39 protein-coding genes and 1 pseudogene are annotated in these 40,694 nt (G+C 71.0%); 31 read left to right on the top strand and 9 right to left on the bottom strand.

Annotation, left to right across the window (positions count from 1 at the left end):
* Positions 1 to 67: 67 nt before the first annotated feature.
* Positions 68 to 961, top strand: coding sequence for an IS982 family transposase (locus tag RB614_RS42010; protein WP_308717983.1), 894 nt, complete (start codon positions 68 to 70; stop codon positions 959 to 961).
* Between the two features lie 20 nt (positions 962 to 981).
* On the opposite strand, the gene RB614_RS42005 is transcribed toward RB614_RS42010, so the two are convergent.
* Entirely contained in the window at positions 982 to 1,914 is a 933-nt protein-coding gene (locus RB614_RS42005) for a rhomboid family intramembrane serine protease (RefSeq protein ID WP_308718310.1), read from the bottom strand.
* A gap of 17 nt (positions 1,915 to 1,931) precedes the next feature.
* Positions 1,932 to 2,468 carry a peptidylprolyl isomerase gene (locus RB614_RS42000; RefSeq protein WP_308718309.1) on the bottom strand — a complete coding sequence of 179 codons (537 nt, stop codon included), beginning with the start codon at positions 2,466 to 2,468 and terminating at the stop codon, positions 1,932 to 1,934.
* 261 nt (positions 2,469 to 2,729) lie between these two features.
* Here RB614_RS42000 and RB614_RS41995 point away from each other — a divergent pair, with 261 nt between their 5' ends.
* Positions 2,730 to 3,233: a hypothetical protein gene (locus RB614_RS41995; RefSeq protein ID WP_308718308.1), complete on the top strand. Its 504-nt coding sequence runs from the start codon at positions 2,730 to 2,732 to the stop codon at positions 3,231 to 3,233.
* Positions 3,234 to 3,345: 112 nt separating this feature from the next.
* Here the strand turns inward: RB614_RS41995 and corA are convergent, their stop codons facing one another.
* The 3 genes from corA to RB614_RS41980 form a co-directional block, all read right to left on the bottom strand.
* Positions 3,346 to 4,494 carry a magnesium/cobalt transporter CorA gene (corA, locus tag RB614_RS41990; protein ID WP_308718307.1) on the bottom strand — a complete coding sequence of 383 codons (1,149 nt, stop codon included), beginning with the start codon at positions 4,492 to 4,494 and terminating at the stop codon, positions 3,346 to 3,348.
* A 288-nt stretch (positions 4,495 to 4,782) separates the two neighbouring features.
* Positions 4,783 to 5,874, bottom strand: coding sequence for an aminotransferase-like domain-containing protein (locus RB614_RS41985; RefSeq protein ID WP_308718306.1), 1,092 nt, complete (start codon positions 5,872 to 5,874; stop codon positions 4,783 to 4,785).
* 164 nt (positions 5,875 to 6,038) lie between these two features.
* A complete protein-coding gene (locus RB614_RS41980; RefSeq protein WP_308718305.1) occupies positions 6,039 to 6,431 on the bottom strand; it encodes a CBS domain-containing protein in 393 nt (130 codons plus the stop codon).
* 165 nt (positions 6,432 to 6,596) lie between these two features.
* Between RB614_RS41980 and RB614_RS41975 the strand changes: the two genes are divergently transcribed.
* The 5 genes from RB614_RS41975 to RB614_RS41955 all read left to right on the top strand — a co-directional run bounded on the left by RB614_RS41975 (position 6,597) and on the right by RB614_RS41955 (position 11,964).
* The gene (locus RB614_RS41975) at positions 6,597 to 7,046 is read left to right on the top strand and encodes an NUDIX hydrolase (RefSeq protein ID WP_308718304.1); all 450 of its coding nucleotides are present in this window, start codon (positions 6,597 to 6,599) and stop codon (positions 7,044 to 7,046) included.
* Between the two features lie 22 nt (positions 7,047 to 7,068).
* Positions 7,069 to 7,929 carry an Fpg/Nei family DNA glycosylase gene (locus RB614_RS41970; protein ID WP_308718303.1) on the top strand — a complete coding sequence of 287 codons (861 nt, stop codon included), beginning with the start codon at positions 7,069 to 7,071 and terminating at the stop codon, positions 7,927 to 7,929.
* A gap of 279 nt (positions 7,930 to 8,208) precedes the next feature.
* Positions 8,209 to 9,714 (top strand): sugar transferase, encoded by a 1,506-nt coding sequence (locus RB614_RS41965; RefSeq protein ID WP_308718302.1) that lies wholly within the window; start codon positions 8,209 to 8,211, stop codon positions 9,712 to 9,714.
* Between the two features lie 289 nt (positions 9,715 to 10,003).
* Complete coding sequence (locus RB614_RS41960) at positions 10,004 to 11,212, top strand: sensor histidine kinase (RefSeq protein WP_308718301.1); 1,209 nt, start codon at positions 10,004 to 10,006, stop codon at positions 11,210 to 11,212.
* Complete coding sequence (locus RB614_RS41955) at positions 11,209 to 11,964, top strand: LytR/AlgR family response regulator transcription factor (protein ID WP_308718300.1); 756 nt, start codon at positions 11,209 to 11,211, stop codon at positions 11,962 to 11,964. Before RB614_RS41960 ends, RB614_RS41955 begins: the two co-directional genes overlap by 4 nt.
* On the opposite strand, the gene RB614_RS41950 is transcribed toward RB614_RS41955, so the two are convergent.
* Positions 11,961 to 12,530 carry a Uma2 family endonuclease gene (locus RB614_RS41950; RefSeq protein ID WP_308718299.1) on the bottom strand — a complete coding sequence of 190 codons (570 nt, stop codon included), beginning with the start codon at positions 12,528 to 12,530 and terminating at the stop codon, positions 11,961 to 11,963. The genes RB614_RS41955 and RB614_RS41950 overlap by 4 nt on opposite strands.
* A 144-nt stretch (positions 12,531 to 12,674) precedes the next feature.
* Between RB614_RS41950 and RB614_RS41945 the strand changes: the two genes are divergently transcribed.
* From RB614_RS41945 to RB614_RS41905, 9 genes are all read left to right on the top strand, one after another.
* Positions 12,675 to 13,190, top strand: a complete 516-nt coding sequence (locus RB614_RS41945; protein WP_308718298.1) for a SigE family RNA polymerase sigma factor — start codon at positions 12,675 to 12,677, stop codon at positions 13,188 to 13,190.
* Complete coding sequence (locus RB614_RS41940; protein ID WP_308718297.1) at positions 13,187 to 14,422, top strand: hypothetical protein; 1,236 nt, start codon at positions 13,187 to 13,189, stop codon at positions 14,420 to 14,422. Before RB614_RS41945 ends, RB614_RS41940 begins: the two co-directional genes overlap by 4 nt.
* 42 nt (positions 14,423 to 14,464) lie before the next feature.
* Positions 14,465 to 14,857: a DUF485 domain-containing protein gene (locus RB614_RS41935; RefSeq protein WP_308718296.1), complete on the top strand. Its 393-nt coding sequence runs from the start codon at positions 14,465 to 14,467 to the stop codon at positions 14,855 to 14,857.
* Positions 14,857 to 16,518, top strand: a complete 1,662-nt coding sequence (locus RB614_RS41930; protein ID WP_308718295.1) for a sodium/solute symporter — start codon at positions 14,857 to 14,859, stop codon at positions 16,516 to 16,518. Before RB614_RS41935 ends, RB614_RS41930 begins: the two co-directional genes overlap by 1 nt.
* Positions 16,519 to 16,672: 154 nt before the next feature.
* On the top strand, positions 16,673 to 17,359 hold the full coding sequence (locus RB614_RS41925) for a response regulator transcription factor (RefSeq protein WP_308718294.1): 687 nt from the start codon (positions 16,673 to 16,675) through the stop codon (positions 17,357 to 17,359).
* On the top strand, positions 17,356 to 18,387 hold the full coding sequence (locus RB614_RS41920; RefSeq protein ID WP_308718293.1) for a HAMP domain-containing sensor histidine kinase: 1,032 nt from the start codon (positions 17,356 to 17,358) through the stop codon (positions 18,385 to 18,387). Before RB614_RS41925 ends, RB614_RS41920 begins: the two co-directional genes overlap by 4 nt.
* A 74-nt stretch (positions 18,388 to 18,461) precedes the next feature.
* On the top strand, positions 18,462 to 20,057 hold the full coding sequence (locus RB614_RS41915) for a DUF4153 domain-containing protein (RefSeq protein ID WP_308718292.1): 1,596 nt from the start codon (positions 18,462 to 18,464) through the stop codon (positions 20,055 to 20,057).
* Between the two features lie 56 nt (positions 20,058 to 20,113).
* Positions 20,114 to 20,836, top strand: coding sequence for an ABC transporter ATP-binding protein (locus RB614_RS41910; protein ID WP_308718313.1), 723 nt, complete (start codon positions 20,114 to 20,116; stop codon positions 20,834 to 20,836).
* The gene (locus RB614_RS41905; protein ID WP_308718291.1) at positions 20,827 to 22,467 is read left to right on the top strand and encodes an ABC transporter permease; all 1,641 of its coding nucleotides are present in this window, start codon (positions 20,827 to 20,829) and stop codon (positions 22,465 to 22,467) included. The genes RB614_RS41910 and RB614_RS41905 overlap by 10 nt, the downstream gene beginning before the upstream one ends.
* A 2-nt stretch (positions 22,468 to 22,469) precedes the next feature.
* Here the strand turns inward: RB614_RS41905 and RB614_RS41900 are convergent, their stop codons facing one another.
* The gene (locus RB614_RS41900) at positions 22,470 to 23,405 is read right to left on the bottom strand and encodes a glutamate ABC transporter substrate-binding protein (protein ID WP_308718290.1); all 936 of its coding nucleotides are present in this window, start codon (positions 23,403 to 23,405) and stop codon (positions 22,470 to 22,472) included.
* 175 nt (positions 23,406 to 23,580) lie between these two features.
* Here RB614_RS41900 and RB614_RS41895 point away from each other — a divergent pair.
* The 11 genes and pseudogenes from RB614_RS41895 to RB614_RS41845 form a co-directional block, all read left to right on the top strand.
* Positions 23,581 to 24,093 (top strand): annotated as a pseudogene (locus RB614_RS41895) (flavin reductase family protein); the annotation flags it as partial.
* A gap of 167 nt (positions 24,094 to 24,260) precedes the next feature.
* Positions 24,261 to 24,614: a DUF485 domain-containing protein gene (locus RB614_RS41890; protein WP_308718289.1), complete on the top strand. Its 354-nt coding sequence runs from the start codon at positions 24,261 to 24,263 to the stop codon at positions 24,612 to 24,614.
* The gene (locus tag RB614_RS41885; protein ID WP_308718288.1) at positions 24,611 to 26,287 is read left to right on the top strand and encodes a solute symporter family protein; all 1,677 of its coding nucleotides are present in this window, start codon (positions 24,611 to 24,613) and stop codon (positions 26,285 to 26,287) included. Before RB614_RS41890 ends, RB614_RS41885 begins: the two co-directional genes overlap by 4 nt.
* Positions 26,288 to 26,426: 139 nt before the next feature.
* Complete coding sequence (locus RB614_RS41880; protein WP_308718287.1) at positions 26,427 to 27,428, top strand: UDP-glucuronic acid decarboxylase family protein; 1,002 nt, start codon at positions 26,427 to 26,429, stop codon at positions 27,426 to 27,428.
* Between the two features lie 71 nt (positions 27,429 to 27,499).
* A complete protein-coding gene (locus RB614_RS41875) occupies positions 27,500 to 28,735 on the top strand; it encodes an LCP family protein (protein WP_308718286.1) in 1,236 nt (411 codons plus the stop codon).
* A 192-nt stretch (positions 28,736 to 28,927) separates the two neighbouring features.
* Entirely contained in the window at positions 28,928 to 30,040 is a 1,113-nt protein-coding gene (locus RB614_RS41870) for an LCP family protein (RefSeq protein ID WP_308718285.1), read from the top strand.
* A 519-nt stretch (positions 30,041 to 30,559) separates the two neighbouring features.
* On the top strand, positions 30,560 to 31,462 hold the full coding sequence (locus RB614_RS41865) for an LCP family protein (protein WP_487379845.1): 903 nt from the start codon (positions 30,560 to 30,562) through the stop codon (positions 31,460 to 31,462).
* 13 nt (positions 31,463 to 31,475) lie between these two features.
* Positions 31,476 to 31,811 (top strand): rhodanese-like domain-containing protein, encoded by a 336-nt coding sequence (locus RB614_RS41860; protein ID WP_308718284.1) that lies wholly within the window; start codon positions 31,476 to 31,478, stop codon positions 31,809 to 31,811.
* Positions 31,812 to 31,904: 93 nt separating this feature from the next.
* Positions 31,905 to 33,365 carry a sensor histidine kinase gene (locus RB614_RS41855; RefSeq protein ID WP_308718283.1) on the top strand — a complete coding sequence of 487 codons (1,461 nt, stop codon included), beginning with the start codon at positions 31,905 to 31,907 and terminating at the stop codon, positions 33,363 to 33,365.
* A gap of 27 nt (positions 33,366 to 33,392) precedes the next feature.
* The gene (locus RB614_RS41850) at positions 33,393 to 33,845 is read left to right on the top strand and encodes an ATP-binding protein (protein WP_308718282.1); all 453 of its coding nucleotides are present in this window, start codon (positions 33,393 to 33,395) and stop codon (positions 33,843 to 33,845) included.
* Positions 33,846 to 33,898: 53 nt separating this feature from the next.
* Positions 33,899 to 34,783, top strand: a complete 885-nt coding sequence (locus RB614_RS41845) for a DUF5926 family protein (protein WP_308718281.1) — start codon at positions 33,899 to 33,901, stop codon at positions 34,781 to 34,783.
* Positions 34,784 to 34,888: 105 nt separating this feature from the next.
* On the opposite strand, the gene RB614_RS41840 is transcribed toward RB614_RS41845, so the two are convergent.
* Positions 34,889 to 36,094 carry an arginine deiminase gene (locus tag RB614_RS41840; RefSeq protein ID WP_308718311.1) on the bottom strand — a complete coding sequence of 402 codons (1,206 nt, stop codon included), beginning with the start codon at positions 36,092 to 36,094 and terminating at the stop codon, positions 34,889 to 34,891.
* Between the two features lie 161 nt (positions 36,095 to 36,255).
* On the opposite strand from RB614_RS41840, the gene RB614_RS41835 reads away from it, so the two are divergent.
* From RB614_RS41835 to pheA, 4 genes are all read left to right on the top strand, one after another.
* Positions 36,256 to 37,005: a hypothetical protein gene (locus tag RB614_RS41835; protein ID WP_308718280.1), complete on the top strand. Its 750-nt coding sequence runs from the start codon at positions 36,256 to 36,258 to the stop codon at positions 37,003 to 37,005.
* Between the two features lie 110 nt (positions 37,006 to 37,115).
* The gene (locus RB614_RS41830; RefSeq protein ID WP_308718279.1) at positions 37,116 to 37,574 is read left to right on the top strand and encodes a PAS domain-containing protein; all 459 of its coding nucleotides are present in this window, start codon (positions 37,116 to 37,118) and stop codon (positions 37,572 to 37,574) included.
* A gap of 120 nt (positions 37,575 to 37,694) precedes the next feature.
* Entirely contained in the window at positions 37,695 to 38,258 is a 564-nt protein-coding gene (locus RB614_RS41825; protein WP_308718278.1) for a hypothetical protein, read from the top strand.
* A gap of 9 nt (positions 38,259 to 38,267) precedes the next feature.
* Positions 38,268 to 39,218, top strand: coding sequence for a prephenate dehydratase (pheA, locus tag RB614_RS41820; protein WP_308718277.1), 951 nt, complete (start codon positions 38,268 to 38,270; stop codon positions 39,216 to 39,218).
* A gap of 245 nt (positions 39,219 to 39,463) precedes the next feature.
* On the opposite strand, the gene RB614_RS41815 is transcribed toward pheA, so the two are convergent.
* Positions 39,464 to 40,694 (bottom strand): NF041680 family putative transposase (locus tag RB614_RS41815; RefSeq protein WP_308715508.1); only part of this gene is annotated, 1,231 nt, incomplete at its 5' end.

Below are 40,694 nucleotides of genomic sequence, written 5' to 3'. Positions count from 1 at the left end.
CTAGACGAGTAGTTCCGATGTCGGGGGTCGATGCGAGGGCATGAGGGAGGGTGTCGATGATCATGTTGTGACGCAAGACCTCGACACCCTCTTGACCGCACTTTACGTGAAGATCGATGACACGATCCGGACGCCGCGATGGTTGGGCCGGCCGCCGCTGCTGACCGACTCCGAGCTGGTCTGCCTGGCCGTGGCCCAGGTCCTGCTCGGCGCCCGGTCGGAGGCGCACTGGATCCGCTACGCCCGGATCCATCTACGCGCCTGGTTCCCCTACCTGCCACAACGCCCCGGCTACAACAAGCGGCTCCGTGCCGCCCTGCCGCTGATCAAGAAGACCATCCGGGACCTGGCCCGTGACAGCGACTTCTGGTTCGACAACCACTGGATCGTCGACTCCACCCCGATCCCGTGCGGCATGTCCCGCCCGACGGTGAAACGCTCGGACCTGGCCGGGTGGGCCGGATACGGCTACTGCGCCTCCCACTCACGGTTCTTCTGGGGCCTGCGCCTGTATCTGGTGTGCACCCCGACCGGGATGCCGATCATGTGGGCCCTGGCCAACCCGAAGATCGGCGAACGGGAGGTCCTCGCCGCGATGCTCGAGGTCGAAGCCGGCGTGGTCGCCGAGCACACCGGCATCCTGATGATCAGCGACAAGGGCTTCGCGTCCAAGACACTCGAGCGGGACCTGGCCGAGCAGGGTATCCAGTTGCTGCGGCCCTCTCGCAAGCGGGACAAAGCCCGCTACGGCGAGGCGCTGCTCAAGAAGGTCCGGCAGCTGATCGAGTCGGTCAACGACACCCTCAAAGGTCAACTCGACCTCGAACAACACGGCGGACGGACCTTCACCGGAGTCGCCGTCCGCATCGCCCAACGCCTACTGGCCATGGCCGCCGCGATCTGGCACAACAACAAGACCGGCGCACCGATCACCCGGTCACTGATCGCCTACGACCACTGACCGACATCGGAACTACTCGTCTAGTTGAGCGCGGCTGTCTGCAGGAGCGTCAGCAGCGCGAGCACCACGAGCACCGCCGCGCTGCCCCCGGCCTGCACGAGCGTGCGGTGGGTGCGTGGCGCGTACGCCAGGACGGCCCCGACGATCGCCCCGACCACGAGGCCGCCGAGGTGGCCGGCGATCGAGATGCCCGGCACGGCGAAGGTCAGCACGATGTTGACCACGAGGATGCCGATGACGGCGGAGGTGTCCCGGCCGAGCTTGCGCAGGATGATGAAGAACGCCGCGAAGAGCCCGAAGACCGCGGTCGACGCGCCGGCGGCCAGGCTGTTTGGGCTGATCAGGTAGCAGGCGACGTTGCCGCCGAGGCCGGCGAGCAGGTAGAGCCCGAGGAAGCGGAGCGGCCCGAGCACCGCCTCCAGGTTGCGGCCGAGCACCCAGAGCGCCCACATGTTCATGGCGAGGTGCAGGATCCCGTAGTGGATGAACATCGCGGTGATGAGCCGGTAGTAGGCGCCGTCCGCGACCCCGGGGTACACGTCGCCGAAGCCCGGGATGTTGCCCAGGAACACGCCCTGGTTGTTGACGGTGACCTCGTGGGCCACCACCCCGCCGATCGCCTGGAGGCGGCCGCCGCTGGTGAACAGGCCGCCGTCGAAGAGCGAGCTCGAACCGGCCAGGGCGAGGCCGAGGAGGGCCACGAGGACGTTGAGGCCGATCAGTGCCTTCGTGACGTACCCTTCGCGGCCGGCGGCACTGCCACCGAAGGCGGTGCGCGCCGGCCGCTGGGTGCGTCGTCCCTCGGCCACGCACTCCGGGCACTGGTGCCCGACGGAGGCCGTTCGCATGCAGTCCGGGCAGATTGGCCGGTCACATCGGACACACCGGACATAGGTCTCCCGCGACGGGTGGCGGTAGCAGACCGGCACGGTCACGGGAGACTCACTACTCATAGAGGCAAAGGTACCTGTCAGCCCTCGATCTCGACGCGCTCGATGACCACGTCGCTGACCGGTCGGTCGCCGGGGGCGGTCTGGGTGGTCGCGATCGAGTCGACGACCTTGGCCGACGCCTCGTCCGCGACCTGGCCGAAGATCGTGTGCTTCCGGTTCAGGTGCGGGGTCGCGCTGACCGTGATGAAGAACTGCGAGCCGTTCGTGCCCTGGTTGTTGTAGCCCGGCCCGGCGTTCGCCATCGCCAGCAGGTACGGGCGGTCGAAGGTCAGCTCGGGGTGGATCTCGTCCGGGAACGTGTAGCCCGGCCCGCCGCGACCGGTCGCGGTCGGGTCACCCATCTGGACCATGAAGCCGCTGATCACGCGGTGCGAGATCGTGCCGTCGTAGTACGGCCCGGAGCCTGGCTGCCCCGTCCGCGGGTCGGTGTAGGACTTCGTGCCCTTGGCGAGCCCCACGAAGTTTTCTACCGTCTTCGGCGCGTGGTTGGGGAAGAGCTCCAACCGGATAGGGCCGTGGTTGGTGTGCAAGGTGGCGTAGAGAGCGTCAGCCACGGGTACTCCTCAGTTGTTGGTCAGTTCCATGCGGATCCTCCCATGTGCCCGTTCCGGCAGTGCGAAGGCATCCAAGGGGGCAGGATGACGAGGAGAGACTGGTCTCCCCGGTCGTGCGCTTTCCCGTGTCGCGGAGACGCGACCCGGGCATAGCACGAAGAAAGAGGAGCGAGGAGGTGGGTATCGGTGCTCGGAATGGCGCGGCGCAGGACGCGCGGCCAGTTGGTGAAGACTGAGCTGGGCGAGAGTTTCGATCACTTCATGCAAGCCGCCACCCATGCCGCGGGCGGAGTCGGTGCGACGATGGGCCCGAAGGCGGCAGACGGCATGCACCGGGTCCGGCAGGGCGCGGCACACGGGTGGGAGTCCACGATGGCGACGCTGGCACCCCTGGCCGCCGCGGCGGCTGAGGGCGCCCGTGAGGCCGGCCGCACCACGAAGCGGGCCGGGCGCAACGCGCGCCCGGCCGGCACCACGAAGATGCGGGCGGTCACGCCCAAGAGGGAGTCGAGGATGTCCCGCAGGCGTTTGCCCATGCTGGCCGGGCTGCTGGCCGCCGGTGCCGCTCTCGGTGCGGTGGGGGCGCTGGTCATGCGCCGTCGCAAGCAGCAGCAGTGGCAGGAGTACGACCCCAGCCAGGCGATGGAGCCGGTCGCGGCCGACGCCGACGAGAAGACCGGCGGCGCCGCCGACCCCGCGATGAACGGGACCGTCGACTCCGCCACGCTCGACGGCGTGGTCGACTCGACCAAGGGCCGTCACTGACGACCGAAGGCTGTAGGCCCGCCGGGCCCCGCCGGGCCTACAGCCAGCCGTTCGCGCACCGCCAACAGCCGCCGCCGTCACGGCGCCACAGCCAGCCGCCGCAGTCGCGGCGCTACAGCCAGCCGTTCTTGCGGAAGAAGCGGTAGAGCGCGAGCGAGATGCTCAGCATGACGGCGAGCACCACCGGATACCCGTACGTCCAGCCCAGCTCCGGCATGTGCGTGAAGTTCATGCCGTAGATGCCGGCGAAAGCGGTCCACACCGCCGCGATAGCGGCCCACGCGGCGATCTTGCGCATGTCGTTGTTTTGATCCACGGTCACCTGTGCCAGCCGCGCCTGGAGTACCGAGTTGAGCAGGTCGTCGTACGAGTTGATCTGCTCGACGGTGCGGGTCAGGTGGTCCTGCACGTCCCGGAAGTAGCGCCGGATCTCCTTCGGCACGTCGCGGTTGACCTGCGCGGTCAGCGTGATCAAGGGCCGCTGGAGCGGCATCACCGCCCGCTTGAACTCCACCAGTTCCCGCTTCATCTGGTAGATCCGCTGGATCCGGCCGTGCGAGTGGCGGCCGAAGACCTCCGACTCCAGCCGGTCGAGGTCGACCTCGACCTGGTCGGCCACCTCCACGTAGAGGTCGACGACCCGGTCGGTCACCGCGTACGCCACCGACCAGGGGCCCTGGAGCAGCAGGTCGTGCTTGCTCTCCAGGTCGACCCGGACCGGGCTGAGCCGGCAGGCGTCGCCGTGCCGGACGGTGATCACGAAAGCCGGCCCGATGAAGAGCATCACCTGGCCGGTCTCCACCACTTCGGACGTCTCGGTCAGCTCACCCTCGCCCACGTACCGGGCGGTGCGCAGCACCAGCGAGCTCACCTCGCCGAACTGCTCCAGCTTCGGGCGCTGCTCCGCCTTGACCGCGTCTTCGACCGCGAGCTCGTGCAGCCCGTACGTCTCGGCGATGTCGGCCATCTCGGCGGCGTCCGGCTCGTGCAGTCCAAGCCAGACGAACGCGTGCCGCTGCCCCTCCCGGCGGGCCGCGGCCAGCGCCTCCGCGTACTGCCATTCGCCGGGCTGGCGCTCGCCGTCGATGTAGAGGGCGCAGTCGACGATCGCGCTCCGCGCGGAGGGGGGTGCGTGCTCCCGCCGGCGCGGCCCGTCGACCGGGCTCAGCATCCTGGTCATCGCCCGCCGAACGGGGGCGGCCCAGGTGCGGGTCAGCGGCCGCCCTCCCCCGTCGGTGCGCGCGGCACCCTCATCCGCCATGGTGTCCATCTTTCTACGCCTGATCCGTCCCGGAAGACGCCGCGTGCGTCACTCGCCAGTGAGCCGGGCAACGCGTAGTTATGCAACCGCTGAGGCGCCGGGTGGACCGGCCGCGTCGGGGGGTGGGGGGTGCGAGCGGCCCACCCGGCGCCGATGGGGGGCGGGGGGTTTTGCTTATGGGGTCAACTGCATAGCGATCGCTCGCAGCATTGTGATCCGTTAGCCCGCCCGAGGGGAACCCCGGGCCGGCAGCGATGACGCATTGTCAGAAATCCGACAGAAGAATCGTCACCGGACGGCTTGGACCGCAGCGGCGAGCCGGCGTACCCCTTCTTCGATCTGTTCGACCGTGACCGCGGAGTACGCCAAGCGCAGCGCGTGCTCCCCACCCTCGATCAGGAAGTCGCTCCCCTTGACCACGGCGACGCCCCGCTCGGCGGCCGCGGTGAAGACGTCGTCGGCCCGTACGCCTTCCGGAAGCTCGATCCAGAGGAAGTAGCCGCCGTCCGGCTCGGTGAACCGCACGCCGGGGATGTGCTCGCGCAGCGCCGCGGCCAGGACGCGGGCCCGCTCGCCCAGCGCGGCCTTGACGGTCTCGATCGAGCGGTCGATGTCGCCGGAGACGCAGAACTGGTGCACGATCGCCTGCGCCACCATGCCGGGCGAAATGTAGAGGTTGGTGGCCCGCTTGGCGATGTCGCCGATCAGCGGCGCCGGCCCGACCAGGTAGCCGACCCGCACACCGGGGCAGACCGTCTTGGTGAAGCTGGAGGCGTGTACGACCACGCCGGTCTCGTCGAGCGACAGCATCGAGGGCTGCGCCTCGCCACGGAACCGGATGTCGACGTACGGGTCGTCCTCGAAGATCGTGAAGCCGTACTCGGTGGCGAGCTCCAGCAGCGCCTCGCGCTTGGGCATGGAGAGCGTGACACCGGCCGGGTTCTGGTAGTTCGGGATGATGTGGGCCAGCTTGGGGCGTACCCCGGACTCCAGTAGCTTGCGCAGCTCGTCGGTGTCGATGCCGTCCGGCTGGAGCGTGACGGCGTGGATCTCGCCACCCCGGTTGCGCAGGTTGAGCAGCGTACGGTCGTACGTCGGCCGCTCCACGACCACGGCGTCACCGGGCCCGACCAGGTAGTCGAAGAGGAACGCGTCGGCCTGGAGCGAGCCGTTGGTGACCAGCACCTGGTTGACGGAGACACCGTGCTTGTCGGCGATCCACTTGCGCAGGGGCGGGTAGCCGACGGAGGTGCCGTACGCCGTGATCCCGCCGGGATCGGCGTCGAACGCGCGGACGGCGGCGGCCTTGAGCCCCTCGACATCGACGATGTCCAGCGACGGCGCGCCACGGGCGAAGGAGATCAGCTGCTCGGCGGTCATGGTTGCACAGCGTACGGACCGAAGTTGATCTTCACGACACTGATATACGCTGTAGTGCTCTTTCGCGCTTTGCCGGGCAGCACCGGCACGGCGACCGCCGCACCCACCGCCACCACGGCGACGGCGGCGGCACGGCCACGCGGTCGCCGGGGGCGCCCGCGACCTCAGACCTTGGCGCTGGTGTGCTGCTGGGCCCAGACCCGCATGATGTCGCGGACCGAGATGATGCCCAGCACGTCGCTCTCCTCCATGACGACGAGGTGACGGAACCCGCCGCGGGACATCGCCACGGCCGCCTCCTCGAGCGTCCAGTCGGGGCTGGCGTAGACCACATCCCAGGTGAGATGGGCCGAGGTGTGCTCCACGTCCGGGTCGAGTCCCCGGCCGATGGCGTTGAGAACGTCACGCTCCGTCATGATGCCGACCCCTTCGGAGTCGGGGTCGATCACGATGGCCGAGCCGATGCGGCGGGTGGCCATCATCTGGGCGGCCTGCCGCAGCGTGTGCTCGGGGCCGACTACGAGAACCTGGCTGGACATGGCATCGCGAACGCGCATCGCACATCACCCCTCAAGGCACCGGGTGGGACCCAGGTCTTGCCGCCTTTGGCTGCATCGCGGCCGCGATGCAGCCAAAGGCTAATGAAATCGTCGCCCGAACGGAGACAGAACTACAAGACTTGTGTTCTGTCGGGTCGGGACTCAGGTAGATAGATTCAAAACGTGCCCACGGAGCCCCTACGCTGCGCCGGCGCCTTGATCGTCGACGACGACGGGCGCATCTTCATCCAGCGCCGGTCACCCGATCGGCGCCTGTTTCCCAATACCTGGGACATCGTCGGCGGCCATCTGGAGCCCGGGGAGGGCGTCGAGGACGCGCTGCGGCGGGAGGTCGAGGAGGAGACCGGCTGGGCCGTCTCGGTCGTCCTCGGCACCGTCGGTGAGTACGCGTACACCGGCGATGACGGCGTCGACCGGGTGGAGACCGACTTCCTGGTGCGGGTCGACGGCGATCTGGCCCGGCCGCGGCTGGAGCCGGGCAAGCACACCGAGTGGCGCTGGATTACGGAGAGTGAGATCACGGTGCTGGACGAGCACCGTAACGTCAACAACGGCCTGATCCGCACGATCGCGGAGGAGGGTTTCGCCGCGCTGCGGCTGCTCGGCCTCTGAAACGCGGGCTACCTTTTGTTGCATGCCGGAGTTGCCTGAGGTGGAGGCGCTCGCCGCGTACCTTCGCGAGCGGGCCGCCGGACGGCGCGTGGACCGGATCGAGGTCGCCGCGCTGAGCGCGCTGAAGACGTATGACCCGCCGCCGACGGCGGCCGCCGGGCTGGAGATCACCGGCGCCGGCCGGCACGGCAAGTTCCTCGACATCCACATCGGGGAGGATCTGCATCTCGTCGTGCACCTGGCGCGGGCCGGCTGGCTGCACTACCGCGACTCGTTCAACAGCGGCGTGCCGCTCAAGCCGGGCAAGGGGCCGATCGCGCTGCGGGTGCGGCTCGACGACGGCTCCGGCTTCGACCTCACCGAGGCGGGCACCAAGAAGAGCCTCGCCGCGTACCTGGTGAAGGATCCCGCGCTGGTGCCCGGCGTGGCGCGGCTCGGGCCGGACGCGCTCGCCGCCGACCTCGACACGTTCGCCGAGCGGATCCGCGGCCGCAACGGACAGCTCAAAGGCGTGCTGACCTCCCAGGAGGTGCTGGCCGGCGTGGGCAACGCGTACTCGGACGAGATCCTGCACGCCGCCAAGCTCTCCCCGTTCGCGATCACCACCCGGCTGACCGACGAGCAGATGGCCCGGCTGCACGCGGCGGTCCGGGAGATCCTGACCGACGCGGTGACCCGCTCGGTCGGCCAGCGCGCCGCCGAGCTCAAAGGCGAGAAACGCTCGGGGCTACGGGTGCACGCCCGCACCGGGCTCCCCTGCCCGGTCTGCGGCGACACGGTCCGGGAGGTGTCGTTCGCCGACTCCAGCCTCCAGTACTGCCCGACCTGCCAGACCGGCGGAAAGCCCCTCGCCGATCGCAGACTGTCACGGCTCGTGCGCTAGGCGATATGGCCGTGACCTACGGTTTTGCGAACTGGGCCCAATGGGCACCTGCCGGGTGGACAACGCTCGGTATAGTGACCCGGTCCATGGTCCCATTCGATCACGGTGGGGCGTATTGTCTCTGCGGTCACCGATCCGCCGCGATGACCATGGGAGACTGATGCGGTGGTCAGTCCCGAGCCTGACGGCACATGGGCGGCACGTGCAAAGCGGGAGGACGTAGGTGAGGTGACGACAAGCCTCCAACGCCCGGTAGCCAACACAGGCCGGAGCAAGACCGTGCGCCACGTCGATAGCTTCGAAATCCAGGCGCCGACGCCGCCGTCGCACAACGGTGTGCCGCGTTCGGCATGGGCCCGCGCCCGGCGGCGTGCGTCCCGCTGGCACCGCCCGTACACGGCGGTGCTGCTTCTGCTCGACTACGCGGCGACCGCCCTGGCCAGCCTCATCTCCATCAGCGCGTACGACCAGGCCGTCTCCGGTTTCCAGGATGCCGACGAGGCGTGGTTCAAGACCGTGGCGTACGTGCTGCTGCCGCTCGGCTGGCTCATCATGCTCTGGGCCAACGGCGCCTACGACCGGCGTTACCTCGGCCTCGGCACCGATGAGTTCAAACGAGTGGTGCGCGCGTCGGTGACGGTCATGGCGAGCGTTTCCTTCCTCGCGTTCGCCACCAAGACCGACCTCTCCCGGCTGACGGTGGCCACCGCCCTCGTCGGCGCGACGATGCTGATCCTCGTCGCCCGTTACTTCGCCCGGTTCGTCCTCCACCAGGTGCGCAAGCGCGCCGGGCAGGCCGGCCACCGCATGCTGCTCATCGGCACGCTGCCGGAGACGCTGGAGGTCTACACCGCGGTTACCCGCAGCCCATCCGCCGGCCTGGTGCCGGTCGCCATCCACATCACCGACGGGTACGCGGCGGCGCGCGGCATCGAGACCCCCGTACCGGTGCACTCCGGCCGCGACGTGCTCACGCTGGTCCGCGAGGTCGGCGCCGACACGATCGCCGTCTGCGGCTCGGCCAGCGCCGAGCCCGGCGAGCTGCGCCGCCTGGCCTGGCAGCTCGAGGGCACCGGCATCGACCTGGTCGTGGCGCCCCAGCTCACCGATATCGCCGGCCCGCGTGTGCACATCCGGCCGATCGAGGGCCTGCCGCTGCTGCACGTCGAGGAGCCCACGCTCTCCGGCATCGGCTGGCTGGCGAAAAACCTGCTCGACCGGATCGCCGCCGGCCTGGGGCTGCTGATCCTGGTCCCGCTGTTCGTCGCAATCGCCATCGCGATCAAGCTCTCCGACCGCGGCCCGGTCTTCTTCCGCCAGCCGCGGGTGGGTCACGAGGGCCGGACGTTCCGGGTCTGGAAGTTCCGGACCATGTATGTCGACGCCGAAGACCGCCTCGCCTCGCTGGTCGACCAGAACGAGTCCGACGGCATGCTCTTCAAGATCAAGGAAGACCCGCGCGTCTTCCCGGTCGGCCGCTTCCTGCGCGCCAGCTCCCTCGACGAGCTGCCCCAGCTGATCAACGTGCTCTGGGGCGAGATGTCCCTCGTCGGCCCCCGCCCGCTCCCCGCCGACGACGGCGACTTCCTCGGCGACGTACGGCGCCGGCTGCTGGTCCGCCCGGGCATCACCGGCCTGTGGCAGGTCTCCGGCCGCTCCGACCTCTCCTGGGACGAGGCGGTCCGGCTCGACCTCTACTACGTGGACAACTGGTCCCTGGCCTACGACCTGAGCATCCTGTGGCGCACGGTCGGCGTCGTCCTCGCCCGAAAGGGCGCCTACTAAAAGCCCCGGTGATCAAAGCTCCCCTGAAGTCGTTCTAGCGACGTGGAGGGAGCTTTGATCACAGAGCGCATATGCCCCGGTCCGCGCCAGCCGCGGACCGTTCGCGCGGGGTCCCCGGGGAAACGTGGAGCGCAGCGAAGCGTTTTCTTGGGGTGCTTTCCCGCGGGCACCGCTCCGGTCGGCGGCTCGCTGGCGCTCGCCGAGATCCCCGACCTCCGCTGCCGGCTCCGCGCGACAAGCCCATCGTGCGCCACGAAGGCCATCCTGGAAGATCCCGCAGAATACTTCTGTGGGCTCGAACGTCTCCGCGGCCTTTGCCGTCGTCGCGCTGGTCACTGCGCTGGCGGCGGCCGTCTGGGCGGTGGCCCGGCTGCGCGCCCGCCGCGGCATCGCCACCGCGACCCAGCGCGCCACGTACGACGTGCTGCACACCGCCGGCCAGGCCGCCGACCCGCTGCGCACCGGGCTCAGCCAGGCGAGCGCGGCGAAGGCGATCCGGCACCTGCGCGCACTCGTCGGCGCGCCCGGCCTGGCCCTGGTCGACGACGAGGAGATCCTGGCGCTCGACGGCCGCGGCACCCACCACTCCGCCCAGCTCGTCGCCGCCTCCCAGAAGGCGCTCACCGCCGGCCGCTCCCACGTGCTCGGCCCCGACGACCTCCCCTGCGACCGCGTCGACTGCCCGGTACGCGGCGCGGTGGTGGCGCCGATGTCCGGCCCGGACGGCTCGGCGCCCGGCGCGCTCGTGGCGATCGCCGACGACCAGCCGGCGCCCGGGCTGGTACAGGCGACGCTGGAGACCGCCCGCTGGGCCGGCGCCCAGCTCGCCCTCGCCGAGCTGGACTCCTCGCGGGAGATGCTCGCCCGCGCCGAGGTACGTGCCCTCCGTGCCCAGATAAGCCCGCATTTCGTGTACAACGCGCTGTCCGCGATCGCCTCGTTCGTCCGGACCGACCCGGAGCGGGCGCGCGAGCTGATCCTGGAGTTCGCCGAGTTCACCCGGTACTCGTTCCGCTCGCACGGCGACTTCACCACGCTCGCCGAGGAGCTACGGTCGATCGACCGGTACCTGACCATCGAGCGGGCCCGCTTCGGCGACCGCCTCCAGGTGCGGCTGCAGATCGCGCCCGAAGTGCTGCCGGTCGGCCTGCCGTTCCTGTGCCTGCAACCGCTGGTCGAGAACGCCGTACGGCACGGCCTTTCGCGCAAGCCGGGCGTGGGTATGGTGAGCATCGAGGCCCGCGACGCCGGGGCCGAGTGCCACATCACCGTCGAGGACGACGGCGTGGGCATGGACCCGGCGGTGCTGGTCGCCGGGGTCGCCGAGGCGGCCGACCGCCACGACTCCGGCCACGTTGGACTGTCCAACGTAGACGAGCGACTCCGCTCCGTCTTCGGAGACCAGTTCGGTCTGGTGGTGGAGACCGGGATCGGAGCGGGTACGAAGGTGAGCATGCGCGTGCCGAAGTTTCACCCCGCGGTCAGGACAAACCCGTGAGCGCCTTCCTGCGCGTACTGGCCGTCGACGACGAGCCACCGGCCCTCGACGAGCTCGCCTACCTGCTGCGCACCGACCCGCGCGTCGGCCGCCTGCACACCGCCTCCGACGCCACCGAGGCGCTGCGCGTGCTGCGCGACACCGATGTCGACGTGGTGTTTCTGGACATCCGCATGCCCGGCCTCGACGGCATGGAGCTGGCCCGGGTGCTGCGCCGCTTCGCCCGCCCGCCGGCGATCGTCTTCGTCACCGCCTACGACGACGCGGCCGTGGACGCCTTCGACCTGGGCGTCACCGACTATGTCCGCAAGCCGGTGCAGCCCGAGCGGATCGGCGAGTCACTGCGCCGCGTGGTCAGCTCCCGCGTGGTGCCGGCCGGCCCGTCCGCCGCACCGCGCGCCGAGGAGGACCCGACGATCCCGGTCGAGCTGGCCGGCACCACCCGCATGCTGCCCCGCTCGGCGGTGCGGTGGGTCGAGGCCCAGGGCGACTACGCCCGCCTGCACACGGCCGACGGCTCGCACCTGGTCCGCGTGCCGCTGGCCACGCTCGCCGAGCGCTGGGCGGACGCCGGGTTTGTCCGCATCCACCGCTCGTACCTGGTGCAGCTGCGCCTCATCGCCGAGCTCCGCCTGACCAGCTCCGGCTACGTCGTGGTCGTCGACGACACCGACCTGCCGGTCTCCCGCCGCCACACCCGCGAGCTGAAGGACAAGCTGGTGCGCGCCGCCAAGCAGGACTGGAACCGCTAGAAGATCTCAGCGAGATCGAAGGCGAGCGGGAACGGCTTGCCGGTGCGCCACACCTGTCCAGGCTCGACGACGGCGGCCTCCCGGTAGGTGCCGTCGGCGGCCAGCTCCAGCACGGTGAGAGCCTGCTTTTTCGGGTCGACGATCCAGTAGACGGGGATGCCGGCGATCGCGTATTCGTCGCGTTTGACCACCAGGTCGTAACGGGCGTTGCTTGGCGAAAGCACCTCAACCACAAGGACCACGTCAGACGGATGAAACGCATCTCCCTCGCCGTATGCCGTCTCAGGCACGACGAATAGATCGGGAATGAAGTAGGATGTGCGCTTTCGGCTTACGCCGACGCTCTGGCTGACAAGAACATCATCGGGTGCCTGGCGGGTCATCACACGGTGCAGCCGATTGGTGACGCCTCCGTGGAACATGCCGGCGTGCGGAGTCACTACCAGGCTCCCGTCGTAGATCTCGTAGCGATCGACGGCGTCGTCGGGAAGATCTTTGAGATCGTCGATCGTCCACGGCTCGCCGAACTCGTGGTGTTGAACGAGAGGATCGGCCATCGTCGTCATGCCCCCACATGCTGGCGGAATCGGCAAGAGATCGTTCAGTTATCCACAGGCGCCGAGCACCCATTATCCACAGGTCCGGTTTTCCACAGGGCCCGTGCAACAGTGGTTGTGCCCGCCACGTCCCTGGTGGCGAGGGAGGTGGGCATGAAGGACGCCGACAAGGCCTTCGAGGAGTTCGTCCGGTCGCGGTCACCCGCGCTCGTCCGCTACGGGTACGTGCTGACCGGCAACCCGCACGACGCGGCCGACCTGGCCCAGGAGGCGCTCGCACGCCTGGGTTCGGCCTGGTCCCGGGTGCGGAAGAAGGACGACCCGGAAGGGTACGCGCGCACCACCATGGCGCGCCTGCACATCAGCCGCTGGCGCCGCCTGCGCCGGGAGCGGCTCGTCGGAGAGCCACCGGATCGCGGGTACGCCGACCCAGGGCTGGATCGGGCGGAAGGCGACGCCGGGCTGTGGCGTGCGCTGGGCGAGCTGCCCCGGCGCCAGCGCGCCGTGCTGGTGCTCCGCTACTACGAGCACCACACCGACGAGGAGATCGCCGCGCTGCTGGGGATATCCCGCGGCACGGTACGCAGCCAGGCCGCCCGCGCGCTGGACAAACTGCGCGCGAACTGGGCGCCCGCGCACGCGAGCACGACGGCAGGGGGAGTGAAGTGACGAGCCAACTGGAAGATGAGCTGACCCACACGCTGGCAGGCGCCGCCGACCTCGCACCCGAGCCGGACGAGAGCTTCGTCGAAGGTGTCCACCGCCGGCGGCGCGCCCGGACGCACCGCCGGGTCGCGATGGTGGCGGGCTGCGCCGCCGTACTGGCGGTCGTCAGCGGGGTGGCCGTCACCAACCTGAGCTGGCGAGCCACCGAGCCAGGACCGCCGTTTGCCAGCTCGGACTGGTCGGGGACCGTACCGGACTTCGCGACGGCCGACCCGCCCGACAAGGTCTGGCCGGATGCGGTACACCGGTTGCCCGCCACGCTGCCGAACGGCGCCAAGTATCAGGTGTTCGCCGTCCTCGGCGGTGACCGCTATCTCGTGCGGACGACGGCGGGTGTGCCCAGCGCGAGCGCACCATGGGTCTACAACGCCAGGACGGGTGACCTCGTCTTCCTCGGCACCGAGGAGATGCGGACCCGCCCGGGCTCGTCGTCGAAGGACTGGACTACAGCCGTTGGCGACTACGCCGTGTGGTTCGGGACGGCCAGCGAAAGCAACCAGCGGGACGCGGGCGTCTGGACCGCACGGCTGGACGGCACCGGAGACCCGAAAATGATCGCCACGGTGAAGGATCACGGCAGCATCCCTCCGCTCATCGGCGTCCTCGGCGACTCGGTCTACTGGGCCCAGGAAGGCTCCGGCACATACCGCCTGCCAGTATCCGGTGGCACTCCGCAGCGCGTACGGGACAGCGACGGATACCAGCTGTTCGGCCTGTCGCCCTGGGTAGACACGACCGGGCACCTGGTCGCCGAGGAGGACCCCACTCCGGACAAAGGCGTGCTGTGGGACCTCGAAACCGGCGAACGGCGGCCGTGGGTCTCGCACAAGGACGCCCAGACGGTCATCTGCGCCCCGCAGATCTGCACCGGTCGGACCGAGCGCGGAACGTATTTCGTGCAGCGCCTGGACGGCACCGGCTTCCAGGAGCTGCCGTACCCGGAGGATGGCTTCCACGCCACCCCCGCGATCGGCGGCAGGTTCAGCATCGGTACGGTCAAAACCTCCGACGGCACTTTCCGGTACATCTGGGACATCGTGGGTGACAAGGTGGCGAGCGCCGCAGCCCCGGCCGGACAGGACGACGGGACCGCATACGGGTTCGAGAGCTCGACCTTCCAGTGGCTGGCCGGCGACGGGTCGGTCCGCGTGCTCGATCTGAAGGCCATCAGGTAGGCGGAGCTTGACATCGGGCGGTGGTGGGTGAGACTGCCGGACATGGAGCAGCCCACCAGCGGCGACGGCGCGCCGCAGCGGACCAGGATCGTGCTGGCTGAGGTGGTGCGCCGGCGCGACCACGACCGGGTCAGGGCGGAGCTCACCGAGCAGACGCAGGTCGGCGAGGCGCTCGTACGAGGTCTCGTGCGCGCCCAGCTCGCGCTCGCCCTGCGGCTCTCGGTGGTGGTGGCCATCGGGCTCGGCGCGCTGCCGCTGCTCTTCGCCGTCGCGCCGACCACGAGTACCGTCAAGATCTTCGGGATCAGCCTGCCGTGGGTGCTGCTCGGCATCGGCGCGTTCCCGTTCCTGGTCGCGGTGGGCTGGGCGTACGTATACCTCGCCGAGCGCAACGAGCAGGACTTCACCGCCGTGGTCCGCCGGCCGGAACGCTGATGGACAACCCGTACACCGTCCCGGCGATCGTCGCGGTCACGCTCGCCACGCTGGCGATCGGCTTCTACGGCCTCAAGCTGGCCCGCACCACGTCCGACTTCCTGGTCGCCTCGCGCGTGGTCAGCCCCACCTGGAACGCGGCCGCGATCGGCGGCGAGTACCTGTCGGCCGCGTCCTTCCTCGGCGTCGCCGGGCTGATCCTCAAGTACGGCGTCGACGTCCTCTGGTACCCGGTGGGCTTCGCCGCCGGCTACCTCGCGCTGCTGCTCTTCGTCGCCGCGCCGCTGCGCCGCTCGGGGGCGTTCACGCTGCCGGACTTCTGCGAGGTGCGGCTGCACTCGCGCGGCCTGCGCAAGCTCGCCACCGCGTTCGTGGTCTTCATCGGCTGGCTATACCTCGTGCCGCAGCTCCAGGGCGCCGGGCTCACGCTCACCACGGTCACCGGCGGCCCGTACGAGCTGGGCGCGCTCCTCGTCGGCGTGGTCGTCACCGCCAACGTGGCGCTGGGCGGGATGCGCGCGATCACCTTCGTGCAGGCGTTCCAGTATTGGCTGAAGCTGACGGCGCTCGCCGTACCCGCGATGTTTGTGGTTTTGCATTGGCAGGCGGACGGACGTCCGCCGGTGACGCCGCCGGACGGCCTCACCTTCCCGGCCGCGACCACCGTCGTGGTCGACCACCCCGCTACCCTCACCCTTCCCGACGGGTCCACAAGGGAGGTACGCCCCGGCGAGGAGCTCGCGTTTCAGGCGGGTGAGCCGGTGCCGCACGTGTCTGGTGTGGACACTGCCCGCGACCTGGACTGGCTCCTGCCCGGAAACGACGCGGGCGGGCTCTTCGGCACGTACAGCCTGATCCTGGCCACGTTTCTCGGCACGATGGGGCTGCCGCACGTACTCGTGCGCTTTTACACCAACCCCAACGGCGCCGCTGCCCGGCGCACGACGCTGGTGGTCCTCGCGCTGGTCGGCCTCTTCTATTTCCTACCCACGCTGTATGGCGTGCTCGGCCGCGTCTACACGCCGCAGCTGCTGATGACCGGCGAGACGGACGCGGTGGTGCTGCTGCTGCCGGTCGCGGTCCTCGGCTCGGGCGTGCTGGGCCAACTGCTGGCCGCGCTGGTCGCGGCGGGTGCGTTCGCGGCGTTCCTGTCGTCCAGCTCCGGCCTGCTCACCAGCGTCGCCGGCGTCATCTCGACGGACGTGCTCGCCCACGCCAGCGACCGCGGCCCCGGCCAGCGCGGCTCGGTCCGCGACTTTCGGGTGGCCGCCCTGGTCGCCGGCCTGGTGCCGGTGGTGCTCGCCCTCAACGTGGCCAGCCTCGACGTCTCCCAGGTCGTGGGGCTGGCGTTCGCGGTGGCGGCGTCCAGCTTCTGCCCGCTGCTCGTGCTCGGCATCTGGTGGCGCCGCCTCACCGACCTGGGCGCGGCGGCCGGCATCCTGGCCGGCGGCGGGGCGGCGGTAGGCGCGGTCCTGGTCACGATCCTCGGACCGCCGCTGCACGGCTGGGCGGCCGCAATGATCGCCCAGCCGGCGGCCTGGACGGTACCGCTGGCGTTCGCGGTGATGGTCGCCGTCTCCCTGGCCACCCGCCGGCGCACCCCGCCCGACGTGGGTACGACGATGCTCCGCCTGCACGCCCCCGAATCCCTCCGCCTGTGATCGACGACCGACGGAGTCCTCCACAGGTTGTTCACAACTCGCGCGGGAGGTCTCCATCGTGGGTGCATAGAGTGCCGGACATGAGCGGGAGTCGCGAGGCAACGGTCTGGAGCACGACGGCGGACGAGCGCCGAGCGACGGAGCGTGGTAGGCGATGAGCGAGCGTCGGGTGCTGGTGGTGGAGGACGAGCGGACGATCGCCGACTCCGTCGCGGCGCGGCTGCGGGCCGAAGGGTTCACGGTGCGGATCGCGGGCGACGGGCCCGGCGCGGTGGAGGCGGCCCAGCAGATGCGGCCGGACCTCGTCGTGCTCGACGTGATGCTGCCCGGCTTCGACGGGCTGGAGGTGTGCCGGCGGATCCAGGCGGAGCGGCCGGTGCCGGTGCTGATGCTGACCGCGCGCGACGACGAGACCGACCTGATCGTCGGGCTCGCGGTGGGTGCCGACGACTACCTGACCAAGCCGTTCTCCATGCGCGAGCTCTCCGCGCGCGTACAGGCGCTGCTGCGCCGCTTCGAGCGGGCGGCCGCCGCCGCGCGGGAGGACGCGCCGACGATCCGGCTGGGCGACCTGGAGATCAACCAGGCCGAGCGGCGGGTACGGCGGGCCGGGGTGGAGGCGCACCTGACGCCGACCGAGTTCGACCTGCTGGTACACCTCGCGGGACGGCCGCGCACCGTGCTGCCCCGGGCGCAGTTGCTCGCCGACGTGTGGGGGTGGGCGGCGGCGGGCGGCACCCGTACCGTCGACAGCCATGTCAAGGCGCTGCGCCGCAAGCTCGGCGGTGACCTCATCCGCACCGTGCACGGAGTGGGATACGCACTGGAGGTGGCGCCGTGACGGCCTTGCTCGACCTGCTTCCCCGGCCGCTCGACCCGGTACGGTCGATCAAGCTCAAGCTGGGCATCCTGCTGGTCGCCTCGGGTTTCGCCGGCCTCGTGGTGTTTTGGCAGGGGATCGGGTGGATCGCCTACCGCACCTCGTTCACCGCGATCGCCGTCGCGCTGGTGACGTCGCAGATCCTGGCGCACGGCATGACGTCGCCGCTGCGGGAGATGACCGCCGCGGCGCGCTCGATGGCCCGCGGTGACTACACGCGGCGGGTGCGGGCCACATCCCGCGACGAGGTGGGCGAGCTGGCCCGGGCGTTCAACCAGATGGCCGCCGACCTGGCCGCCGCCGACCGGCAGCGGCGGGAGCTGATCGCGAACGTCTCGCACGAGCTGCGTACCCCCATCACGGCCCTGCAGAGCCTGCTGGAAAACCTGGTCGACGGCGTCGCGCAGCCCAACCCGGCCGCCCTGCGCACCGCACTGGCCCAGTCCGAACGCCTCGGCCGGCTCGTCACCGAGCTGCTCGACCTCTCCCGGCTGGACGCCGGCGTGGTGCCGCTCGACCGGGTCGACCTCGACATCGCCGACTTCCTCGACGAGGTGGTCCGGGAGGCCGCGGTGACCGCGGCCGGCGCCGGGCGCCAGGTCGACTTCCGGGTACGGGTGCCCGAGGCGGCCGGCACGGTCCAGGCGGATCCCGACCGGCTGCGGCAGGTCTTCGCCAACCTGCTCGACAACGCGGCCCGCCACAGCCCGGCCGGCGGCACGGTGCTCGTGACCGCCCGGCCGGCGGCCGACCACTGCCGGTTCGAGGTGCTCGACGAGGGCGACGGCATCCCGCGCGACCAGCGGGCCCGGGTCTTCGAGCGGTTTACCCGGGGCGAGCGGGCCGGCACTGACGGGGGCACCGGACTCGGGCTGGCGATCGCCCGGTGGGTGGTCGAGCTGCACGGTGGCACGATCGCCGCGCTCGACCCGCCGCCGGCGGCCAAGAGCGGCTGCCGCATCCGGGTCACCATCCCGACGCCCGCCTGATTTACGGCACGCGACTGCCCTTGCGCACCGCGCGGGGCCGGTGGACCCTGCCCAGAAAACCCCGAGGAGGAACGATGACCGCACAGAGCGCACCCGCTATGCGCCCGTTCATGCCGGTGTATGGCCCACGCCCGCCCACAGCACTCGAACGCCGCTGGCCGGGTCCGTCCAGACCCGCCGACGCGGTCGCGCTCGGCGCCACGGGGATGGCCGGTCTGGTGGCCGCCGCGAGCGTGCCACTGGACCGGCCGGGCGTCGGGTGGGCGGTCGCCGGGCTGGCCGGCGCGGCGGCGCTCACGGCACTGTCGCTGCGCGGCTGGGCACACCCCGCCACGCACCCCACCGCGAACGGCCGGGGCCCGGCCGTGCCGCCGGTGGTCGAGGCGGGCACCATCCGACCACTGTGGACGGTCGCGACGGTGCTGCTGCTCAGCGTCGGCACGGTACGGGCGGCCGGCTGGCTCTTCGTCCTCTGCCTGCTCACCGCCGCCGTCACCGCCTCGCTCGCGGTCACCGCCGGCCGCAGCCTCCCGGCGGTGGCGGTCACGTCGGTGGCGGTACCGGTGGCGGCCCTGCGCGGCCTGCCCTGGGTCGCCCGCGGCACGGCGATCCTGGCCCGCCGGCAGCGCGGCGGCCCGTCCGCCCGGACCGCGGCGACCATCGGCGTATCGGTGCTGCTCCTCCTGGTCTTCGGCGGCCTCTTCGCGTCGGCGGACGCGGCCTTCGCCGAGCTAGCCGGCCGGGTGACCCCGGAGTTCAGCGCCGCCACGCTGGCCCGCTGGGTGTACGTCTTCGCCTTCGCGACACTGGGCCTGCTCGGCGGCGCGTACCTGCTCGCCGCGCCGCCCCGGCTCACCGGGCTCGAGCGGCCGGCCAAGACCCGCCTGCACCGTCTGGAGTGGACACTCCCGCTGGTCGCGCTCAACGCGATCTTCCTCGCGTTCGTGGCCGTGCAGCTCACCGTGCTCTTCGGCGGCGCCGGTCACGTGCTGCGTACCGCGGGCCTCACCTACGCCGAGTACGCCCGGCGCGGCTTCTGGCAGCTCCTCGTGGTGACCGCACTGACGCTCGGCGTGCTGGCGCTGGCCGCCCGCTGGGCACCGCGCGACACCAAGCGCGACCGGCTGCTGGTCCGGGTGCTGCTCGGCGGCCTCGCCGCGCTCTGCCTGGTCATCGTGGTGTCCGCGCTCTTCCGGATGCACACGTACGAGGAGGCGTACGGCTTCACCCGCCTGCGCGTACTGGTCAGCGCCTGCGAGCTGTGGCTCGGCTCGGTGCTGGTGATGGTGCTGGCCGCCGGCGTACGGCTGCGCGCGGGCTGGCTCCCCCAGGCCGCGATCGGCAGCGGCGTGGCGGCGCTGATCGGGCTGGCCATCCTCAACCCGGACCACTTCATCGCCGACCGCAACGTGGCCCGCTACCAGGACACCGGCCGGATCGACCTGGCGTACCTGTCCGGGCTCTCCGCCGACGCCGTACCCGCGCTGGACCGGCTCCCGGCCACGCTCCGCTCCTGCGCGCTCGGCGACGTGGCCCGCGACCTGGCCGAGGATCACGACTGGCGGGGCTGGAACATCGGCGCCGACCGCGCCCGGCACGCGCTCGACGGGCAGTCCGCCGCGTCCCTCACCTGGTCGCCGGAGTGCGGTTCCCAGCGCATCCACTGGTAGCGGCTACCGTCGGTCGGGTGACGACTGGTGAGCATGCCGCGCTGGCGGTCCGGGGGATGGTCAAGCGGTTCGACGCGAAGGTCGCCGTGGCCGGCATCGACCTGGACGTGCCGGCCGGCTCGTTCTTCGGGCTGCTCGGGCCGAACGGCGCGGGCAAGACCACCACGCTCTCGATGGCGGTTGGGCTGCTGCGGCCGGACGCGGGTACGGCGTGGGTGCTCGGGCACGACGTGTGGTCCGATCCGGTGCGGGCCAAGGCGCTGCTCGGCGTGCTCCCCGACGGCGTACGGCTCTTCGACCGGCTGAGCGGCCCGGAGCTGCTGGCGTACCACGGGCTGCTCCGCGGCATGGACCCCGCCGTCGTCGACCAGCGGGCCCGCGAGCTGCTCGATGTGCTCGCGCTCGCCGACGCCGGCCGCACGCTGGTGGTCGACTACTCGGCCGGCATGAAGAAGAAGATCGGTCTGGCCTGCGCGCTGCTGCACGCGCCCCGGCTGCTGGTGCTGGACGAGCCGTTCGAGGCGGTCGACCCGGTGTCCGGCGCGCTGATCCGGGACATCCTGCACCGGTACGTGGCGGGCGGCGGCACGGTCATCTTCTCCAGCCACGTGATGGAGGTCGTGGAGCGTCTCTGCACGCACGTCGCGATCATGGCGCAGGGCACGATCAAGCGGGTCGGCACGCTCGGCGAGGTACGCGGCGACCGGTCGCTGGAGGACGTGTTCGTCGAGGTGGTCGGCGGGCGTACGGCGACCGGCGAGGAACTGGCGTGGCTGTGAGCGGTCAGCCGCCGGTGGCGCTCTTCGTCCGGCTCAAGCTGCGCGTCATGGCCAACAACATGCGTGGCAAGGGGTGGCGGATCGCGCTGTTTCTGGTCGGCCTGGCGTTCGGGCTGTGGTGGTCGGTCGCCGGCCTGCTCCTGCTCGCCGCGCCCGGCTTCACCGACGACCTCGACGCGGCCGTACTCGCCTCGGCGCTCGGCGGCGCGGTGCTCGTGGTCGGCTGGGTGCTCATGCCGCTGATCCTCTTCGGTGTGGACGAGACGCTCGACCCGGCCCGGTTCGCGCTGCTGCCGCTGCGCCGCCGCACGCTCGTCACCGGACTGCTGGCCGCCGCGATGGTCGGCATCCCGGCACTGGCCGCGCTGGTCGCGACCAGCGGCCTGGTCATCGCGGCCGCGCTGCTCGGCGGCTGGGGAGCGGCGGTCACGCAGGCCGCCGGCACGATCGCCGGGCTGGTCCTCTGCGTGGCGGCCAGCCGGGCGGTGACCAGCGCGTTCGCCACGATGCTGCGGTCCCGCAAGGTACGCGACCTGGCGGTGATCCTGCTCGCCTGCCTGGCCGCCCTGCTCGGTCCGGTGCAGATCGGCGTGACCGCCCTCCTGTCGAAAGCGGACTGGGACCGGCTGCTCGGCCCGGCCCACGTGATCGGCTGGACCCCGCTCGCGGCGCCGTACACGATGGGGGTCGACGTCGCGCAGGGGCGGGCCTGGACCGTACCCCTGAAGCTGCTCATCACCGCCGCGACGGTGGCCGCACTGCTGTGGTGGTGGTCGCGGACGATGGAGTCCGCGATGCTCGGCGCGGAGAGCGCGGGGCCGGCGAAGGCCGCGCCCACTGGCGCCTCGGCCGTGGCCCAGCTCTTCCCGCGGCGCATGCCCTGGCTGCCCCGCAACCGGTACGGCGCGCTGGTCGCCCGGGAGGCCCGCTACTGGTGGCGGGACGCGCGGCGGCGGGCCGGCCTGGTCACGTTCGCGGTAGTCGGCGTGGTCATGCCCGTGATGATCAACATCGGCTCGGGCGGGCTCTCCGGTGCCGCCTCGCCGGTCGTGGTCAGCCTGACCATGGTCTTCGTCGGGGTGCTCGGCGCGGCCACGCTCGCCAACCAGTTCGGGTACGACGGGAGCGCGTACGCGGCGAACGTGGTGGCCGGCGTACCGGGCGCGGTGGAGCTGCGGGCGCGGCTGGCGGCGTTTTCCACGTACCTCGGGCCGCTGCTGCTCGGGATCGCCGCGATGGTCGCCGCGTTCCTGCGCGAGCCGGCCTGGATCGGCGTGATGCTCGGCTCGCTCGGTGCGGCGTACGGCTCGGGGCTGGCGGTCAACCTCTTCGTCTCGCTGCACGGCGCATACGCGCTGCCCGAGACCTCCAACCCGTTCGCCGTCAACACCGGCTCGGGCGTGGCGAAGAGCCTGCTCGGCATGCTCGGCCTGATCGGCGCGGCGGCGGTGGCGATCCCGATCGTGGTGGTCACGGCGCTCGCCGGCGACGCACCGGTCTGGCTGTGGCTGGCCGCCCCGGCCGGCGTAGCGTACGGCGCGGGCGCTGCCTGGCTCGGCACCTACCTGGTCGGCGACATGCTCGACCGCCAGATGCCCGAGCTCCTCCAGGCGGTGACGCCAAACCGCTGACCTCAGTCGCGGTAGCGGGCCGGCGGGGGCGTGGGCACGTCGCCGAGCGGGGTGAGCCACTTCTGGTAGATCGCGGCCAGGCGGCCGTCGGCGCGCATCCGGTCGAGCACCCCGTTCACGAACCGGATCAGGTCTACAGTGGACTGCGACATCATGATGCCGTACGGCTCGACCCGGATCGCCGGTCCGACCACCCGGGTGGTGGGGTCCTGCGCGACGAAGCCGGCGAGCTGGGCGTCGTCGTTGGAGATCGCCTCGACCTGCCCCTGCTGGAGCAGCACCAGGCAGTCGAGCACCTCGACGGCGGAGACCGGGATCGGCCGGGCCGGCGAGGCGGCGACGTTGGCGAGGTCGGAGCTGCCCTCCGCGGCGCAGACCTTCTTGCCGCCGAGGTCCTGGATGCCGCGCACCTTCGAGTCGCCCCGCACGAGCACCCGCTGCTTCGCCTCGTAGTAAGAGGTGGAGAAGGCGACCTCGCGCCATCGCTCGCAGTTCATCGACGTGGTCCGGATGATCATGTCGACCTCGCCCGCCTTGATCGCCGGAATCCGCTCGGCGGCGGCCATCGACCGGAACCGGATCCGGTCGGGCGCGCCGAACAGCGCGCGGGAGATCTCCCTGGCGATGTCGATGTCGACGCCGACGATCTCGCCGGACGACGGGTCGCGGTAGCCGAAGAGATAGGTGGTCTGGCTGACACCGATGACGAGCTGTCCGCGGGCGGCGATCTTCGCCATCGTGGTACCGGCCGGCATGGCGCCCGGGGCCGGAAGGTCACCGCGCGGCCGGTAGCTGGCCCGCGGATCACACCCGCCCACCTCCGGCGAGCTGCTCGGCGCCGGCGCCGGATCCTTGACGCCGACCGGCCGCGGGGCGGGCAGGCTCTCCTCCACCGGCAGGGCGGCCGGCTCCGACCCGCAACCTCCGAGGAGCGCCACCACCAGCACCAACGCCCCTACCCTCGCCTTCGCGCCCGGACGGGCTGCCTTCCTGGCCGGACGCCGTTCGTTAACGGCCGGCGGACGCTCTGCCTTCATGGCCGGCAAGGTAGGAGGACGGGGTTAACGCGAGTCGTAACGCGGCATGAACGAAGATGAGGCAGTGAGCCTTCCCGAGCCTGGGGCGCGGATCCACGGCACCGACCCCTTCGCGACGCCCGGCCAGGCCCGCTCACCCGTACGCCAGCTGCGCGGCCGCCTCGCCTCGACCGTGACGCTCTGGACCGCGCCGGGTCCCGCCGGCCTCACCGTCTCGTCCACGGTCGTCGCCGGTGGGGAGCCGGGCCGGCTGCTCGGCATCGTCGACGACGAGTCCGACCTCTGGGCGGCGGCGAGCGCGGCCGGGCGGTTCGCGGTGGCGCCGCTGGCCGCCGCGCACAAGCAGCTCGCCGACCGCTTCGCCGGCATCCTGCCCGCGCCCGGCGGCCTCTTCCGCGGGGACGGCTGGACCGAGACGCCGTACGGGCCGGTCCCCGCCGACGCCGGCACCTGGGTGGGCTGCCGGCTGGACGGCGCGCGGGAGTTCGGCTGGGGGCTGCTGGTGGAGGCGACGATCGAGCAGGTCGAGGTCGGGCCGGACGAGTCCCCCTTGATCCACTTCCGGGGCCGCTACCGGGAGCTGCGCTAGACACCGGCCCGACCGGTTACCGGCGTGATCCACGTCACTCGGCGCAGGCAGACAACCGTTCGGCGCAATCGACGACCGTGATCGCGATCACGGGTTCCGCCATCCGTACCGCCCTTCTTACGGTCCTGCCGACACCCGCCTACGCCTGTGAAGGTGGTGAACTTCGCATGACGACGGATACTCCCGCTCCCGCCGCCTCGGCGTCCGAGGAGCGGTACGTCGCCGTACAGCAGTCGGAGGACTTCTCAAGGCTGCGCAAGACCCTGCGCGGCTTCATCTTTCCGATGACCGTGGCGTTCTTTCTCTGGTACGCGCTCTACGTGATCCTGTCCGCCTACGCGCGCGGCTTCATGGACACCAAGGTCGTCGGCCACATCAACGTGGCGCTCGTCTTCGGCCTGCTCCAGTTCGTGTCCACGTTCCTGATCGCGTGGCTGTACTCCCGGTTCGCGTCCCGCCAGGTCGACCCCTTGGCGGACAAGATCGCGCACGAGCTCAGCGAGAAGGGAGACGCCGAGTGAACCCCTCCGTTCTCGCGGCCGAGGCCGGTGACACCACCGCCCGTACGCTCACGATCACGCTCTTCCTGATCTTCGTGGCCATCACCCTCGCGATCACGGTGTGGGCGAGCCGCCAGACCAAGACGGCGACCGACTTCTACGCCGGCGGCCGGTCGTTCTCCGGCTTCCAGAACGGCATGGCGATCGGCGGCGACTACATGTCGGCCGCGTCGTTCCTCGGCATCGCCGGCCTCATCGCGCTGTACGGGTACGACGGCTTCCTGTACTCGATCGGCTTCCTGGTGGCGTGGCTGGTCGCGCTGCTGCTCGTCGCGGAGCTGCTGCGCAACTCGGGCAAGTACACGATGGCCGACGTGCTCGCGTTCCGGATGCGCCAGCGCCCGGTGCGTACGGCGGCCGCGGTCTCCACGATCACGGTGTCGATCTTCTACCTGATCGCCCAGATGGTCGGCGCCGGCGCGCTGGTCGCGCTGCTGCTCGGCATCCGCCCCGGCACGACCTTCCTCGGCATGGACGCGGACGCCGCCAAGGTCGCCACGATCATCCTGGTCGGCGCCCTGATGATCATCTACGTCACGGTCGGCGGGATGAAGGGCACCACGTACGTCCAGATCGTCAAGGCGTTCCTGCTCATGAGCGGCGCGGCGCTGATGACCGTGCTGGTGCTGGCGAAGTTCAACTTCAACCTCTCCTCGCTGCTCGGCGCCGCTTCCGACGCCTCCGGCAAGGGCGAGGCGTTCTTGCAGCCCGGCCTCTACTACGGCAAGGATGTCGCGGGTGACGCCACCCAGACCTTCTACAACAAGGTCGACCTCTTCTCGCTCGGCATCGCGCTGGTGCTGGGCACGGCCGGCCTGCCGCACATCCTGATCCGCTTCTACACGGTGCCCACCGCGCGGGCCGCCCGAAAGAGCGTGCTCTGGGCGATCGGCATCATCGGCACCTTCTACCTCTTCACCCTCGCCCTGGGCTTCGGTGCGGCGGCGCTGGTCGGTGGCGACGCCATCCGGGAGCAGAACGCGGCCGGCAACACCGCGGCTCCGCAGCTGGCCGAGGCGCTCGGCGTCGACTTCCTCGGCGGCGACACGGGCGGGGCGGTACTGCTCGCCGTCATCGCCGCGGTCGCCTTCGCCACGATCCTGGCGGTGGTGGCCGGCCTGACCCTGGCGTCGTCGTCGAGCCTCGCGCACGACTTCTACGCCAACGTGATCAAGAAGGGCGAGACCTCGGAGAAGCAGGAGGTGAACGTGGCTCGGATCGCCGCGTTCGCCATCGGCGCGGTCTCGATCGTGCTGGCCCTGTTCGCGCAGAGCCTCAACGTGGCCTTCCTGGTCGCGCTGGCGTTCGCGGTCGCCGCCTCCGGCAACCTGCCGGCCATCCTGTACAGCCTCTTCTGGAAGCGGTTCAACACCTCGGGCGCCACCTGGGCGATCTACGGCGGTCTGGTCGCTGCTGTCGTACTCGTGTTCTTCTCGCCGGTCGTGTCCGGAACCGAGACCTCGATGTTCAAGAACTCCGACTGGCAGTGGTTCCCGCTGAGCAACCCCGGCATCATCTCGATCCCGTTCGGTTTCCTCTGCGGCTGGATCGGCACGTTGCTCTCGAAGGAGTCGGACGAACAGAAATACGCCGAGTTGGAGGTGCGCTCCCTCACCGGTGCGGGCGCGCACTGACCGCCGGCGCCAGACGGACCCGCGTGGCCTGCCCACAGCCGCGCGGGTCCGTCCCGTCCGACCCGGTTCGAGGGTTCCGCCGCTCCCGGCCGGGTATCTGGGCACTAGGCGGTGCGTATCAATCGGTAGGCTTGCGCTCATGGTCGTAGTCCCGCGATTCGGAGCAGGTCACCGCGTCCTCGTCACCGGGGGTGCGGGGTTTGTCCCGTCGCACCTGGTCGATGCGCTGCTCGCGCGCGGCTGCACGGTGGTGGCGGTCGACAACTTCGTGACCGGGACCAAGGACAACGTGGCCCACCTCGCCGAGCACCCGGGCTTCGCGCTTGTCGAGTTCGACGTGGCCGACGGGCTGCCCGAGCACCACCCGGCGCTCACCCAGCGCTTCGACGCGATCTTGCACATGGCGTCGCCGGCGAGCCCCACCGACTTCGCCACGCTGCCGATCGAGATCCTCCGGGTCGGCTCCCAGGCCACCCTGCACCTGCTCGACCGCGCCCACCGCGACGGCGCCCGGTTCATCCTCGCCTCCACCTCCGAGGCGTATGGCGACCCCAAGGTCCACCCCCAGCCCGAGTCGTACTGGGGAAACGTCAACCCGGTCGGCGTGCGCAGCGTCTACGACGAGTCCAAGCGCTTCGCCGAGGCGGCCACGATGGCCTACCACCGGCACCACGGCGTCGACGTGGGCATCGTGCGGATCTTCAACACGTACGGGCCGCGGATGCGCCCGGACGACGGGCGGGCGGTGCCGACCTTCATCACCCAGGCGCTGCGCGGCGAGCCGATCACGCTGCACGGCAACGGCAGCCAGACCCGCTCCATCTGCTACGTCAACGACCTGGTCAACGGCATCCTGCTGCTCCTCGACTCGATCGAGACCGGGCCGATCAACTGCGGCACCGAAGACGAGTTCTCGATGCGCGAGCTCGCCGAGCTGATCATCCAGCTGACCGGCAGCGAGTCCATGATCACGTACCTGCCGCGCACCGCCGACGACCCGGAGATGCGCCGCCCCGACCTGACGCTCGCCCGCACCCGCCTCGGCTTCGCCCCCCGAGTGGGAGTCGAGGAGGGGCTGCGCCGCACGATCGAGCACTTCGCCCAGCGGATCGGCAAGCTCAGCGCTCAGCGGGTGGGCTGACACTCCCGGGTTTGTGCCGCCTCGGCGTCGCCTGAAAGGCGGACGCGCATTCCCGACCTACCCTGAATTACATGACAGCGACCAGGTCTTCCCACGGCGGCAGTTCCGGCCGGGCGTCCGTACCGGGCACGAAGCAGCCCGATTCAGGGCGAATCTCCGGCCGTGCCCACGTGCCCGGCACGGCCGCGCCTGGGCGGCCACCGGCCCGCTCGGGGGGATACGGCGGCCGCGGGCCCGGCGGCCCGGGTGGCCCCGGTGGGCCGGGCGGTCCGGTCTACCCCGGTGGCCGCCGCCCCCGCCTACGGCCCCGCTGGGGACGCATCGCGCTGGTCGCCGGCATCGCGGTCCTCGTGCTCGGCCTGCTCGGCGGCGCGGGCCTGTGGGCGTACGTCAACGGGCTCGACGACGACCTGGCGCGCACCGACCCGTTCTCCGAGATCACCGGTGGCCGGCCGGCCAAGACGGTCGACGGCACGCTCAACATCCTGATGGTCGGCAGCGACTCCCGCGACCCGGACGCCAAGGTCGACACGGGTAGCGAGTGGCGCGCCGACACGATCATCCTGATGCACATCCCGGCCAGCCACGACAAGGCGTACCTGGTCTCGATGCCCCGCGACCTCTACGTGCCCATCCCGGAGAAGGCCAGCGCCGAGTGCGGCAGCGGCCAGCGCGCGAAGATCAACGCGGCCTTCGCGTTCGGCGGGCTCCCCCTGGCGGTACGCACGGTGGAGTGCTTCACCGACGTACACATCGACCACGTGATGGCGATCGACTTCGGCGGCTTCAAGGAGGTCACCGACGCGCTCGGCGGCGTCGACCTCAACGTGGAACGCACTGTCACCTCGATCCACAAGCCCTACCGGACCTTCCACAAGGGCGTCCAGCACATGAACGGCGACCAGGCGCTCGACTGGGTCCGCCAGCGCAAGCAGTTCCCGGACGGCGACTTCGCCCGGGTGCGGCACCAGCAGGAGTTCCTGAAGGCGCTGATGGACAAGGCGGTGAGCACCGGCACGCTGACCAACCCGAAGAAGCTCAACTCGTTCCTCAAGGCGACGACCGACGCGGTGACGGTGGACGAGGGATTCTCGCTCGTCGACATGGCCCTCCAGTTCCGCAGCCTGCGCGGCGACAGCCTCCAGTTCTTCACCAGCCCGCACAAGGGCAGCGAGACCATCAACGGCGAGTCGGTGGTGATCTCCGACAAGGAGAAAGCCCTGGCCATGTACCAGGCGATGGGCGCTGACAAGATGGACGAGTGGGCGGCGGCCAACGCGTCGCCGGCACCCAAGCAGGGTAGTTGATCGACAACCTTCGGTGGCGTAGTCGGAAGTTTCCGGCTGCGCCATCTGCTGTTAACCTTCTATCTCTCGGGTGGATGTATCTTGCCCGCTGGACCTGACCCCGGCGATCGGACCCCAAGAATGCAGGTTGAGCGCGGCCAGAGGCGCCCCGGGACGGACGTCACCACCCCGCGCAAACGCCGGCGGGATCCGTTGTGGGCACGCCTGACGGTCATCTTCGGCGCGGTCCTCATGATGCTCAGCGGCACCGCGATCGTGGGCGCCCGCGTGGTCATCGGCAACGCCACGTCCAGCATCGAGACCACCAACCTGCTCGGCGGCGCCGCTGCGGCGGCCGGCCAGCCCGGTGGCAACAACATCAAGGGCGCGGTCAACCTGCTGCTGGTCGGCATCGACGCCCGGCCCAAGGGCAGCTCCGAGACGAGCGTGCTGGCCGACACCATCGTCGTGCTGCACATCCCCGCCTCGCACGACCAGGCCTACCTGGTCTCCATCCCGCGCGACTGGCGAGTGCAGATCCCCGCGTACCCGAAGACCGGCTACGGCGGCTCGACCGAAAAGATCAACTCCGCCTTCTCGTACGGCTACCAGGGCAACGGCACAGAGCTGGAAAAGCGGGCCCGCGGCGTCGACTCGCTCGCCCAGACCATCCACACGCTCACCGGCATCAAGTTCAACGGCGCCGCGATCATCGACTTCGCCGGCTTCGAGTCGGTGGTCAAGACGCTCGGCGGCGTCAACATGTGCGTCGACGAGCGCGCCGAGTCGATCCACCTGGGCATCGACAAGAAGGGCAAGATCTACAAGCTCTGGTACAAGGAGGGCGTCGGCATCCAGGACCTGCCGCCGGGCGCCAAGCCGGTCGTACACGAGAAGGGCTGCCGCCGGATGTCCGCCGAGCTGGCCCTCGACTACGCCCGTATCCGCAAGAGCCTCTCCGACGGCGACTACGGCCGGCAGCGCCACCAGCAGCAGCTCATCAAGGCCATCGCCAAGGAGGCCACGAGCAAGGGCGTGATCACCAACCCGCTCAAGCTCAACGACGTCATCAAGGCGGCGGGCAAGGCCTTCGTGCTCGACACCCAGGGCATCCCGGTCGAGGACTTCATCTTCACCCTGCGCGGCGTGGCCGCCAACGACCTCGTGCTGATCAAGACCAACGCCGGCAAGTTCAACACGCAGAAGGTCAACGGCCAGGAGTTCGAGCAGCTCAGCGACGAGTCGCTACAGATGCTCGCCGCGGTCCGCGACGGTCGCCTGGCCAGCTTCGTGATCAGCAACCCCCAGTTCATCGCCAAGACCTGAGCGGCTTTCGGCTCGCGGGTTTCGCGCTGTCGCCGGGCCCCGAGGGTGCGTGCGCGGAGCTCTCGAGCTGCACGCACAAACGGGGCACCCGCCCGGGCCCCCGCCCGACCCGGTGCCGCCTCAGCGTGCCCGTCCCAGCGGGTCCGGGGCGTCCCGCCGGAGGCGAGGACGGCCGCGCGTCTCAAGACCCGCGCAGAAACCAGGTTTCTGCTGCTAAAACCCGCAGCGGTTACAGCAGAAACCTGGTTTCTGCTGTAACCCGTGTATCGCGGCGGGCGAAGCGGCGTGGGGTTACGGAACCGCGCGGGGCCAGGGCTTCCGGCCCTGCGGCGTGGGCCTGGCGGAATCGGCACCCTCTCCACAAATCGGACCTAGCCTGGGGTTACGAGACCACCGCCGGGTCTGGGAGGAACGACGTCCACGATCGAACAGGAAGCCGCAGCGCCCGAGTCACCGGGGCGGCCGCCGGCTCCTCGCTGGGCGAAGATCGCCATCGCCATCGGGCTCGCGCTGGTCCTGGTGTCCGCGGCCGGCGTGTTGGGGCTGCGCGCGCTGGTGGCGCGGTACGAGCGCTCGGTGGCCCAGGAGCGGCTGCTCGACGAGGCGGCCCGCCAGCGCCGGACGGCGGTGAGCGGCCCGCTCAACTACCTCATCATCGGCTCTGACCTGCGCGCGAACGATCCGGAGGGCGGGCAGCGCGCGGACACCATCGTGATCGCGCACGTACCGGCGGGGCTGGGCCAGGCGTACCTCGTCTCGATCCCGCGCGACCTGCGGGTGGAGATCCCGGGGTACGGCACCGACAAGATCAACGCGGCCTTCGCGTACGGGCGGGCGCCGCTGCTCTCCGCCGCCGTCACCGGGCTGACCGGCGTCAATTTCGACGGGGCCGCGATCATCGACTTCTCCGGCTTTCAGCACGTGGTGGACCTGCTCGGCGGGGTGACCATGTGCGTCGACACGCCCACGCGCTCGATCCATACCGGCCGGGTCTTCACCGCGGGCTGCCACCAGATGAGCGGGGCGATCGCCCTCGACTACGCCCGCCAGCGGTACGACCTGCCGGCCGGGGACTTCGACCGGCAGCGGCACCACCAGCAACTGCTCAAGGCCATCCTGGCGAAGGCGTCCGGCAGCGGCCTCGCCACCAACCCGCTCAAGCTGGACCAGCTCATCCGGGCGGTCGGGTCGTCGCTGACCGTAGACACCAACGGTGTACCGCTGCAGGATTTGATCTTCGCGATGCGCGGCCTGCGCGCGGGCGACCTGGTCGGGCTCCAGGTCCCCGCCCACGCCGAGACGATCGGCGGCACCTCCTACGCGCTGCTGGACGACCCGGCCCCGGACCTCTTCGCGGCCGTGTCGAACGCCGAGGTCGCCGCATGGGCCACCGCCAACCCGAAGTGGATCAACAAACTGTAGCTAAGGTTGCCATGTGTTCGGACCTCACATTCCCACCGTGACCACGGCGGAGATCCCCGCCAACGCATACCTGCTCGACGTGCGTGAGCCTGACGAGTGGGCGGCCGGCCACGCTCCGGGCGCCCACCACGTGCCCATGATGGACATCCCCGTCCGCCTCTCCGAGCTGCCGACCGAGCGCGACATCGTGGTGGTGTGCCGCTCCGGCGGGCGCTCCGGCCAGGTGGTCGCCTACCTGCTCGGCAACGGCTGGGAAAACGTGAGCAACCTGGACGGCGGCATGCAGGACTGGGCCGCCACCGGGCGCGAGCTGGTGAGCGAAGACGGCCAGCAGGCCCGCGTGCTGTAGCACCCCGCGCCGCCGAAACCGGGACGGACACCCGGTGGGATGCGGAAAGCCCGGAGATAGCGAAATGGGAGTCCCACAGGGCAGACTCGGGACATGCCGGAGAGCCCTGACTACGCCGCTCTGATCGCCGGCCAGGCAGTCGTCATCGAGATGACCAACTCCGGCGTCTCCGGGCTGCCAGTGGTCGGCCACCTGCTCGGCCTCGGCCAGCGGGCGCTGCACGCCGACGGCATGACCTTCGTGGAGTACGGGCCGGCCGGCGGGCGGGTGGTCGCGGCGAGCGGCGCCACCGACTGGACGCTGGGGCGCCCGGTCGACCCCGGCGCCCCGGCAAATGCCCGGCTGCTGGCCGGCCCGCACACCAGCGAGCTGCCGGCGACGGCGTTCGAGGCGGCCTTCACGCACCAGCTGCGTTCCCGCGGGCTGCACCGCGCGATGCACGCGCGCACCGAGATCGGCGGCGCGACGATCGGCAGCCTGTTCGCCTACTTCGCCGACGCCGGGGGTGCCGCCACCGCCGAGCACCACTCGCTGATGACCTACCTGGCCAGCTGCATCGCCCACCTCTACGGCGACCAGGCCGGCCTCCCCGTGCACGGCAACGGCCCGGTGGTCGCCGCGCTCGCCGACGGTCTCGCGGTGATCGACCGTGACCTGCGCGTCCGGCTGTGGAACCCGGCGGCCGAGCAGGTCACCGGCTTTCCGGCGGAAAAGACGCTCGGCGAGCGGCTGCCGTTTCCGGTGCCCGCGCCCGGCCAGGTGCTCGACCACCGGCTCGACGACGGCCGCTGGCTCAAGGTCACCGCAGGCGAGCTCCCGGGCACCCACGAGTCGCGGGTGGTCACTTTTCGTGACACCACGGACCAATACCGGCGCGACCACGACCGCGACCTCTTCGTCGCCGTGACCAGCCACGAGCTCCGCACGCCGGTCACCGTCATCAAGGGGTACGCGGACACGCTCAGTAACCACTGGGAGTCCCTCTCGGAGCTCGACCGGCTGGAGGCGGCTCGCGTGATCGGGCTGCGGGCCGGCGAGCTGGCCCGCCTCGTCGACCGGCTCCTCGCCGCGGCCAACGACGGCGGTCAGGTGGGTGGTGCCCCGCCCGCGCCGTTCGACCTCGTGGACGCCCTGCGCACGGCGTCCGGCGCCCTCCCTGCGGACCTGCGCCGGCGCCTCACCCTGGCCCTCCCCGACGACCTGCCCAAGGCGTTCGGCGACCGGGCCAGCATGACCACCGTCCTCACCGAGCTCGCCACCAACGCGGAGAAGTACTCGAATCCCGGCACGGTCGTGGAGGTGACCGCCGAGGTGGAGGAGCGCACTGTGGTCTTCCGGGTTAGCGACCGCGGCATCGGGGTACGACCGGAGCACGTCGAGCGGGCGTTCGACCGGTTTTGGCAGGGCGAGCAGGGAGACCGGAGGAGGTATCCGGGGACCGGTTTGGGTCTCTATCTCGTTAGAAGGATTGTCGAGCGACAAAACGGGTGGGTCTCCCTCCGTCCCCGCGAAGGGGGCGGTACCGTCGCAGAGGTGCGACTCCCGCGCGGATAGGTGAGGGCAGGAGGCACGATGGTCTCGATGGCAGTGGCCGAACGAGCCTGGTGTGTAGTCATCCCGCACCATCCCCGTGGAGCCCGCATCGCCCGGCAGCGCCTCACCACCGAGCTGCACGCCGCCGTCCACCCCACCCTCCTCGCCGACGCCGTCGCCGTGCTGGCCGAGCTCGTCGGCAATGCCGTGCGCCACGCGAGCCCGCTGCCCGGCGAGGTGATCCGGGTGGCCTGGCGGCTGCGTCCGGCCGGTTCGGACGCCGAGACCGACCGTGACACGGTGGAGGTGCGGGTCACCGACGGCGGCGCGATCGAGCAGCCGCGCGTCCGTACCATCGCGACGGACGCGGTCGACGGGCGCGGGCTGAGCATCGTGGCCGCCCTCTCCGACCGATGGGGCGTCGACCGCGACGGCCTCGGGCAGAGTGTCTGGGCGGAGCTGTCCGGCACCTTCGACCACGAACGGCGGGAAAGTCCGTGATCGGCCGCGCCTTCGCCCCCGCGCCGGGCGGCTAGAGCCTAGGCTGGAACGCCGTGAGCAAGCGTCGAAAGAACTCCCGGTCCGCCGAGGCGGCGCCGAAGCGCCAAAAGCTGCGCGACGTCTTCGTACCCCGCCCCTTCGAGGGCCTGGCCGACGAGGCCGAGTGGATCGCGCTGCGCGAGCTGGTCCCGGCCGCGTCGGCGCCCCTGCAGCTCACCCCCGAGCTGGTCAAGAAGTACGGCGAGCGATCCGTCACCCTGGCCACGGTGCTGCCGATGGCATGGCCGGCGATGACCAAGCCGGACGGCCGGGTCTTCGTCGGTCTCCAGCGCCACGTGCAGTCCGGCGACATCTCGCGCGACCTCGCCGTCGCCCTGCTCTCCGCGCTGGAGACCGAGCCGGGCGGCACCGTGGCCGTGCCGGCCCTCCCCGGTGAGGGCCCCCGCCTCCAGGACGTCCTGCTCGACGGCGCGCTCGACGTGACCATGCACGACACGTTCGAGTTCTGGCTGGACGCCGATGCGGCCGACGACCCCAACGTCAAGGCCTCGCTGGAGCGGGCCAACGCGTCGATCTACCCGACCGTGCGGCTGGCCGCGGCCAAGGCGGCGTACTGGTGCCGGGTGCCTGAGAAGGGGCACGTGCGCTGGGTGCTGCCGGACGACGAGGACGCCGCTCTCAACGCCCTCGCCCGGCTCGCCGGCGCGGGCGAGCTGCTGCTCGGCGACGGCACCAAGTTCGCCGGCATGTTTCGCGCGCACGGCCGGCTGGTGCCGGTGTGGGACATCCCGCGCGAGCCGGAGGCGGCCGAGTGGGAGGCGCCGGTGGCCGACTTCGCCAAGCGGTACGCCGACGCGCTCGCCGACGGCGGCGAGCTCGACTCAGCCGCCCGCCGCGCCAAGCAGGGCCTGCTCGGCCGCCAGCTCACGCTGCGCTGAGCCCGCCCTTCGCTTGTCGATCAGGGACTTTGTGGGGCGGCGCGGCGCGCGCCACGCCTACGAAGTCCCTGATCGACGCGGGCGCGCCGGGCGAGACGCCCACGGTTAGCTGGGTTTCAGGGGGTCGCGGACCATCGGGCAGGACATGCACCTCGGGCCACCGCGGCCGGAGCCCAGCTCGGACCCCGGGATCGGGATCACCTCGATACCGGCCCGTTCGAGCTGGGCGTTGGTCTCCACGTTGCGCTCGTACGCGACGCAGAGGCGGGGCTCGATCGCGAGCGTGTTGTTGCCGTCGTCCCACTGCTCCCGTTCGGCGGTCACCGGGTCGAGCCCCGTGTCGATGACCCGGAGCGCGTCGAGGTCCATCGCGTCGGCCGCCGCCCGCAGGAACGGCGCCGGGCCGTCCACCTGCGGCTCGCCGTCCTCGCCGGCCACCACCGTGTACGCCACGAGGGCGCCGGCCACGTTCGGGTACATCAGCACGGCGTCGACGTCGACCATCGTCACGATCGTGTCGAGGTGCATGGTGGCCCGCTCCTGTGCGATCGGTACGACCAGGATGGTGTGCGCGAGCCCCTCCGCGAAGACCTTGCGGGCCAGCCGCTCGGCGCCGGCCGGCGTGGTCCGCTCCCCCACGCCGACCGCCAGTACGCCCGGCGCCAGGAGCAGGACGTCGCCACCCTCCACCGGTTCGAGGGTGGGCTCGTACACGAGCTGGGTGCCGGCGAAGCGCGGGTGGTGCCGGTAGATCGTGTGCAGCAGGGTGGTCTCCCGGCGCCGGGCCGGCATCGCGAGGCTGCTGACTGCGGCCCGGTCTCGCACCCAGGCCGAGGAGTCGCGGGTGAAGAGCAGGTTGGGCAGCGGGTCGATGATGAAGTCGTGCTGGTCCATCAGCGTGTAGACCAGCCCGCCGGGCCGGCCGCGCAGCTCTTCGTGGGCGAGCCCGGCGGTGAGCACATCGGACAGCCCGGCCGGGTCCAGGTAGCTCAGGTGGTCGGCCACCCGCCGGCGCAGGGTGTCGCCCAGCCGCGGGTCGGCGAGCACGAGCCCGGCCAGTTCGGCCCGCGCCTCGTCGATCGCGAGGGTCTCGGCGAGCACCGCGCTCAGGTACAGGACCTCCACTCCCCGGTCGCGCAGGGCGGCGGCGAAGGCGTCGTGCTCCTCCTGCGCCCGGCCCACCCAGGGGATCGCGTCGAAGAGGAGCGAGTCACTGTTTCGCGGGGTCAACCGCGCCAGCTCGGGCCCCGGACGGTGGAGGAGCACTGTGACGAGTCTTCCAACCTCGCTGTCCACGTAATGGGCCACAATGGTCAGCGTAGCCAGTCAGGTAGCACCATCTGACAAAAGAGGCGGGTCGTGAATGCGGCATTCATCCCCACTCATTCCCTGGTCACTCCTTCTTGAGTACCCGCTCAACCACGTACCGTAGTGAAACCACAACTAGAGAGACCTTTTGCCGGAGGTCCGTGATGGCCGTCTTCCCCGCGCGTCGCGCTGTCCCCCCGCAGCGGGCGCTTCCCCCAGCTGGCCAGTCCCCGACAGGAGACGGCCAGCCAGCGCTCCTCGAAGCGGTTCGACCAACCCCCCTGGAGTGGGCCCGCAGGCGGCGTGCCGAGCGTGACGCGCGGCGCGTTGAGGCCGCCGGTGCCCGCGCGCTCACCCGCCTCGACCACCTCGGCCCGGCGTGGCACGTGGTCGACTGGCCGCGCAGCGACGTACCCGCCGCACTGCTCGACATCGAGGGCCGCGCTCGCGACGAGCGGGCCGGCTTCCTGGCGATCGGGCCGAGCGGCGTCTTCGCCGTCACCGTCGCCGACCACGGCCGCGCGCGCGTGATGATCGCCGGCGACGTGGTGCAGATCAACGGCAAGCGCCCGGCGTACTTCGCGGAGGCGCGCCGCGACGCCAAGCGCGCCAGCAAGGCGCTCTCCGCCGTGGTCGGCCTCACCGTGCCGGTCACCCCCGTGCTGACCTTTGTCGGATCGGGACAGATCAGCGTGTACGGGCTGCCGAAGGATTGCCTCGTGGCGACCCATCGCGAGCTCGACCGCCTGCTCGTGGCCGGTGGGCAGAAGATCACGCCCGCCACGGCGGAAAAGCTTTCCCAGGTGGCTCGCCACCCGTCCACCTGGCTCAACGCTCCGTACCGGTCGGCCGCCAACTACCGGTGGTACGAGGAGGGCCGAACGGCCGCTGACAAGAGGAGTGCCCGCCGGTAGCGTCCCAGCCAGCCGTACCGGACAAACCCGCCGGAAGGATCCGGGTCGGCGTTCGGCGCCGAAGCCGGTTAGCGTAGCGGGTGACCGGCGGAGTGTATTGGAGGCGCGGGGTGGCGCACGTCGAACTCTCCATTTCGGAAGCGTTCGTGCCGGAAGCTCGCCCGACAATGCAGCCGGAGCTGCTCGGCAGCCTCGATCTGTGGACGCCCACGGTCGCCGCGGCCGGCGAGCCGTGCATGCTGATCGACGCCGAGATGGCGATCGTGGCGATCTCCGAGTCGGCCTGCCAGCTGCTCGGCCTGGGCAGCCCGATCGACGCCGTGGGGGAGAGCCTGCTCGAGGGGGTGCTCCGCCTCGTCGACTTCACCCAGGCGCGCACCGAGCTGCCCGACATCGAGATCGAAAAGATCCCGCCGCTGCTCGCCATCTCGTCCGGCCGGCTGGCGCGGGGCCTCCTGCGGGTCCAGTCCGGCGGCGAGGGCGAGGCGGCCACCGTCGACGCGATCGCCACACCGTTGCACGACGAGGGTGAGGTCTCGGGCTCGCTCACGTTCTTCTGCGAGGTGTGAGAGCCTAGGGCCGGTCTCCTGGATCTCCGTGGAGCGAGGCGCGGCCCGGGGAGACAGGCCCTAGGATGGACCCGGCCACTTCGGCCGTCCAACGACGCTCGTTGATGTTCGAGGAGCCGCGTGCCTGCCCACGCCCGCGCCGCCCGCAGCGGCGCCGCCGTGCTGATCGCCGCCGCACGGGCCGGTGCCGCCGCGATCGCGGTCGCCGCCCTGGCCACCGCCTGCGGCGTGCCGCCCGAGCTGCGCGACCCGCCCGGCAGCGTGGTCCCCTCGCCGAAGACCGCTCCGCCCACCGACTCCCCTCCGCCGGTCGCCTCCGACCTGCCGCCGACGGGCGGGCCCAGCGCCACGCCCACGTTCGGCGAGGACAGCGCGGTGCTCTGCCACGGCCGGCCGAGCGGGGCACAGGTGATGGCGCTGCTGCGAAGCACCGCCGGCCTGCTGCCCAGGGGCGAGAGCGCGGAGATCCGGTCGGACACCCCGCTCTGCGCCGGCACCTGGCAGTACAGCGTGATCGTCGTCCGCGACCGCGACCCGTTGATGGTGGTGACCCGGGGCGCGCCCGGTGCGCTGACGCTCGTCACCGCCGGCACCAACGTCTGCAACATCCCGGTGCGCACCAGCGCCCCGGAAGGCATCCGCACTGTGGCGTGCGAGGCCGGCCCCGCTCCCGGCACTGTCTAGGCTGGTGGTATGCCTGGCGTGCCACCCACCCACTTCGTGTTCCTCGGTCCCGAGGCCACGTTCACCGAGCAGGCGCTGCTCACCCTGCCGGCCGCCGCGCGCGGCACCCGTACGGCGGCGCGCAGCGTGCCCGAGGCGCTCGACGCGGTCCGGGCCGGCGAGGCGGACGCGGCGCTCGTACCGATGGAGAACTCGATCGGCGGCGCGGTCGGCGTCACGCTCGACGAGCTGATCGACGGCGCGCCGCTGATGATCACCCGCGAGGTGGTGATACCGGTCGAGTTCGTGATCGGGGCGCGCGGGCCGGTGGCGTTCGAACAGATCCGCACCGTCGCCGCCCACCCGCAGGCCTCCGCGCAGTGCCGGGGCTGGCTGCGGGCACACCTGCCCGAGGCCACCGTGGTCGACGTGCTCTCCAACTCGGCCGCCGCGATCGCCGCCGCCGAGGGGGAGTACGACGCCGCGATCTGCGCGCCGATCGGGGCCGACCGCTACCGGCTGGCCCTGCTCGCCGAGAAGATCTCGGACCATCCGGACGCGGTCACCCGGTTTATCCTGGTGTCCCGCCCGTCCGCGCCGCCCGCGGCTACCGGCGACGACGTCACGTCGTTCGCGGTCTTCATCTCGCACGACCGGGTGGGTGCACTGCTCGCCGTGCTCATGGAGCTAGCCGTGCGGGGGGTCAACCTCACCCGCATCGAGTCCCGCCCCACCGGCGAGCGGCTCGGGCGATACGCGTTCTTCCTCGACTGCACCGGGCACGTCTCCGACGACCGCCTGGGCGAGGCGCTGCAGGGGCTGCGCCGGATCTGCGCCGACGTCCGCTTCCTGGGCTCGTATCCCCGGCATCGCGCGGTCGAGGGCGACCAGCCGATCCCCGCGCCGGCCAGACTCTCCGATGTGGACTATGCCGACGCGGCCGCGTGGCTGGCCCGCGTCCGGGCCGGCGACCTGAGCTAGGGCCTGTATCAAAGAGTTTGTCGGTGCGAGCCGGAGTCCAGGCGGCGTCAGGTGGTGGCGGGCGCAAGGTCTCATACCGGGCGTGAGCGAGCTTGCGAGCGAACCATCAGGCGCAGTGATGGACACACCACGAAGGCCGCACCATCAGACGGCCGTTGTATGCGGCCTTACGCCCGGCGCCGCATGGCGCCGCCTGGGCCCGGCGCAGCCCGGCAAGGAATTTGATACAGGCCCTAGCTTGATCTTTAACCTGTGTGGTGGCGTCGGGGATTGGTTGATTTCTTCGTCTTGGGTTTCGGTTTCCCGGCTTCGCCGGTGGTGGCGGTGTGTACGTCGTAGCGGCGGGTGGGTTGGTCGTTGCGGCGGCCGGGTGGCCGGCCGGGTCCTGGCCGGGCGGGTTTCGGTGCGCTGGCGGGGCAGGCGAGGTTCGTGCGTAGGTGCCGAAACCCGCGCCGGACACGGGCGGGGGTGAGGCGTTCGGGCGGTGCGGGTTGTTCCCATGGGCGGCGCAGGTCGACGGCGAGGGGACGGGCTAGCCGTAGTTGGGTGTAGGCGGCGATGGTCAGCCAGGTCCAGCGGTCGGCGGCTTGTGGGGTGCGTAGTCTGGGCGTGGTCCAGCCGAGGGTCTGTTTGAACAGCCGGAACATGTGCTCGATGTCGAAACGGCGTAGGAACGCCTGCCAGAGCAGGTCCACGGTGACCGGGTCCGGGTCGTGGCCGGGACCGCCGCGCGACCACCACAGCCAGACTGGTTTGGCGGTAGCGCCGGAGGGCAGCCGGGTCACGTCGAGGCGGATCACCGTGCCGTGCAGGATCGGTAGGACGGGACAGTCGGCCCAGGCGGCGCGGCGGGTCAGCTTCGGGTGCAGCCGGTACCAGGCCCGGGCGGTCGCGGTGCCGTAGAGGCGGGTCTGGGTCGTGGTGGTCACGTCGGGCTCGCCCCAGCTGGCCGGGTCGGCGAAGCCGAACTCACGGCCGTGACGCAGCGGCCGGCCGGGGGTACCCGGCAGGCGCACCGGTGCCGGGCGGCGCAGCACCCGGTCCGACCGCATCCGCGCCAGGACCTGAACCGGCAGATCCCGCAACAGCCAAGCCAGCCGGGCCGCGTCGTAGCCGGCGTCGACCACCAGCCACATGTCGAGGTCACCGACACGCCACTGTCCGGCGTCGATGAGCCGGGTCACCACGTCGCGTACCTGAGCAGCGGTGACCACGGCCAGATCCGCGCCCGGCGCGAGCCGGATCATGTCCAGCGGCGCGGTCCATGAGGTGCGCCCAGTCTCCAGCGCGGCCACGAACGAGTACGGCCAGCCCGGGATCATGATGTGCTGATCCTTGCCCCGCCCGTAGGTATGACACAGCATCCGCTCCGGCGACGTGTGTGCTTCCGGACGCAGCCAACTGGTGACATCGGCCGCCAACACGATCCGGCCGTCGGCCGCACGCGGCACCGGCACGCCGGCCAACGCCCGACGA

This window comes from Phytohabitans maris (assembly GCF_031085175.1).
Classification (GTDB): domain Bacteria; phylum Actinomycetota; class Actinomycetes; order Mycobacteriales; family Micromonosporaceae; genus Phytohabitans; species Phytohabitans maris.
This window is presented reverse-complemented; position numbering and strand designations above follow the sequence as displayed.

Bases quoted from the DNA above. Each gene is read 5' to 3' on its own strand.
- RB614_RS42005 (WP_308718310.1), bottom strand. From the start codon at position 1,914: ATGAGTAGTGAGTCTCCCGTGACCGTGCCGGTCTGCTACCGCCACCCG.
- RB614_RS41995 (WP_308718308.1), top strand. From the start codon at position 2,730: ATGCAAGCCGCCACCCATGCCGCGGGCGGAGTCGGTGCGACGATGGGC.
- corA (WP_308718307.1), bottom strand. From the start codon at position 4,494: ATGGCGGATGAGGGTGCCGCGCGCACCGACGGGGGAGGGCGGCCGCTG.
- RB614_RS41985 (WP_308718306.1), bottom strand. From the start codon at position 5,874: ATGACCGCCGAGCAGCTGATCTCCTTCGCCCGTGGCGCGCCGTCGCTG.
- RB614_RS41980 (WP_308718305.1), bottom strand. From the start codon at position 6,431: ATGCGCGTTCGCGATGCCATGTCCAGCCAGGTTCTCGTAGTCGGCCCC.
- RB614_RS41970 (WP_308718303.1), top strand. From the start codon at position 7,069: ATGCCGGAGTTGCCTGAGGTGGAGGCGCTCGCCGCGTACCTTCGCGAG.
- RB614_RS41950 (WP_308718299.1), bottom strand. From the start codon at position 12,530: ATGACGACGATGGCCGATCCTCTCGTTCAACACCACGAGTTCGGCGAG.
- RB614_RS41945 (WP_308718298.1), top strand. From the start codon at position 12,675: ATGAAGGACGCCGACAAGGCCTTCGAGGAGTTCGTCCGGTCGCGGTCA.
- RB614_RS41935 (WP_308718296.1), top strand. From the start codon at position 14,465: ATGGAGCAGCCCACCAGCGGCGACGGCGCGCCGCAGCGGACCAGGATC.
- RB614_RS41930 (WP_308718295.1), top strand. From the start codon at position 14,857: ATGGACAACCCGTACACCGTCCCGGCGATCGTCGCGGTCACGCTCGCC.
- RB614_RS41925 (WP_308718294.1), top strand. From the start codon at position 16,673: ATGAGCGAGCGTCGGGTGCTGGTGGTGGAGGACGAGCGGACGATCGCC.
- RB614_RS41915 (WP_308718292.1), top strand. From the start codon at position 18,462: ATGACCGCACAGAGCGCACCCGCTATGCGCCCGTTCATGCCGGTGTAT.
- RB614_RS41910 (WP_308718313.1), top strand. From the start codon at position 20,114: ATGGTCAAGCGGTTCGACGCGAAGGTCGCCGTGGCCGGCATCGACCTG.
- RB614_RS41890 (WP_308718289.1), top strand. From the start codon at position 24,261: ATGACGACGGATACTCCCGCTCCCGCCGCCTCGGCGTCCGAGGAGCGG.
- RB614_RS41880 (WP_308718287.1), top strand. From the start codon at position 26,427: ATGGTCGTAGTCCCGCGATTCGGAGCAGGTCACCGCGTCCTCGTCACC.
- RB614_RS41875 (WP_308718286.1), top strand. From the start codon at position 27,500: ATGACAGCGACCAGGTCTTCCCACGGCGGCAGTTCCGGCCGGGCGTCC.
- RB614_RS41855 (WP_308718283.1), top strand. From the start codon at position 31,905: ATGCCGGAGAGCCCTGACTACGCCGCTCTGATCGCCGGCCAGGCAGTC.
- RB614_RS41850 (WP_308718282.1), top strand. From the start codon at position 33,393: ATGGCAGTGGCCGAACGAGCCTGGTGTGTAGTCATCCCGCACCATCCC.
- RB614_RS41835 (WP_308718280.1), top strand. From the start codon at position 36,256: ATGGCCGTCTTCCCCGCGCGTCGCGCTGTCCCCCCGCAGCGGGCGCTT.
- pheA (WP_308718277.1), top strand. From the start codon at position 38,268: ATGCCTGGCGTGCCACCCACCCACTTCGTGTTCCTCGGTCCCGAGGCC.